The 57,671-nt window shown below is 39.0% G+C and carries 51 protein-coding genes and 1 tRNA gene (1 of these 52 only partly in view); 26 read left to right on the top strand and 26 right to left on the bottom strand.

The features are described from left to right. From ilvC to atpD, 8 genes are all read right to left on the bottom strand, one after another. A protein-coding gene (ilvC, locus tag ABDJ41_RS09625; RefSeq protein WP_349785758.1) for a ketol-acid reductoisomerase crosses the window boundary here: on the bottom strand, positions 1-1,026 show its 5' portion. Its footprint begins 456 nt before the window's first position; the window shows 1,026 of its 1,482 coding nt (coding positions 1-1,026); its start codon is at positions 1,024-1,026; the stop codon falls past the left edge of the window. A gap of 40 nt (positions 1,027-1,066) precedes the next feature. After that, on the bottom strand, positions 1,067-1,540 hold the full coding sequence (locus ABDJ41_RS09620) for a DinB family protein (RefSeq protein ID WP_349785757.1): 474 nt from the start codon (positions 1,538-1,540) through the stop codon (positions 1,067-1,069). Positions 1,541-1,548: 8 nt separating this feature from the next. After that, on the bottom strand, positions 1,549-2,166 hold the full coding sequence (gene ilvN, locus ABDJ41_RS09615) for an acetolactate synthase small subunit (RefSeq protein WP_349785756.1): 618 nt from the start codon (positions 2,164-2,166) through the stop codon (positions 1,549-1,551). A gap of 9 nt (positions 2,167-2,175) precedes the next feature. After that, a complete protein-coding gene (ilvB, locus tag ABDJ41_RS09610; protein WP_349785755.1) occupies positions 2,176-3,915 on the bottom strand; it encodes a biosynthetic-type acetolactate synthase large subunit in 1,740 nt (579 codons plus the stop codon). A gap of 36 nt (positions 3,916-3,951) precedes the next feature. After that, entirely contained in the window at positions 3,952-5,649 is a 1,698-nt protein-coding gene (gene ilvD / locus ABDJ41_RS09605) for a dihydroxy-acid dehydratase (protein WP_349785754.1), read from the bottom strand. Between the two features lie 67 nt (positions 5,650-5,716). Then, positions 5,717-6,607: a branched-chain amino acid transaminase gene (locus ABDJ41_RS09600; RefSeq protein ID WP_349785752.1), complete on the bottom strand. Its 891-nt coding sequence runs from the start codon at positions 6,605-6,607 to the stop codon at positions 5,717-5,719. Positions 6,608-7,222: 615 nt separating this feature from the next. Continuing rightward, positions 7,223-7,465 carry an ATP synthase F1 subunit epsilon gene (gene atpC, locus ABDJ41_RS09595; RefSeq protein WP_084289549.1) on the bottom strand — a complete coding sequence of 81 codons (243 nt, stop codon included), beginning with the start codon at positions 7,463-7,465 and terminating at the stop codon, positions 7,223-7,225. Positions 7,466-7,550: 85 nt separating this feature from the next. Beyond that, positions 7,551-9,053, bottom strand: a complete 1,503-nt coding sequence (atpD, locus tag ABDJ41_RS09590) for a F0F1 ATP synthase subunit beta (RefSeq protein WP_349785751.1) — start codon at positions 9,051-9,053, stop codon at positions 7,551-7,553. A 176-nt stretch (positions 9,054-9,229) separates the two neighbouring features. On the opposite strand from atpD, the gene ABDJ41_RS09585 reads away from it, so the two are divergent. From ABDJ41_RS09585 to ABDJ41_RS09575, 3 genes are all read left to right on the top strand, one after another. Next, positions 9,230-10,141: an SDR family oxidoreductase gene (locus tag ABDJ41_RS09585; protein ID WP_349785750.1), complete on the top strand. Its 912-nt coding sequence runs from the start codon at positions 9,230-9,232 to the stop codon at positions 10,139-10,141. A gap of 117 nt (positions 10,142-10,258) precedes the next feature. Further along, on the top strand, positions 10,259-10,723 hold the full coding sequence (locus ABDJ41_RS09580) for a redoxin domain-containing protein (RefSeq protein ID WP_349785749.1): 465 nt from the start codon (positions 10,259-10,261) through the stop codon (positions 10,721-10,723). A 111-nt stretch (positions 10,724-10,834) separates the two neighbouring features. Beyond that, positions 10,835-10,908: transfer RNA gene (locus ABDJ41_RS09575), tRNA-Arg, on the top strand. Here the strand turns inward: ABDJ41_RS09575 and ABDJ41_RS09570 are convergent. The 4 genes from ABDJ41_RS09570 to ABDJ41_RS09555 all read right to left on the bottom strand — a co-directional run bounded on the left by ABDJ41_RS09570 (position 10,898) and on the right by ABDJ41_RS09555 (position 13,798). Next, positions 10,898-12,439 carry a recombinase family protein gene (locus ABDJ41_RS09570; protein WP_349785748.1) on the bottom strand — a complete coding sequence of 514 codons (1,542 nt, stop codon included), beginning with the start codon at positions 12,437-12,439 and terminating at the stop codon, positions 10,898-10,900. The two genes, ABDJ41_RS09575 and ABDJ41_RS09570, sit on opposite strands and share 11 nt — an antisense overlap. Before the next feature lie 75 nt (positions 12,440-12,514). Then, positions 12,515-12,700: a hypothetical protein gene (locus tag ABDJ41_RS09565; protein WP_349785747.1), complete on the bottom strand. Its 186-nt coding sequence runs from the start codon at positions 12,698-12,700 to the stop codon at positions 12,515-12,517. 117 nt (positions 12,701-12,817) lie between these two features. Beyond that, positions 12,818-13,090 (bottom strand): hypothetical protein, encoded by a 273-nt coding sequence (locus ABDJ41_RS09560; RefSeq protein WP_349785745.1) that lies wholly within the window; start codon positions 13,088-13,090, stop codon positions 12,818-12,820. A 93-nt stretch (positions 13,091-13,183) separates the two neighbouring features. Next, positions 13,184-13,798 (bottom strand): MarR family winged helix-turn-helix transcriptional regulator, encoded by a 615-nt coding sequence (locus ABDJ41_RS09555; RefSeq protein WP_349785743.1) that lies wholly within the window; start codon positions 13,796-13,798, stop codon positions 13,184-13,186. Positions 13,799-13,950: 152 nt separating this feature from the next. Here ABDJ41_RS09555 and ABDJ41_RS09550 point away from each other — a divergent pair, with 152 nt between their 5' ends. After that, entirely contained in the window at positions 13,951-14,904 is a 954-nt protein-coding gene (locus ABDJ41_RS09550; RefSeq protein ID WP_349785742.1) for a fasciclin domain-containing protein, read from the top strand. 228 nt (positions 14,905-15,132) lie between these two features. Here the strand turns inward: ABDJ41_RS09550 and uraH are convergent, their stop codons facing one another. From uraH to ABDJ41_RS09535, 3 genes are all read right to left on the bottom strand, one after another. Then, positions 15,133-15,540 (bottom strand): hydroxyisourate hydrolase, encoded by a 408-nt coding sequence (gene uraH / locus ABDJ41_RS09545; RefSeq protein ID WP_349785741.1) that lies wholly within the window; start codon positions 15,538-15,540, stop codon positions 15,133-15,135. Positions 15,541-15,583: 43 nt separating this feature from the next. Continuing rightward, positions 15,584-16,123, bottom strand: coding sequence for a GlcG/HbpS family heme-binding protein (locus tag ABDJ41_RS09540; RefSeq protein ID WP_349785740.1), 540 nt, complete (start codon positions 16,121-16,123; stop codon positions 15,584-15,586). Positions 16,124-16,186: 63 nt separating this feature from the next. Then, the gene (locus ABDJ41_RS09535; RefSeq protein ID WP_349785739.1) at positions 16,187-16,756 is read right to left on the bottom strand and encodes a Crp/Fnr family transcriptional regulator; all 570 of its coding nucleotides are present in this window, start codon (positions 16,754-16,756) and stop codon (positions 16,187-16,189) included. 360 nt (positions 16,757-17,116) lie between these two features. On the opposite strand from ABDJ41_RS09535, the gene ABDJ41_RS09530 reads away from it, so the two are divergent. After that, positions 17,117-17,950: a universal stress protein gene (locus ABDJ41_RS09530; RefSeq protein ID WP_349785737.1), complete on the top strand. Its 834-nt coding sequence runs from the start codon at positions 17,117-17,119 to the stop codon at positions 17,948-17,950. A gap of 64 nt (positions 17,951-18,014) precedes the next feature. Here ABDJ41_RS09530 and ABDJ41_RS09525 read toward each other — a convergent pair whose 3' ends face one another. Both ABDJ41_RS09525 and ABDJ41_RS09520 read right to left on the bottom strand, forming a co-directional pair. Continuing rightward, positions 18,015-18,704, bottom strand: a complete 690-nt coding sequence (locus ABDJ41_RS09525; RefSeq protein WP_349785735.1) for a VIT1/CCC1 transporter family protein — start codon at positions 18,702-18,704, stop codon at positions 18,015-18,017. A 25-nt stretch (positions 18,705-18,729) separates the two neighbouring features. Further along, the gene (locus ABDJ41_RS09520; RefSeq protein WP_349785734.1) at positions 18,730-19,179 is read right to left on the bottom strand and encodes a heme-binding domain-containing protein; all 450 of its coding nucleotides are present in this window, start codon (positions 19,177-19,179) and stop codon (positions 18,730-18,732) included. Between the two features lie 299 nt (positions 19,180-19,478). Here ABDJ41_RS09520 and ABDJ41_RS09515 point away from each other — a divergent pair, with 299 nt between their 5' ends. Both ABDJ41_RS09515 and ABDJ41_RS09510 read left to right on the top strand, forming a co-directional pair. Next, the gene (locus ABDJ41_RS09515; RefSeq protein ID WP_349785733.1) at positions 19,479-19,919 is read left to right on the top strand and encodes an Hsp20/alpha crystallin family protein; all 441 of its coding nucleotides are present in this window, start codon (positions 19,479-19,481) and stop codon (positions 19,917-19,919) included. Between the two features lie 56 nt (positions 19,920-19,975). Next, positions 19,976-20,275, top strand: a complete 300-nt coding sequence (locus ABDJ41_RS09510) for a hypothetical protein (protein ID WP_349785732.1) — start codon at positions 19,976-19,978, stop codon at positions 20,273-20,275. 51 nt (positions 20,276-20,326) lie between these two features. On the opposite strand, the gene idi is transcribed toward ABDJ41_RS09510, so the two are convergent. The 7 genes from idi to ABDJ41_RS09475 form a co-directional block, all read right to left on the bottom strand. Continuing rightward, complete coding sequence (idi, locus tag ABDJ41_RS09505; RefSeq protein ID WP_349785731.1) at positions 20,327-20,860, bottom strand: isopentenyl-diphosphate Delta-isomerase; 534 nt, start codon at positions 20,858-20,860, stop codon at positions 20,327-20,329. 127 nt (positions 20,861-20,987) lie between these two features. Then, on the bottom strand, positions 20,988-21,731 hold the full coding sequence (locus tag ABDJ41_RS09500; protein WP_349785730.1) for a lycopene cyclase domain-containing protein: 744 nt from the start codon (positions 21,729-21,731) through the stop codon (positions 20,988-20,990). Next, positions 21,731-22,186: a sterol desaturase family protein gene (locus ABDJ41_RS09495; RefSeq protein WP_349785728.1), complete on the bottom strand. Its 456-nt coding sequence runs from the start codon at positions 22,184-22,186 to the stop codon at positions 21,731-21,733. The genes ABDJ41_RS09500 and ABDJ41_RS09495 overlap by 1 nt, the downstream gene beginning before the upstream one ends. Positions 22,187-22,188: 2 nt before the next feature. Beyond that, a complete protein-coding gene (locus ABDJ41_RS09490) occupies positions 22,189-22,656 on the bottom strand; it encodes an SRPBCC family protein (protein WP_349785727.1) in 468 nt (155 codons plus the stop codon). Between the two features lie 66 nt (positions 22,657-22,722). Then, on the bottom strand, positions 22,723-23,559 hold the full coding sequence (locus ABDJ41_RS09485; RefSeq protein ID WP_349785726.1) for a phytoene/squalene synthase family protein: 837 nt from the start codon (positions 23,557-23,559) through the stop codon (positions 22,723-22,725). After that, complete coding sequence (gene crtID, locus ABDJ41_RS09480) at positions 23,543-25,051, bottom strand: bifunctional phytoene desaturase/3,4-desaturase (protein WP_349785725.1); 1,509 nt, start codon at positions 25,049-25,051, stop codon at positions 23,543-23,545. The genes ABDJ41_RS09485 and crtID overlap by 17 nt, the downstream gene beginning before the upstream one ends. 26 nt (positions 25,052-25,077) lie before the next feature. Beyond that, positions 25,078-25,749 (bottom strand): MarR family winged helix-turn-helix transcriptional regulator, encoded by a 672-nt coding sequence (locus ABDJ41_RS09475; protein WP_349785724.1) that lies wholly within the window; start codon positions 25,747-25,749, stop codon positions 25,078-25,080. Positions 25,750-25,932: 183 nt separating this feature from the next. On the opposite strand from ABDJ41_RS09475, the gene folE reads away from it, so the two are divergent. The 6 genes from folE to ABDJ41_RS09445 are packed head-to-tail and all read left to right on the top strand — an operon-like array spanning position 25,933 to position 32,123. After that, entirely contained in the window at positions 25,933-26,595 is a 663-nt protein-coding gene (gene folE / locus ABDJ41_RS09470) for a GTP cyclohydrolase I FolE (protein WP_349785723.1), read from the top strand. Then, positions 26,592-27,311: an SDR family NAD(P)-dependent oxidoreductase gene (locus ABDJ41_RS09465; RefSeq protein ID WP_349785722.1), complete on the top strand. Its 720-nt coding sequence runs from the start codon at positions 26,592-26,594 to the stop codon at positions 27,309-27,311. The genes folE and ABDJ41_RS09465 overlap by 4 nt, the downstream gene beginning before the upstream one ends. Before the next feature lies 1 nt (position 27,312). Then, the gene (locus ABDJ41_RS09460; protein WP_349785721.1) at positions 27,313-27,951 is read left to right on the top strand and encodes a flavin reductase family protein; all 639 of its coding nucleotides are present in this window, start codon (positions 27,313-27,315) and stop codon (positions 27,949-27,951) included. Between the two features lie 4 nt (positions 27,952-27,955). Beyond that, positions 27,956-28,564 (top strand): FAD-dependent oxidoreductase, encoded by a 609-nt coding sequence (locus tag ABDJ41_RS09455; protein ID WP_349785720.1) that lies wholly within the window; start codon positions 27,956-27,958, stop codon positions 28,562-28,564. An 8-nt stretch (positions 28,565-28,572) separates the two neighbouring features. Beyond that, entirely contained in the window at positions 28,573-29,640 is a 1,068-nt protein-coding gene (locus ABDJ41_RS09450; RefSeq protein ID WP_349785719.1) for an oxygenase MpaB family protein, read from the top strand. Between the two features lie 47 nt (positions 29,641-29,687). Then, on the top strand, positions 29,688-32,123 hold the full coding sequence (locus ABDJ41_RS09445) for a TonB-dependent receptor (RefSeq protein WP_349785718.1): 2,436 nt from the start codon (positions 29,688-29,690) through the stop codon (positions 32,121-32,123). A 516-nt stretch (positions 32,124-32,639) separates the two neighbouring features. Here ABDJ41_RS09445 and ABDJ41_RS09440 read toward each other — a convergent pair. Together ABDJ41_RS09440 and ABDJ41_RS09435 are read right to left on the bottom strand one after the other, a co-directional pair. Then, positions 32,640-33,686, bottom strand: a complete 1,047-nt coding sequence (locus tag ABDJ41_RS09440) for an endonuclease/exonuclease/phosphatase family protein (protein ID WP_349785717.1) — start codon at positions 33,684-33,686, stop codon at positions 32,640-32,642. 101 nt (positions 33,687-33,787) lie between these two features. Next, on the bottom strand, positions 33,788-34,201 hold the full coding sequence (locus tag ABDJ41_RS09435; RefSeq protein ID WP_349785715.1) for a hypothetical protein: 414 nt from the start codon (positions 34,199-34,201) through the stop codon (positions 33,788-33,790). A 733-nt stretch (positions 34,202-34,934) separates the two neighbouring features. Between ABDJ41_RS09435 and ABDJ41_RS09430 the strand changes: the two genes are divergently transcribed. From ABDJ41_RS09430 to ABDJ41_RS09370, 13 genes are all read left to right on the top strand, one after another. Then, positions 34,935-35,489: an RNA polymerase sigma factor gene (locus tag ABDJ41_RS09430; RefSeq protein ID WP_349785714.1), complete on the top strand. Its 555-nt coding sequence runs from the start codon at positions 34,935-34,937 to the stop codon at positions 35,487-35,489. Positions 35,490-35,565: 76 nt separating this feature from the next. Beyond that, positions 35,566-36,765 (top strand): FecR family protein, encoded by a 1,200-nt coding sequence (locus tag ABDJ41_RS09425; RefSeq protein WP_349785713.1) that lies wholly within the window; start codon positions 35,566-35,568, stop codon positions 36,763-36,765. A 163-nt stretch (positions 36,766-36,928) separates the two neighbouring features. After that, positions 36,929-40,297: a SusC/RagA family TonB-linked outer membrane protein gene (locus tag ABDJ41_RS09420; RefSeq protein ID WP_349785712.1), complete on the top strand. Its 3,369-nt coding sequence runs from the start codon at positions 36,929-36,931 to the stop codon at positions 40,295-40,297. A 66-nt stretch (positions 40,298-40,363) separates the two neighbouring features. Further along, positions 40,364-42,232, top strand: a complete 1,869-nt coding sequence (locus ABDJ41_RS09415) for a RagB/SusD family nutrient uptake outer membrane protein (RefSeq protein ID WP_349785711.1) — start codon at positions 40,364-40,366, stop codon at positions 42,230-42,232. Positions 42,233-42,257: 25 nt separating this feature from the next. Continuing rightward, the gene (locus ABDJ41_RS09410; protein WP_349785710.1) at positions 42,258-43,481 is read left to right on the top strand and encodes a DUF4959 domain-containing protein; all 1,224 of its coding nucleotides are present in this window, start codon (positions 42,258-42,260) and stop codon (positions 43,479-43,481) included. A gap of 1 nt (position 43,482) precedes the next feature. After that, a complete protein-coding gene (locus tag ABDJ41_RS09405; RefSeq protein ID WP_349785709.1) occupies positions 43,483-44,613 on the top strand; it encodes a DUF4998 domain-containing protein in 1,131 nt (376 codons plus the stop codon). A gap of 11 nt (positions 44,614-44,624) precedes the next feature. Further along, positions 44,625-47,396: a family 78 glycoside hydrolase catalytic domain gene (locus ABDJ41_RS09400; protein ID WP_349785707.1), complete on the top strand. Its 2,772-nt coding sequence runs from the start codon at positions 44,625-44,627 to the stop codon at positions 47,394-47,396. A 143-nt stretch (positions 47,397-47,539) separates the two neighbouring features. Then, entirely contained in the window at positions 47,540-48,838 is a 1,299-nt protein-coding gene (locus tag ABDJ41_RS09395) for a phosphodiester glycosidase family protein (protein ID WP_349785706.1), read from the top strand. A 169-nt stretch (positions 48,839-49,007) separates the two neighbouring features. Then, positions 49,008-49,889, top strand: coding sequence for an alpha/beta hydrolase (locus ABDJ41_RS09390; RefSeq protein ID WP_349785705.1), 882 nt, complete (start codon positions 49,008-49,010; stop codon positions 49,887-49,889). A 772-nt stretch (positions 49,890-50,661) separates the two neighbouring features. Next, positions 50,662-51,255 (top strand): RNA polymerase sigma factor, encoded by a 594-nt coding sequence (locus tag ABDJ41_RS09385; protein ID WP_349785703.1) that lies wholly within the window; start codon positions 50,662-50,664, stop codon positions 51,253-51,255. A 152-nt stretch (positions 51,256-51,407) separates the two neighbouring features. Then, positions 51,408-52,637, top strand: a complete 1,230-nt coding sequence (locus ABDJ41_RS09380; protein ID WP_349785702.1) for a FecR family protein — start codon at positions 51,408-51,410, stop codon at positions 52,635-52,637. A 128-nt stretch (positions 52,638-52,765) separates the two neighbouring features. Continuing rightward, complete coding sequence (locus tag ABDJ41_RS09375; protein ID WP_349785701.1) at positions 52,766-56,002, top strand: TonB-dependent receptor domain-containing protein; 3,237 nt, start codon at positions 52,766-52,768, stop codon at positions 56,000-56,002. A gap of 20 nt (positions 56,003-56,022) precedes the next feature. Next, positions 56,023-57,159 carry a hypothetical protein gene (locus tag ABDJ41_RS09370; protein WP_349785700.1) on the top strand — a complete coding sequence of 379 codons (1,137 nt, stop codon included), beginning with the start codon at positions 56,023-56,025 and terminating at the stop codon, positions 57,157-57,159. Positions 57,160-57,671: the final 512 nt, after the last annotated feature.

Below are 57,671 nucleotides of genomic sequence, written 5' to 3'. Positions count from 1 at the left end.
AGTTTTTTCGAAAGCAGTTTCACCAGTTTCAGCTCTCCAGGCCAAAAGGTTTTTATCACCATTTGCCCAGTCAGCCATCATTGTGCTGCTAAACTCACCGCTCATGATATCATCCTGATGTTTCTGGAACAATGGACGCATAATGTTTTTCAATTCTTCTGAAATTTCAAATGCTTTGATTTTTGCAGGATTGCTCAATCTGTCCATCATGCCGCTAACACCACCATGCTTAAGGGCTTCAGTAATTACTTCCACACCATACTGAACTAATTTAGAAGCATAACCAGCATCAATACCTTTTTCAATCATTTTATCGAAAGATAGGATAGATCCTGTTTGCAATAAACCACATAAAATGGTTTGCTCGCCCATTAAATCAGATTTTACTTCAGCAACGAAAGAAGATCTTAAAACACCAGCTCTGTGGCCACCTGTTCCAACGCAGTAAGCTTTTGCCTGTGCTAAACCTTTTCCTTCCGGATCATTCTCAGGGTGAACAGCAATTAAGGTAGGTACACCAAAACCTCTTACATATTCAGCTCTTACTTCACTACCAGGGCATTTTGGAGCAACCATAATTACAGTAATGTCTTTACGAACCTGCATACCTTCTTCAACAATGTTGAAACCGTGTGAATACAATAATGTGGCACCTTTTTTCATTAAAGGCATTACAGCATTTACAACAGCGGTATGTTGTTTATCAGGAGTAAGGTTAATCACTACATCAGCACTAGGAATCAATTCTTCATAAGTACCAACAGTAAAGTTGTTGTCAGTAGCATTTTTCCATGAATCTCTTTTGCCTTCAATAGCTTCCTTACGTAAAGTATAAGAAACATCTAAACCACTATCTCTTAGGTTTAAACCCTGGTTTAAGCCCTGTGCACCACAGCCTACAATTACCAGTTTTTTTCCTTTTAATACATTTACGCCGTCCAGAAATTCTGCACTGTCCATAAAGTCGCAAACGCCCAATTGGTTTAGTTGTTCTCTAAGAGGTAATGTGTTAAAGTAATTTGACATCTTTTTTATTTTTTTTAGATTTTTAAGGTTCGTTTAATATTTATTTTTCGTTGTTGATGATTACTCGCTTCATAGCTGAGGCAATACCATAATGTAAAGCATCATGAACTACAAAGAACTGAGCAGCTTCATCTGCATTTTTTATCTCTACACCGTAGTGAGTCTTAAAAGGAGTGAAGTTTATAAACTTATCACTTTTCAGATCCTGTTCCAGTTGGTCGATAGTACTACGCATTAATTCTTTGATGGTATTTATTTCTTCAGCTTCTATAAACTTTTCAGGCTTGGTTCCCTTCCTGAAAGGTGCGATATACTGGCTTTCAATGACAGGCTCAGCATTTGCAAGCAAATAGCATAAACCTTGCTGACTAGCTACGATATGAGCAAAATTCCAGATGATATTATTGTTAAAACCTTGTGGAATTGCATTCAGTTCATCAACAGTTGATGATTCAATCAGCTTGATGAAGTTCTCGCGCGTTTGTCTTGTAACATTTAAAAGGTATTCCATCATAATCAGAATTACATGCTAAATACGTTCTTCTCTTTATCCAGGTATTCGTTTTCAATCACGTCTTGTCCTGGTTCTCTGCGCTCAAACTCTCTCAGTTTAGCATTAAAGCCTTCACTGTCTTTTATGATTGCTACCCTTGCACTTCTTACAAATTCAATCAACCCGTAAGGTTGCAGAACTTCAATCAGTTTATCCGTTTCTTCTCTATGTCCGGTGGTTTCAAAAACTGTATAATCTTTACGGATCACAACAGCACGGGCACCAAACTCACGAAGCAATCTTTCAACCGGAGCACGCTCTGCAATGGTATCAGTAGGTACTTTGTAAAGTGCCATTTCCTGCCAGATGATGTCTTCGTTCGTGTTATAATACACCTTTAAAACTTCAACCTGTTTTTCTATCTGGCGACAAAGTTTGCGTACTACTTCTTCTGTTTCGTTGATTACGATATTGAAACGGTGTATGTGTTCAATCTCAGAAGGAGAGGTATTTAAACTTTCAATATTTATTTTTCTTCTGGAAAATATGATGGCAATACGATTCAATATACCGATCTGATTTTCGGTATAAACAGTAATCGTAAATTCCTGTCTTCCATTTATTTCTGTATCCTGGGGCTTACTCATGATCTTTAATTATTTAAGTCTGATTTCACTAACACTACTACCTTGAGGAACCATCGGGAACACATTGTGCTCCTGTAGTACCATTACCTCTAAAAGATAAGAACCTTTATGGTTCAGCATGTCTGTTAAAGCACTTGTCAGATCTTCACGTTCAGAGATTTTTCTACCTGCAATAGAATAAGAATCAGCAAGTTTTACAAAGTCAGGACTTGTGATGTCAACAAAAGAGTAACGTTTCTCATGGAACAATTGCTGCCACTGGCGAACCATACCCAGGAACCTGTTGTTCAGGATCATTATTTTTACATCAATACCACTTTGCATAATGGTACCTAATTCCTGTAAAGTCATCTGGAAACCACCATCACCAATTACGGCAACAACAGTACGGTCAGGAGCGCCAAATTTAGCACCTATTGCAGCTGGTAAACCAAAACCCATAGTTCCTAAACCACCACTGGTGATGTTACTTCTGGTTTGATTAAACTTAGCGTAACGGCAAGCTACCATCTGATGCTGACCAACGTCAGTTACAATCACAGCCTCACCTTTAGTAAGTTCATTCAATTGGTTAATTACTTCACCCATGGTCATTTCGCCAGTCGCAGGATGTAATTCGTTTTGGATGACAACCTCTTGCTCAGTTTTATCAAATGCTCTGAATTCAGCTAACCAATCTGTATGTTTTTTTTCTTCAACCAATGCTGTTAACAAAGGCAAAGTTTCTTTACAATCTCCCCAAACAGGAACATCAGCTTTTACATTTTTATCGATCTCTGCGGGATCAATATCCAGGTGAATAACTTTAGCTTGTTTCGCATATTTATCCAAACGGCCAGTTACACGATCATCAAAACGCATACCTATGGCGATCATTACATCGCAGGCATTGGTTTGTACATTTGGACCATAGTTACCATGCATGCCCAACATCCCAACATTTAATGGGTGATCTGTAGGAATTGCACCAGCACCCATAATAGTCCATGCTGCAGGAATACCACTTTTCTCTACAAAAGTTTTAAACTCTTGTTCTGCATTTCCAAGTAATACACCTTGTCCGAATAGTATAAAAGGTTTTTTAGCTGAATTGATCAGCTCAGCAGCCTGCTGGATATATTCTTGTCTGATCAATGGTTTCGGACGGTAGCTACGTACATGATCACAAGGGGTATAACCTTCGTAATCGAACATTTGCAACTGTGCATTTTTCGTAATGTCAATCAATACAGGACCAGGTCTGCCACTACGAGCAATATAAAATGCCTTAGCCAATACGCTTGGTATCTCTGTAGCATCAGTAATCTGATAATTCCATTTAGTTACCGGTGTAGTGATGTTGATCACGTCAGTTTCTTGAAAAGCATCAGTTCCAAGCAAGTGTGCAAACACCTGTCCTGTAATACATACCATAGGAGTACTGTCAATCTGAGCATCAGCTAAGCCAGTAACCAGGTTGGTTGCACCCGGACCGCTTGTTCCGAATACCACACCTACTTTTCCTGAAGTACGTGCATAGCCCTGACCAGCATGTGTGCCGCCTTGCTCATGGCGTACCAGGATATGTTTTAATTTATCTTTATAATCGTACAGTGCATCATAAATCGGCATGATGGCACCACCAGGATAACCAAAAATGGTATCCGTACCTTCGGCAATTAATCCTTCCAATAAAGCTACCGAACCAGAAACACTCACTGTTTTCTTGGGTTCCGTTAATGTGGTTGCTTCCTCTTGTGCTGTATTCATTGTTTTATATTTAAGGTAATGAGGTTTTAAAATTGTTTAATCAGTATAAGCGTCTGTTACGCATCCTTCACTGGCGCTGCTTACTTGTCTAATGTATTTGTAAAGCACACCTTTGGTGACCGGTGGTGGTAGTTGTTTCCAGACCGCACGACGTGTAGCCAGTTGTTCATCTGTAAGGTGAACATCAATTGAATTGTTTACTGCATCAATCGTGATGATATCGTCATCATGAACTAGCGCAATGTTTCCGCCATCCCAACCTTCAGGAGTGATGTGGCCTACCACAAAACCATGTGTACCACCAGAGAAACGTCCATCTGTAATCAAGGCTACCGATTTTCCTAATCCCGCTCCAATAATTAGAGAAGTCGGTTTAAGCATTTCTGGCATACCAGGCGCACCTTTAGGTCCAACTTGTCTGATTACTACAACATCTCCGCTTTTTACCCTTCCACTTTGGATACCAGCCATAAGCGATTTTTCACCGTCAAATACACGTGCAGGACCAGTAAATTTCTCTCCTTCTTTACCACTGATTTTAGCTACTGAACCTTCCGTTGCAAGATTACCATATAGCATTTGCAAGTGACCAGTTTCTTTAATCGGATTTTCTATTGGGAAGATGATCTTTTGTGTCTCAAAGTCTAAATCTACTGCGTCAGCAACATTCTCTGCTAAAGTTTTACCAGTAACAGTAATACAGTCGCCATGGATCAATCCAACTTTCAATAGATATTTTAGTACAGCAGGTACACCACCTATGTTATGCAGATCTTCCATCATGTAAGTTCCACTAGGCTTTAAGTCGCCCAATACTGGTGTGCTGTCACTAATTTTTTGGAAATTTTCCAATTTTAAGTTCAGGCCAACAGATTTAGCCATTGCAATTAAGTGCAGAACAGCATTGGTAGAACCACCTAACACCATTACCGTTACAATAGCATTGTGGAATGCTTTGTCGGTCATAATATCAGAAGGAAGTATATTTCTTTCTAAAAGGATGCGGATGTATTTTCCTGCATCTGTACATTCTTGTTTTTTCTCATCGCTAGTGGCAGGATATGAAGAGCTGTAAGGCAAACTCATACCCAATGCTTCAATTGCTGAAGCCATCGTGTTTGCAGTATACATACCACCACATGCACCAGCACCTGGACAAGCATTTTTGATTACACCCTGGAAATCTTCTTCTTCTAAATTACCAGCTAACTTTTGTCCTAAAGCCTCAAAAGCTGATACAATATTTAAAGAAGCTCCTTTATACTTTCCAGAGTGGATACTCCCACCATATACCATAATAGATGGGCGGTTTAAACGACCCATTGCCATGATAGATCCAGGCATGTTTTTATCGCAACCAGGAACAGTAATCAAACCATCATAGTATTGTCCACCACAAATGGTTTCAATTGAATCCGCGATTACATCTCTTGATATTAAAGAGTAGCGCATACCATCAGTTCCGTTAGACATACCATCACTTACCCCAATGGTACCAAAGGTTAAACCAACCATATCATTTTTCCAGACACCGTCTTTTACAATTTTAGCCAAATCGTTCAAGTGCATGTTGCAGGTGTTACCATCGTAACCCATGCTGGCAATACCCACTTGAGCCTTGTCCATATCTTCTTTCGTCAAACCAATTCCGTATAGCATTGCCTGTGCAGCTGGTTGAGTAGGATCTTGTGTGAAGGTTTTGCTGTATCTGTTAATTTCTGGTGTTTGTGACATATTTTAGTTCGGTATATATATTAGGTATTATATGTTTTATTTAATATTTAGTTCTTTAATACTTGTTCTAGATAATCACTTCGTAATTTTGTTTTTCCAGAACGAGGCATTTATAGGTGCGTTGTAATGTAGAGCCTATACTATCTGTCCACTTGATTGGGAAATTATATTCGTCGATTGAAGCTATACCTGCAATTTCTGAAGCAGTACCACAGAAAAAAGCACTATCTGCATGTTTCAGATCAGTTACTGATAAGTGCTTTTCTATAACTTCGATTTCCAGAACGCGGCATAGTTCCATTACTGTAGCACGGGTTATTCCAGGTAAAATATTTCCTAAAGGGGGAGTATATAATTTTCCATTCTTTTCAATGAAAATGTTAGCTCCCGGTGCTTCAGCAATATTCTGGTTCATGTCAAGCAATAAAGCTTCATCAAAACCTTTATTTCTCGCTTCTGTTGTCGCTAAAATAGAGTTAACATAATTTCCACTTACTTTAGCTTCTATAGGGATTGATTTGGGATTTGGTCTTTCATAAGTTGATATGCAAACTTTCAATTGCTCATGCCCAAGGTAAGCACCCCATTCCCATGCGCAGATCATGATGGATGGTTTTGTCCCACCAATTAAAGACATATTCGGTGCACAGTAAATTAATGGGCGTATGTATGCATCTTTCAGGTTGTTGATTTCCAGTAATTTATAAGTATGCTTAATAAGGTCAGTAATTTTCCATGGAAAAGGGATATGTACCAGTTCAGCCGAACGCTTTAATCGTTCGAAATGTTCTCTGGCTTTAAAAACTCTAGTTCCATTGTGTGTGTTGTATGCCCTTATTCCTTCAAATACAGCATAGCCATAATGTAATGACTGACCGTAAATATCGGCTGTCGTATTAGATGCTTTTTGAAATTGTCCGTTCAAAAAAAGCACTGTATTTGAGTTGAAATATTGCATTTTCTATTGATCTGTATTTTATCTCGTTTTATTTCATTAAAAAAGCGCCACTTTAGGGGGCGCTTGCGTATATTTTTTTATTAAATATTCATTTACAGCGCCTTGTCCTTCTGAAGAATCAGAAGAATAATTAGGTTAATAATGACATTATATAATGCTGTAGTTGAAAGGTTCATTCTCTTGTTTATTTGTTATTGCTTTATAAATCCAATTTACTGGTTGCTTTCTAAACTATCAATAGCTGGGTGAAAATATTTAAAAAAAAATTTAATTCTTTGTTTTTTTATGTATTTGAAATTTAATTCCACAAACTGCTTGATTGTGGTATGTTAATTGGTGGTCGCTATACCAAATATGATTTCGGTATTCGGTATTGATGTTATGCGAGCATTGTAATTTTTGCGAATTTCTTCTTAAAATGGCTTTACTCATCAAAAAAGTTGATCAAAATCATGTTTTTAATCGGGTTCATATTTGGTTTATTTTAATCAATGAAAGTGTGGTTTAATTTTGCCGAATCTTCAAGATCGGCATAATGAAATGCAAAAAAAAGAAGGCTATAAAAAAAGCCCTTTGAAATTTTCAAAGGGCTTTCTAATATTATATGATAAAATATTAAGCAACCCCTTCGGCTAAAACAATAATTTTGTTTTTTAGGACCTCAACCACACCACCTTTAATAATAAAGGTATTATCGCCGGTTTTGCTTTTAATAATCACGGGGCCATCTTCCAAAGTAGAAATAATAGGAGCATGGTCATGTAAAATTTGAAATGAGCCCATTGTTCCCGGTACAGTAACTGCAGTTACTTCGCCTTCAAAAACTTTCTTATCTGGTGTTAATATTTCTAGTGTCATTCTTTTAGTAATTCTACTCAATAAATTAATGAGTTAGTACTTAGGTTATAGATATGATCAATATTCTAAGTACTAAAACTATATACTAGTTTGCTTCAGCTAACAATTTTTTACCTTTTTCAATAGCTTCTTCGATGCTACCTACAAGGTTAAATGCAGCTTCAGGATATTCATCAACTTCACCGTCCATGATCATGTTAAATCCTTTGATGGTGTCTTTAATGTCAACCAATACACCTTTTAATCCAGTGAACTGTTCCGCAACGTGGAACGGCTGAGATAAGAAACGTTGAACACGACGCGCGCGTGATACGACCAATTTATCTTCCTCAGATAACTCGTCCATACCTAAGATGGCGATGATATCTTGAAGTTCTTTATAGCGTTGTAAAGTTTCTTTTACACGTTGAGCGGTGTTGTAGTGCTCGTCACCTAAAACAGCAGGAGAAAGGATACGTGAAGTTGAATCCAACGGATCCACTGCAGGATATATACCTAACTCAGCGATTTTACGAGACAATACAGTAGTTGCATCTAAGTGGGCAAATGTTGTAGCCGGAGCAGGGTCAGTTAAATCATCCGCAGGTACATAAACCGCCTGTACAGATGTAATTGAACCACGTTTAGTTGAAGTAATACGCTCTTGCATCAAACCCATCTCAGTAGCTAACGTAGGTTGGTAACCTACAGCCGAAGGCATACGCCCTAATAGTGCTGATACCTCAGAACCTGCCTGAGTAAAACGGAAGATGTTATCAACGAAGAAAAGGATATCTTTTCCAGCGCCTTCGCCATCACCATCACGGAAGTATTCAGCAACAGTTAATCCTGATAATGCTACACGAGCACGTGCACCAGGAGGCTCGTTCATTTGACCGAATACCAATGTTGCTTTAGATTCTTTTAATTTTTCAGTGTCAACAGTTTTTAAATCCCATCCACCTTTTTCCATTGAATGAAGGAAGTCATCACCGTAGTTGATTACACCAGACTCGATGAACTCACGTAAAAGGTCATTACCTTCACGAGTACGCTCACCTACACCAGCGAATACTGATAAACCAGCATATGCTTTCGCAATGTTGTTTACCAATTCCATAATCAATACTGTTTTACCAACACCCGCACCACCAAACAATCCGATTTTACCACCTTTAGCATAAGGCTCTAACAAGTCAATAACTTTAATACCAGTGAAAAGTACTTCAGTTTCTGTTGACAAGTCTTCGAATTTAGGGGGCGCATTGTGGATCGGACGACCACCAGTTTTATCAACTGTGTTGATTCCATCAATAGCTTCACCAACAACATTGAATAAGCGACCTTTTATCTGATCACCAATCGGCATTTTGATAGGAGAACCTGTATCCAATGCTTTCATGCCACGAACCAAACCATCGGTCGAGTCCATTGCAATTGCACGTACGCGGTCTTCACCAAGATGTTGTTGAACTTCTAAAACGACTTTCTGTCCGTTTTCTTTTTCAATCTCTAATGCAGAGAAGATTTGAGGTAAATGAGCATCGTCAGCAAAACTCACGTCAACTACCGGTCCTATAATCTGCGCTATTTTTCCAATGTTAGGCATATATTGTTTTGGGTAAAATTATAAATATCAAATTGTTAAAGGGCCTTTTATAAGCTCGCAATTCGGTTTGCAAAGTTAAAATTTTTATACAAGAATTACACATATAAATAAAAAGTTTTTCAACAGTTTTTAAAATGGTATTTTAGCAGGCATAAAAGCAGTAGAAAAACACGCTAATGAAGTCTATACTTGTTACTGGTAGTAATGGTCTTTTGGGCCAGAAAATAACTGAACGTTTACTGAAAACTAACCAATTTAACTTAATTGCCACCTCAAAAGGGGCAAATCGGTTTCCTGTTAAGGAAGGCTATGCATATGCAGAAATGGATATTCTAGATCCAGAAAATGTGAAAAGCATTGTGGAAAAGTTTCAGCCGGATGCGATTATTCATACTGCAGCAATGACTAATGTGGATACTTGTGAGTCCGAAAAAGAATTGGCACATCAGCTAAATGTTGAATCTGTTAAGACATTGGTGTCACTTTGTGAACAGCATAATATTCAATTGATTCACCTATCTACAGATTTTATATTTGATGGCGCCAATGGTCCTTACGATGAAGTTGCTGCACCTAATCCCTTAAGTTATTATGGGGTTACTAAACTCGAAGCAGAAGATGTGATCAAAAGTTCAACTTGTCGCTGGGCAATTCTACGTACCATTATAGTTTATGGTATTGTTAGTGATATGAGCAGGTCTAATATTGTACTTTGGGCAAAAGGTGCGCTTGAAAAGGGAAGTCCTATTAATGTGGTAAATGACCAATGGAGGATGCCTACACTTGCAGAAGATCTGGCTGATTGCTGTTTGTTAGCGGTTGAAAAAGATGCAAGGGGTGTATTTAATGCTTCGGGAAAAGACATGATGAGTATATCGGAGTTAGTTGAACGGGTGGCTGACTTCTGGAATCTGGATAAATCGTTGATTAGTGAGATCAGTTCTGAGTTATTAAATCAAACAGCAAAGAGGCCGGTCAAAACAGGTTTTATTTTAGATAAGACTATTTCGGAACTTGGTTATAAGCCTCATAGTTTTGAAGAGGGACTTGCAGTTGTTGATCAGCAATTGAAACAGCGCGAACTTTAAGCCACATTACTCTTCGACATGCTGAGCAGTGCAAAACTGAAAATTGTGCAAACAAACTGTCAATAATTCTTTAAGTTTGGGAATACAATTAAATAGTATACTAAAAAATATATTGATATGGCATTACAAGTAGGCGATAAAGCACCGGATTTTAAATTATTCAATTCTGATTTGAAAGAAGTATCTCTTTCTGACTATAAAGGAAAGAAATTGGTTGTACACTTTTTTCCTATGGCATTTACAGGAGTATGTACTACACAACTATGTACCATGAGAGATAGCTTTGGCTATTACCAGGGAATGAATGCTGATGTAGTTGGTATTTCTGTTGACTCTCCTTTTACATTAGCTAAGTTTAAAGAAGAGAATGCTTATCAGTTCCCATTATTGTCTGATTTTAATAAAGAAGTATCTCAGGCTTATGGCGCATTTTATGATGAATTTGTCTTTAATTTAAAAGGCGTATCGAAAAGATCGGCTTTTGTAATTGACGAAGAAGGAAAAATTATTCATGCTGAAGTTTTAGAAGATGCTGGTAATATGCCTGATTTTGATGTGATTAGAAAAGTGGTAGAAGCATAGTTTTGAATTTACGAAGAAATGCTTGAGATTATTTTACAAAAAAGTTGGTAAAATCAATTTCAAGCATTACTTTTGCAGTCCGTTAACGAAACGGAAGTGCTTTAAAAAAATGCATTTGTAGCTCAATTGGATAGAGCATCTCACTACGGATGAGAAGGTTTGGGGTTCGAATCCCTACAAGTGCACTTCACCGGAGTGAAATTTTTCAAGAAATTTTACTCCGGTTTTTTTATGCCTTAACTTGTTGTTTATCTGGTAGATAAGCTCGGCAGCTTGATTGATTTTTGTGGTTCGATGAGACTCTCCGTCAAATACCCATTTTTCAGGGTAAACGGAACCTATAATTAACCTTTTGATGTCAGAATCGGCATCTGAATAAAATTGAGATAGTTTTTGCAGGTTTTTAGTGGCCAAATCTGCCAGGCCTTCAATATCCAGATCTTCGGTGTCCCGGTTATTTAATTGTTTTAATTCCGCTTCAGCCCTTACGATCTTATCATCGCATTCTTTTTTAATTTCCTGGTATTCTTTACCACTGATGATATCGGTAAGTAATAATTCTCTGGCTTTAGTAATTCTGTTGTTCTGTAGGGTGATGAGTTCGACGGTTCGAATATAGTCCGGTCTCCTTGTTTTGGAATCGTAAAATGCGTCGCAAACTACAGCTTTAAACAATTCAGCCATTCCGCGCTTAGGAACGAATTGTTTTAACATACGCTCAAACAATATATTGGTTGGCTCTGCCTTAAACCTGGTACCGCAACTACAGTGATAATAATGATAATAATGTTTACGACCTCTTGAAGCACTTCCGCTTAACAGGTTGTCGCATTTAGGACAGATTAAAAAGCCTCTTAAAGCAAGGGAACGTGGGGAAACGGCTTTTGTTCCTTTCTTGTTTTTAAACTGGCGTTTCCGGTCTTCCAGCATATCTTGTACCTGATAAAACAGCCTTTCGGAAATCAATGGCTCATGTTGTCCTTCAACTAGTTGTTCTTCTTCATCTTTAAATTGTGGAACCCTTATTTTACCACAATACCCTGGGTTACGGATATAATCCCAAAAACTACTCCGACTACATTTAAGACCCATTTCTCTGGCTTTCATCCAAACGTGTTCGGTTGCCAGTGTTCCTTCAGCAAGTTGTTCAAATGCCCATTTCATATAACTGGCTTCAGGTTCATGGATGGCAATATACTTTCTCCCGTCTTGTGTAATCCGGTTTTTGTAACCTATGGGTGCCAGCCCCATCCAGCGGCCTTCCTTTTTTGCCCTTCTCATTCCGTATGTTACATTCAAAGCCCTTCTGTCATTTTCTACTTCTGGCATGGATAAGTAAACAGCCAATATGGTTTTACTTTCTGGTACAGTAAAGTCCAAAGGTTGTTCAATGGCAATTGGTTGGGTCTGATAATCAACAGTGAGGATGCGGATCATCTGGTAGGCATCTGCGGTATTTCTGCTGAAGCGATCCCATTTGGTGAACATGACGTAATCTAAATCTTCCCCCATTGATTTCTTCATGTCGGCCAATAATTTCGTCCATTCCGGGCGATTGAAGGTCTTTGCTGAATAATCTTCAAATATAATCCTGGTGACCAGGATGTCATTCTTTAGACAGTGGTTTTGTAAGCGTTCGGCCTGATCCCTTTGGGAAAAGCCTTTGTCGGCCTGTTCATCGGTGCTTACCCTGATGTATAAACATGCTCTTTTCATTAAATTTCTCCTTTCATTTCATGTAATTGGTAAATAAATAGTTCGGTTATTTAAACAGTTTTCTTGGTGTTTTTACTACTGGCGATTTTTGCCGGAAGCCTTGTTAATCACCTGTTTGACCGATAAATTAGCGAATTTATACATGAAATCCAAAATAAGTTCTGCTTCGGTTTGGCTGATAGTTGTGCCGTTTTGCTCTAGGATTTTGATGGCTTTTTGAGGGGTGACGGTACGCTTACCGGTAGGTCTGAAATTCTTCATATTACATAGTTAAAACGCAAACATGGAAGAGATTGAATTGGTATTGTCTCTAGTAGTGATGAAAAAAATAAGTCTTATTTAAGAAAAAATTAGTTGATCACTATTAGAGATAAAAAATTAAAGCTGAATTTTCTTGATATACTTCGAAGGTCTTATGGCTACAGCACGCTCTGGCTCATGAGTCAATTCACCTTGTACTTCGTCTTTTTCCTTTTTTAGGTTTTCCATTAGATCGACTTTTCGCTTGAATACTTCTTTTTCGGTAATGTCTTTGTTGCTAATAGCATCTAGTATTTTAAGTTTTTCATCTATTATTTCCAAATTGATATATCTTTCAAAAGCAAGCACTTCTTTCTCTGAATTATCAATTGCAGGGAACTTAGTGAACACTTTTAAAATTAATAGGTTTACACCAAAATTTGTGATGATTTTTGCTTTTTAGCGATCGATGCACAGGATGGAATTAATTTAGTCACCATTGGCTTATATTTCTTGCTTGGTTTTTGATTTATGAAAGTTTTCGAGCTTGGTGAGTAATTTAATCAAATCCATTTTTTCATGATAGAGCAGTGGCGCTGTAACATTAATGGAGGCTTGTCTTATATTTTGCATACTTTCATTTAAAAGCTGGGTACCTTTAGGAGTAATTTGTATTATTCTATTCCTTTTATCAGTGTCAATCAGCGTTTGCTCAACTAATCCATTGTTAATTAATCTATTCACTATCTGTATTCCTGCAGATTTTTCGTGAACATTTAACTTTATCAAAGCAGCTTTACTCATACTTCCAAATGAAGTTAGACTGATCAAATAGATAAAATCATCAGGGGTCGAAAATTCTGTGCCTGCAATTGCAGCCTTTGCATGTAATTTTGCGTATCTGTACAGATGTACTAATGAGGTGTTAATTATACTATCAGCTGATCGACCTTTTGATTTACCTTCCCATTCAGGTTCTATTTCTCCATGTTGTCCCTGGCTTTTCAAGTATTCAATTAACCACTGTCCAAAAGAATATACATCCTCATTCGCGTCTTTTACCTCGTTTTCGTAAATCTTTACTAAGCTTACTATTTCTGTTATCAAATTGTAATACATTTTCTTTTTTTATTGAATACAAAATTAGAATGAATTGGTGTATTTTTGCACCTTTTTTTAATTATATATTTTTATTTTGCGATATAAAGGTGTTAAAATATACTTTTGGTATGTTTTTTGGATGTAATTTTGTATAAAAAAATACTAAAATTATGACAAACCTAAACTTTAATCTTTTTAGAAAATCTGCTTTAATTGTAGCTATAGCAGTTTCTACATTATCTAGTTCCTGTAAAAAGGATAAGACAAATCCTACCCAAGAGAAGACTATTGCAGGTATCGTTATGAGCAGTAACAATTTTTCCCTGCTTAAAGCAGCGCTTGCACAAGCAGGATTGACTGATGTTTTGGCTGGAAAGGGACCATTTACTGTTTTTGCACCTAATAATGACGCTTTTGTCGCAGCAGGATTGGATACCGAAGCTAAAATTAAGGCTGTGCCGGTAGAAACCTTAAAAAAGATCTTACTGTATCACGTTTTGGGTCAGCAAGTACCTTCTGCTGGAATTGCAATGGCAAGTAATACTGCAGTTAAAACAGCTGCTGATCTCAATGTTTATGTTACCAAAAATGCTTCAGGTGTTTTTATAAATGGGGCGACGGTAATTCAAGCGGATGTAGCTGCTAGTAACGGTGTTGTTCATGTAATCAATGCTGTATTGATGCCTCCTGGTGGAAATATTGTTGAAGTAGCCCAGGCAAATTCTAATTTTAGCTTTTTAGTAGCTGCGGTGTTAAGAGCGAGTCAAGGTAGTACTAACGTAGCACAAGTGTTATCTGGAGCTGGTCCTTTGACTGTTTTTGCTCCAACTAATCAGGCCTTTATTAACGCAGGATTTGCAAATATAGCTGCAGTTCAAGCTGCCGATCCCGCAGTGCTTACCAGCATACTTACTTATCATGTAATAGCAGGCCGTATTTTTTCAAGCGATTTAATTGAAGGGGCAAAACCTGCAACCGTTAATGGAGGAACAGTTAGCATTACACTCACTGGCGGAGCTAAAGTAAAAGGTAATAAAAATACAACTTCATCGATGATTTCGCCTGCAAACATCATTACAACAAATGGAGTGATTCATGTTGTTGATCAGGTATTATTACCTTAAGTAATCATCAATTTGGGATAATCTTTTTAACCAATATAACTGTTTACTCGAGTAAACAGTTATATTGGTTAAAGGTGGTTATTATAATTGACAAACTTTTGGTTAGTGCTATATATTCATTTTATTTTAATTTCATAAAAAAAACGAAATTGTGCCAGGTTAAACCTATAAGGTTCTGCCAGTCTTGCAGGTAACGACGCTCAGCTTAAATACAATATAAGTTTATAGTTAATTACCTCTGTATGTACTATAACCATATGGAGACAGCGTTATTGGAACATGGTAATGTTTGTCGTCTTTGATTTGGAATACAACTTCAATGAAAGGATAAAAGCTTTCTGTTTTTTTACTTTTAAAGTAGTCTGCAATCAAAAATGTTAATCTGTATACACCTTTTTCAGTTTTTTTTTCTTCCAAAAAGTTGCTAATCCTACCATTTTCGTCTGTCGTCTTTTGGTCTATAGATGTCCATACTTTAGTACCTTCGTTTAATTTTTCCAGTTTAACTGTTACCTGTGCTGCGGGAAGTCCGGTAGAAACATCAAGTATATGACTTGATAGGCGGTAAACAGGTGCTTGTGCGTAAGTTAAGTTTATGGCTAAGCTAAGTATGAAACCTAAGATTAATTTTTTCATATGGCTATATTTTAATAGGTGAATTTATACAAATTGGATTTATTTATCTGGCTATAATATCAGCCTCTGGAATACTGGCTGATCTGCCTATAAGATCGTCATTTTCCGGGCTTCCTCCACCTGCTATACCAATTGCGCCAATTACTTTGCCATCATGATAAAGTGGGATTCCCCCTCCGATCAATAGGAGTTCTGGTAGATGAGCCAGGTTTTCTGTATCTGGATTAGATCTTGCATTTCTGGCTAGAATTAGCGTAGCAGTTTTTGTTGATGCTGCTGTAAACGCTTTGCGTCTTGCGGCTTCGGTATTGTGTATACCTACTCTCTCACCTCGGCTGAGAACAATGGTTTGTCCGCCTGCATCCAATACTGCGACTGAAACATCCTTACCTAATGCGGAAGCTTTTTTTCTCGCCAGGGTAGTAAGATGAATAGCTGTCTGCAATGTAATTTGCTCGGTTTTTATTAGAAATGGCTCTGATGATATACCTTCATCTGTTTTACTTTTCTCGGCCTGATTAGTCTGGCAGTAGGAGTTAAATGTTATAAAAGAGAATAAGACTATATATATGATTGATTTCATGATTATCTTTTCTACAAATTTAGCTTGATGTTACTTTAAAAATGTTGATCTAAGTCAACGTTTTTAAAGTTTAGCCTTGATTCTGCTCAAAGTAGAGGGGGATATACCAAGATAAGAGGCCGCCATTTTATTCGAAATTCTCGATAGAAATTTAGGCTGATGTGTTTTTATCCAAATTACTTTTTCCATTGCATTAAAACCTTGAAAGCCATATATTCTTTTCTGCGCCATTATAAATCCTTTTTCCAGTATTTTTCGGTATACAAGGGCGAATTGAGGAATCTGATCGACCAAAAAATAGAAATCTGTCCTGCTGATTGTCAGTAATTCTGATTTTTCAATGGTCTGTAAATATTCAAATGCAGGTTCTTGGTCAATTAAGCTAGGTAAGGCGGTGCCAAATTCGCCCTGAAAAGCAAAATAGCGGGTGGTTTCTGCTCCCTCACTATTTATGGTGTAAACTCTGATACAGCCTTTGTTTACAAAGTAATGGTTTTTGCAAATTTCATTGTAGTCTACCAGTATCTGGTTGCGAGTGGTTTTAACCAAGCTGAACTTACTAAAGATCATAGTCAGGCTTGGTTCATCAATCTCGGTTACGTTTTTAATGTAGTGTTCTAAAAGTTTAAACATACCATTATCACTATTTTATTTTCTCTTTCGTCCTTTTCTAGTACCTGTTTGATCCAATTTGGGCCCAGGCATCCGAACTGGACTTTTTTGGTTTGCTCTGGATAAATAGCTTTATACCTTCTGCTCATTTTTAAATTTCCGTTTGACATTATTGGACTGTGTAAGGGACTTCTTTAGAAAGATAAAGTACTAATCTGTCGAATTTTATCAATGTAAAAATTTGCGGCTTTATAACCTAATTAATTGGTCATACTTCTGAAATTAAGCTAACATAATTATACAATATGAAAAGTATTTATGTTGTATATTAATTGTTAGCTTTAGGGTTTTCATTACCAGTTTGTTGTAAATAAATCAAGCATGGAAACTATAATTGTCACCACTGATCAGTCAGCTAACTCAAAGTCTGCTATACGTTTTGCGATTAATATGGCAAGAACAAGAAAAGCTAAATTAGTTGTCTTAAATGTTTATCATGTCTTGCGACCTTCCATATGGTCTGAAAATGCTTATCAGGTTTACCAGTATTCTTTTGTAAATCAAATCCAGAAAGAAATAACTGTGTTCATAAAAAAGATCTTCAGATCTTTGAATTTGTCGGACATAAGTTTCGAATTGATTACGATTAATCATACTGATGTGACAGAGGGGATTTTAAAATTTACAGCGCAGCATCCTTGTGATTATATCTGTATTAGTACAAGGGGGGCTGGGACTGTTAAGAAAATATTGGGTACACACAGCTCCAAACTGATTACTCATTCAACTGTACCTGTAATTTGTATCCCTTCTGGGTACCGGAACCGGCCATGCAAGCGTGTGCTTTACTTGACAGATATGAACGACTATGAAGCTGAACTCTCCAAATTAATCGATTTTGTGAGACCACTCCATGCAAAACTAAGGATGGTTCACCTGCCCTCAAGCAATGAATTTATTGCCGATAGCGTACTGGTTGAGGAAAGAATTCAGGAGAAGTTAAATTATAAAGTTGAATTGATTAATCGTGAATGGAATATATCACATCCTATTTTAAAAGATATGGATGCGGAAGTGAAACGTTATAAGCCATCATTAATTGCTTTTTTCACGCATCAAAAGCGTTCATTTTTAGCGCAGTTGGTACTTCCTTCAAATGCTGCTGAATATAGTTTTTATGGTCGGATACCTATGATTTCTTTTAAAAAAGAATGATTCATCTTGTGTTATTTGAGCATAGTAATTGCTCTTTTTGGGTATTAAGGAGTCGCTAAACAAATTATGTAGTTTTAACGCCAAAAAGATAGCCTACAGCAGCAGTCATTAACATAGCCGCTGTTCCCCAGAAACAAATCCGGATAACAGCCTTGACAATATTTGAACCACCTGCTTTTGCAGCAATAATTGCCGAAAGTGCTAGAAAAATGATGGAGAAGCCATACTGGTAAACAACCATTAGTTTTATAGGTGCAAATATGGAAACCAGTAAGGGGAGTAGGCCACCGATAATGAAAGAAGCTGCGGAGGCTAAAGCAGCTTGCATTGGTTTTGCCTGGGTGATTTCATTAATACCTAGTTCATCTTTCGCGTGGGCTCCTAAAGCATCGTGAGCAGTGAGCTGTATGGCAACTTGCATAGCTAAATTTTCATCCAGGCCTCTGTGCTGATAAATATTGGCCAGTTCTTTTAGCTCCAGATCTGGCGTATTTTCCGCTTCCATTTTTTCTCTGGTCAAATCAGAGATTTCTATATCTGATTGCGAACTCACAGAAACATATTCTCCGGCTGCCATTGATAGTGCTCCGGCTACCAGTCCAGCAACTGCGGCAAGTACAATTGGTTCGCGTGTGGTGCTTGCTGCTGCAATACCAATGGCTAAACTGGTTGTTGAAAGAATACCATCATTTGCGCCTAAAACTGCTGCTCTCAACCAGCCGCTTCTATTGGTATAGTGTTCTTCTGATTCCATATCATAATTTGTTTTATAAATGATATTAATTAATATTTTTTTTAAGTTCTTTTGCCCAGGTGATGAGTTTATCTTTATCCTGAGGTGAAAGTACTGCTCCTCTATGTATCAATGTATAGGAAGTCAGCGGCATTTCATCTTTTTCAATCGTTTCAATTACTTCATCCAGCTTGTGTTTTTTCTTTTTAACATCATAGTTGTTGAATTCATCAAAGTTTAGTTCATGTTTACCTTCGTTTACATGGCTTTGCAGCCACCAGGTAAAGGGTTGGATATTGCTGTACCAGGGATAAACCGTGTTATTGGAATGGCAATCGTAACAACTCCTTCGTAAAATCACTCCAATCTCATTTGAAACTGGATAGTGGGCTTCAATTGCGTTAGCTGAAATTGAAGCAGAGCTATTTTTAGCTGGCCTGAAGAGCTGTATCACGAGTATCAATATAGCTATAATTAGTAGTGCCTTTTTGATCATGATTTTATAGGTTTATGTTAAAAGCAAATTAAGATAGTGAAAATTATTTGCTGTGGTTAAATTTTGGTGTCGTTTTAATTTATTTCTCCATTGCATTCGTAGAAAAGAAATCACATCTATTTCTGAATTTTTGACAGCTTAAAACTGAAGATTTTTCAGCAATCTTGTAATTTTTTCAGCTTCTTTAACTAAGAATCCATTTGGCATTTATCTTGTAATATTGCTCCCGAACGCGAGTTCAAAAGAGTTTAATTAATTATAAGTTTTAATCATTAAATCAAATTAAGGAGGAAAAACCCATGACGTTGGTTAAATTTAATCCAGAAAACAAGAGAAATTCATTAATGCCAGGCTTTAATGATGTTATTGATTCCATTTTCAATGATACTTTTTTTGCAGACCGTATGGTAACCCGTGTGCCTGCTGCTAACATTAGTGAAAGTGCGGATCACTATCATGTTGAATTAGCTGTGCCCGGACTTAAAAAAGAAGATTTTAAACTGAATCTGGAAAGAAATGTATTAAGTGTTTCTGTAGAGCAACGCGCGGAAGAAGGGCAAGAGGACAGAAATTATGCAAAACGTGAATACAGTTATAGTTCTTTTGTTCGCTCGTTTACTTTACCGGAAAGTGCAGACGAAAATGGCATTCAGGCTAATTATAAGGACGGTGTTTTAGCGATTGACATCCCAAAAAGAGAAGAAGCGAAAGCTGTAAGCCGTCAAATAGAGATTAAATAATTAAAAAGACACATCTCTGAGAGCTACCATCAGGTAGCTCTTTTTAATTTGTTATTATGGAAACTACTTTTGAAATTTCGCTCAATATGAAAACCCTTAAAGGTTTGGAAACCTATGCAAGTTTTTATTTAGGTTCTGATCAGAAATTCGCTAAAACCATCTTCGATATGATGCAGGGCGAGCGGGAAATAAAGGAAAATTCAGTGATTAGTATGGATTTAACCAAAAGGCAGCATGGTATTCCTTATCCACTGTCTATTTTGCATTGTAATTGGGCGCATCTGGCTTACAATACACAGATCATTACCAAAGAGATTTTTAAAGAACTTAATCTGGAACAAAAGGGATTACTATGAAATATGGTGTAAAACCTAGCTTAATTTCAGTAAAATTAAAGAATAGCAAACCTAAAGTTTTACATGGGGATTTAGATAATCTAAAATATTTGAAAAGACCATCTTAAACCAATAGGTGTACTGATCGGGATGCTCTTTTATATCTTTAGACAAAATTGTTGTGTCAATCCATTTAAAACTTTGTACTTCTTGGGCGTTTGGTCTTGGGGCGGCATCGGTATACCCTATAAATACATGGTCAAATTCGTGCTCTATCAGGTTATTTTCGACAGAAGTATTATAGATGAATGAAAAGACTTTTTCGATATTACATTGAATTCCCATTTCAAATTGCAGCCTTTCCATAGCACTTAGTTTAATGTCTTCGCCCAATTGCGGATGAGAGCAGCAGGCATTTGTCCATAAACCAGCCCCATGATATTTATGTTTTGCACGCTGATGAATCAACATTTCACCTTTGTTATTGAATAGAAAAATTGAAAATGCTCTGTGCAAGAAGCCTTTTTGATGAGCTTCTATTTTGTCCATCTCACCAATTGCCTTGTCATGCTGATCAACCAAAACTACTTTGTTTCTGTTCTTCATTCTTTATTTTTATAATTTCAATACTTTACCATAAATTTCTAAAGCTCTTTCACGGACCGTTTTGTGTTCAATAATGGGTTTCGGGTAAGATCAGTATATAATTTGTTTTTTATCAGTGATGAAGCTATCATGAGTTTTTATTCATTGCGTTTTGCGAGCGTAAACTCATGATGGTTTCATGATCATTTACGGGTTTTTGAAACATTTTAAATAAATAGACATTGAGTAAAAATTGTGTATAACCATACACAGCATCTTCTATTGGTATAGTAAGGATCCGAATATTTAAGAAACTCTTCGGATTGTAATTCACAATTGGAGACTCCAAACCAGTACCTGTCAAAACTCCATTAACAGGGAAAAATCCAAGCATGAGAACAGCAAATACAAAAGATGCCTGACCGATCCAGGCCGCTCTTACTACAAAATGTAGGTAAACTAGCGTTACCGAGGTTACTATAGCCGTTACAAAAGTGTAGGTTCTGTCGTAATGCAACAATGCGATAACGGTGCATATGATCACGCTCACAAAAACAATGATGTTGTTAAAGCCACTTAGCCAGCTAAGATTGAAGAGTTTGTCCAGGCAGAAATAGGTAAACACGCAGGAAAAAGGAATACAGATAAAAAAAAGCCACTCTTCAATAGGTAATCCCAAAAGTATTAAACCTGTGGTATAGGCAGTATTGAACCACCATACCTGATGAGCAGTAAACCATACATCCCAGGCAATAAAAGGAATGGCGACCAAAATACTCGCTTTTAGAAAGGCCGGAAAATGCTTGTTGAACTGAATTCTCTTGTCAAAAGAAAAAATAAAGCAAATAATGATGGTCAACAGATTAATTAACAAGTAAGTGTAGGGTTTCATTACTTATTTTTTTTATAATACATTTTGAAATATTTCATTGGGACATACAAGAAACCAAAGCATTCGCCTTCTTCTTTGCCCAGGTGTTTATGATGTTGTTTGTGCGCCCTGCGAATCGCCAGTAAGTAAGGGTTTTGTGTATTTGCCAGATATTTAATGCGTTGATGAATAAAAATGTCATGAACAAAGAAATAGGCCATCCCATAAAGCGTAATGGCCAGTCCAATATAAAACAAGTAATTGAAATGATTTAAGGAACCGAAATAGATCAAAGCAATAGCTGGTAAAGCAAAAATTACAAAGAAGTAGTCATTTTTCTCAAAGGGTCCCTCAGTACTGTGGTCGTGATGGTCACGATGCAATACCCATAAAAGACCATGCATGATATACTTATGGATAAACCAGGTGGCTCCTTCCATCAATATAAATGTGATCCTTAGGATAAGGAAGTTCATGTTTAATGTTTTAACGGTTTAAATAACGCTTCCAAAACCTGATTGCGGTAGTCGAAAATATGCTCCAATTTTTTCTTTACCATCAAACTGTGCGCCATCTTGCCAATGATACCAAATGGTAATTCATAATCCACAGTATCTACCATCAAAACCCCATTTTGGTTTGGGATAAATTCATGATGATGTCTCCAAAGCTTGTAAGGGCCTTTTTTCTGAAAATCGGTAAAGCTTTTTTGGTAGTTAACCTCCGTAATTTCAGTCTGCCATTTCAGTGGAATACCCAGCACAGGCGAAACGGTATAATCGATAATCATTCCTTTATATATATCCCCCTTAGATAGATCGCTTAAAACAACAAAGCCCATTTCTTTAGGCGTGATGCGCGAAAGATTGTGTGGGGAAGAAAAGAAATCCCAGGCAGTTTGTATATCACAATACAGTTGTTGCGATCTTTTAAGTTGATAAATCATTTTTTTTGTTTTTAGATGAGGTCTTCCAGCATATTTCTCAAATGCATAGAAGTAATATTTTTAAAATCATATGATGGCCATCTTATATTGTACATAGCTACTCATTGCCAGAGAGAACTTTTGACTGTTTGGAATACGTATCCTTTGATTCATAATTTTATCTGCAGGGGTACTCTTTATTTTTTTAAACAATGATAGGTAATATTTGTAGGCCAGGTAGACGCCAAATTTGGAAGAAACCGGCAATTTCTTTATCCCAGTTAATGCCTCTTTAAATTCAGCTTCAATCTCGTTTTCAATTTCCAATTTGATTTTGTTGTTGAAGGTTTTCATATCAATATTAGGGAAGTAACTGCGCCCTAAAACATAGTAATCGTCTTTCAAATCGCGTAAAAAGTTTATTTTTTGAAAGGCTGACCCCAATTTCATAGCATAGGGTTTTAGGTTATCAAATGCTTCTTTATTACCTTCCACAAATACTTGAAGACACATTAAACCTACGACTTCAGCCGAACCCAATATGTACTGGTTATACAAATCAGAATTGTAATCTATTTGCTGTAAATCCATTTGCATGCTATGCAGAAACTGTTCAATTAAGGTTTTGTCAATGGCAAAATGATTAACGGTGTCCTGAAAAGATTGTAAAATAGGATTGAGGGAGATACCCTCCTCCAGGGCAGTCCAGGTTTCTAATTTAAAACGTTCCAGCAAGCATGCCTTATCATACTCGTGAAAGCTGTCTACAATTTCGTCGGCCAGACGCACATAACCATAGATCGCGTAAATCGCATGACGAATGGATGGTTTTAGCGCGAGAATTCCCAATGAAAAACTGGTGCTATATTTTTCCGTAACCGCTTTGCTTACCTTGTAAGCCAAATCATCATACAATTTTTTCACGCCTTTTTAGTTTTAGGTTATTCACTTCTTTTGCTACTATTTTACCGGAGATAATGGATGGAGGTACACCTGGGCCAGGGACGGTCAGCTGGCCGGTATAAAACAAATTTGACAAATGCTTGTTTTTGATGTTAGGTTTCAATACTGCGGTTTGCGATAATGTATTTGCCAGGCCATAAGCATTGCCTCCGTAAGCGTTGTAATCGCTGATAAAATCACCCACACAATAGCTTCGTTTGTAATCTAATTTTGATAACAAATCTTTTGCGCCGGTGTGTTTTTCCAAACGTTTAATCATATTCTGAAAGTAATGCTCACGGGTATTTTCCTCATCTTTAAGTTCTGTTGCCAGCGGCATAAGTAGGAAAACATTTTCGTGTCCTTCGGGTGCTACCTCAGGATCTGTTTGAGATGGGCAGCAAGCGTAGAACAATGGGTTTTCCGGCCATTTTTTTTCTTCGTAAATGCTCTTAATATGTTCATCGAGATCATTTTCAAAAAATAAGGTGTGATGTTTAAGATTAGGAAGCCTTTCTTTAAATCCTAAATAGTAAATCAGGCAGGAGGGAGCAAATGTTCGGGTTTTCCAATATTTTTGATCATAGTTACGCAATTCGTTGTCGAGCAGTGTTTCGGTATGGTGATAATCCGAAGAAGCAATAATGGCATCAAACGCCTTAAATTCTCCATTTACGAGGATTCCCCTGGCAGTTCCTTCTTCAGTAACGATTTTTTCTACGTTTTGACTAAAATGGAAAACGGCACCTTGTTTTTCTGCTACTTTTTTCATTCCCAATACCAGCTGGTAAAATCCCCCCATGGGATACCAGGTACCTAAAGCATAACCGCCATAGTTCATCAGGCTATAAAGTGCCGGGATATTTTTAGGGGAAGCCCCCAGAAAAATAACCGGAAACTCCATTAAGGTTTTAAGTTTTGGGTGTGAAAAATACTTGCTAACGTAGCTTCTGAAGTTTGATAATAGATTCATTTTTAAAGCGCTACCGGCAATTTTAGTTGAGGCAAACTCCAGCCAGCTATAGCATGGTTTGTTCACAAAATCCTGCATTCCAACCTCGTACTTATATTTTGCAGCGTTCATGAAGCCGTCCAGTTTTTTACCCGCTCCGGTTTCTAGCCGCTCAAACAATTTTTTTAAATCCTGGTAAGATTCCGGAACCGTAAGCAGCCCATCCTCAAAAACCATCTCAAACTGAGGACTAAGGGAAACAAGATCATAAAAGTCAGTCGCTTTATGACCAAAATCGACGAAGAAGTTATCAATTATATCGGGCATCCAATACCAACTTGGGCCCATATCAAATACATAACCATTTTCTGTGCTGAACTGTCTGGCTCTTCCTCCAGGTTGCGGATGCTTTTCGAAAACATGCACTTCATTACCAGCCTGAGCGGCATATGCTGCAGCCGAAAGACCGGAAATTCCGGCACCAATGATAGCTATCTTCTTTTTTGAATCTGGCGTTTGCATAGAGGAGTTTTATTTATGGACTAGCTTTAATTGTTTTTTATTAAAAAATTATTGTAAGCGATAGAGATCAGCTGATTGGGCTCTATATTTTCAGCATAGATAGTTTGATGAAAGCGATCCAATTTCTGAAGTATTTTAATCAATTTTATTTTTTCAGTATCGCTGAGGTTTCCGGTAACAATTTGACTGGCTTGCTTTATTTTTCCCATAATCTCTTCCAGTGCTTCAGTTCCTTTAGCTGTAATCGAAATGATTTTACTTCTTTTATCTGCTATAGAATCACTTTGTTGTATCCAGCCTTGCCCAATCAGTCGGTTGATAATCTGCATACCTACAGGTTTGTCCTGGATGTTCTTTTTAATCAACTCTGTTTTTGTCATCGACCCAAAGGCTTTTAGGTTAATTAAATATATAAAATCTTCTTGAGTGCTGAATGCCGAATCATATATGGCGGATTTGGAGTAGGTTTTTGCGTATCTGTTAAGGTGAACAATTAAGGTATTGATCTCGCTTTCCAGACTTCGGCCATTTTCCTTTCCATCCCAATCCAGCTCATTGTACAAATGCGCTGTTTCTCTTTCATCATCATGAATCCAACGTTTAAATCCAGTCAGGTTTTTTGTATAAGATTTGGAATCTACCGTTGTGTCAAATTTTTCAATAAGGTCAATAACCTGTTTAATTAGTTGATAGTTCATGATGAAATGATTTGATTTTAGTTTACAAATATACTATAATATCAAATATTAGTATTATTAAAAACTAAATAATACTTTTGTATACTAGTTTTAGTATATAATTGTACTAATGTTTATTGCATTAAAATTTTCAATATCGAGTTGCAACAGATTTCAATATCACATATTAAACTATGATTTTCAATGAATAATAATCACAATATCCAAATAACAGCTGACCTTGAAGCGGTTGTAAATGCGTCTTTCTACGATACCCCAATGCGGGTTGATGCATTTGAATTAGATGACGATGCTAAAATCGAGTTGATTCAAAAGCACTTTGCAGCTATTATGCACGCACTCGGTCTTGATCTGTGCGATGATAGCCTAAAGGATACGCCCAGAAGAGTCGCAAAAATGTATGTCAAAGAAATATTCAGGGGGCTTAATCCGGAAAACAAGCCGGTTGCCACATTGTTTAGCAATCCGTTTAGCTACAACCAAATGCTGGTTGAGAGAAATATCAGTGTTTATAGCAATTGTGAACATCATTTTGTTCCCATAGTTGGTAAAGCCCATGTTGCTTATTTTAGTAATGGGCAAGTGATTGGCTTGTCTAAATTGAACCGGATTGTACAGTATTGTTCACAACGTCCACAAATACAAGAAAGACTCACCAAGCAGATCGCCAACATGATAAAAGAATCGCTCGGAACAGAAGATGTGGCAGTGATTGTTGATGCCCATCACCATTGTGTTTCCAGTCGTGGGATAAGAGATACCGGTAGCAGTACATTAACAGCTGAGTACTGTGGCCGTTTTTTGGATCCTGATGTAAAAAATGATTTTTTAAAACATATAGGATGATGAATTTTGAGGGAAAAAATATATTAGTTGTCGGTGGGAGTTCTGGTATAGGGCTTTCGTTGGTCAGGTTACTGGTTATGAATGGCGCAACTGTGTATAACATATCCAGAACTAAGAATGCCAATTGGCCTGAAGGTATTATGCACCTTTCGCTGGATGTTCTTGGAGATGTTAGGGCTATTGCAGACTTTCTTCCTGAGCATTTACATGGTTTGGTGTATTCGGTGGGTAGCATTAACCTGAAGCCATTTGCCAGGTTAACTGATGAAGATTTTCTAAATGATTACAGGATCAATGTATTGGGCGCGGCTAAGGTAATTCAGCAAGCTATGAAAGCACTTAAAGCAGCAAAAACGGCCTCGATTGTGCTCATCAGTTCGGTTGCAGCACGCTCGGGCATGAGTTTTCATGGCAGTATAGCCGCGGCAAAGGGGGCAGTTGAAAGTATGGCGCTTTCACTTGCTGCCGAACTTGCAACCAGCCACATCCGCGTCAATGTGGTGGCACCTTCACTCACCGACACACCACTTTCACAAAATCTTTTGAATACCACTGAGCGAAGGGAAGCTGCAAATAAACGCCATCCTCTGGGTAGGCATGGTTTACCGGAAGATATTAGTTCTGCGATTGCTTTCCTGCTAGCTGATGAATCCAGCTGGATGACAGCCCAGATTATAGGTATTGACGGAGGTTTGGGAAAATTAAAGACAAATTAAGATGATAGGAATCAAAAGTAGTCACATTTCTGAAATGGAAAAACACTACAGGATCAGTCTGATCAATAGCTTGATTGGTTATAAATCGCTCAATCTATTGGGGACCATTAGTAATGATGGCGTTACCAATTTGAGTTTAATTAGTTCCGCTTTTCATCTCGGGGCGAATCCTCCACTTTTAGGGATGGTGATCAGACCTGAACGTGAACATAACGATACACTTAGCAACATTAAGTCAATTGGGCAATATACTTTAAACAATGTATTGCCCCAATGGTATAAGCAGGCGCATCAAACCAGTGCAAGCTATCCTTCCGGTGTGTCGGAATTTGATTGCCGTGGGTTTAAAAAACATTACGTAGCTGGTTTTAAGGCGCCATTTGTCTTTGAATCTACAGTCCGGATTGGCCTGGAACTCGTTGAGATGATCGACATTGAAATCAATGGTACAACGATCGTTATCGGCGAAATTGTTCAAATATTAACTGATAATTTCCTTATTGAAGAAGATGGCAATCTGGATCATGTCAAGGCCGAAACAATGACCGTTTGTGGTTTGGATAGCTACTTTCTTCCCGAGATTGTCGGCCGGTTAGCTTATGCGAAACCAGGAAAGGAACCTCAAGAATTAATAAGGTAAATGCATGAAGAATGAGGATGCGGATGTGATTATCATTGGCGCGGGATTAGCCGGCCTTACCGCTGCCAAAGTTTTAAAGGCAGCAGGTAAATCGATTAAGCTATTGGAAGCCTCCGATAAAGTAGGTGGGCGTATTAAAACAGACGAAGTGAATGGGTTTTTGCTTGACAGGGGATTCCAGGTTTTGCTTGGGCTAAAAAGGCCATATGAGCAACCACTTATTGCTTTAAATGCGTTACCTGGAAGACTGGTTAACAATGTGGCTGTTATGGATCGAATTTCTCCAGACTACGCAAAAAATACTGATGCGTTAATTTCGCTATCGCTTATAGGTGATCATTCAAAAGACAGTCAAGCAGAATTGCAGTGCAAGGTGATTAATGAAATGAAATTTTGGTATCCTGAGGCGATTAGCTGGAAGCATCTTAGGACTTATCACATACCTTACGCCTTACCTAATGATGATACAGTAGACAATGATATAGATCAAACGTCCATGCGGTTGACGGAGAATTGTTTCATTTGTGGTGATCATTTGCTGAATGGTTCCATTAATGCGGCTATGAAAAGTGGCAGACTGGCAGCCGAAGCTATTATAAATCACATGAGTTAAAGATGAGTATGCAAAGGATATATGACAATGAGCTATTAGCTTCTAAAAGGCTAGTGGGTGACCCGCCGGCAGATCAATTTGTCCGGCAGGTTTTTTCTGATCCTCAAAAAAAACTGCAATTGCAACAATGGATGACTGTAAAGTCAGAAAATGGTCAATTAAGATTACTGCAGGAGATGTTCCCAGATATTGAATTTATCAATAATGCAGGAGACTTGCCAGCCTGGGCGGAGTTAAAGTTAATGAAGGCAGGGGCAGCTTTTTTTGCGAGGCATTCAGAAATCATTATGAGTCTGTTGGGATTGCTTTCCTTGCCCTATTGTTATACAGCTGCAAATGGGGCTATGGTTCTGTATCAGTCAGAACTGATACGTAAGCAAACCACAAAGCGTCTTTATGATACGGCGATTTTTGTATGGGAAGTGATGGGACCCGATGCTTTTGGCAAGGAGGGACGTGCCTATGAAGAGATTTTAAAAGTACGCATCATGCATGCTGCTGTTCGTTATTATACGCTTCAACGCGGCAACTGGGACGATGCATGGGGGATACCCATTAATCAGGAAGATATGGCAGGTACTAATCTTTCTTTTTCACTGATCGTGATCAGAGGTTTGCGGATGCTGGGGTTCAGTGTTAGCCAAACGGATCAACATGCTTTTATGCATACCTGGGCTGTTGTTGGTTATCTCACGGGATTAAACCAAGATATGATTCCCCAAAACATAAAGTTTGCCCAGCAACTTGATCATATGATTAAAAAACGACAATTCCGAATGTCAACGCATGGGCAAGAGCTCACGCGTTCACTTATTGATCATATTTTGAAAGTGAACAAGAGCAAAGCTTCCGCCGATGATATCCTGGGTTTAATGCGCTATTTGCTTGGGAAAGAAATTGCAGATATGCTGGACATTAAGGTAAGCGAACTGCCAGCTTATAAGTTGCTATTGATAAGGGTGATCAGTTTTTTGAAAAGCATTAAGCCAAACGTCGATAATAATGGGAAATACTATAAAGCGTATGCAGCTTTCAAAATCCAACAACCAGAATTAATAAAAGAAGCCAAGGCTTAAACTTATATATTTGAAAACTATTTTAATAACGCTTAAAAACTTTGAAATTGACACTTAGATATCTCTTAATCATAGCAGCTTTGTTTGCTTTTAATCCTGTGTTTTCCCAGCAAAAGGGTTTAATAACAGGTACTGTACAGGATTTAAATACGGGGAAAGTACTTTCTGGGGCTACAATTAGCGTTGATGGTTTTTCCATAAGTTCCTTGAGCGACTCTACGGGGCAGTTCCGCATGAGTGTTCCAGTGGGGACTTATAAAGTTTCTGCCAGTAATATTGGGTATATAACCCAGTTGAAATATAATATTGTGGTGGGTAGCGGTAGTCCGCAATTGGTTAATTTTGATCTTCAGCCACAATTGACTAGTTTAAAAGAAGTTAATATCAGTTTTAGTAAAGGGAAGTCTGCTGTGGCCACTGACATGGTGACGCCTTTATCTGTGCAGCAATTGACAACAGAGGAAATAAAAAGTAGCCCGGGTGGCAACTTTGATGTGTCTAAAGTTGTGCAGACGCTTCCGGGAGTGGGCATCAGTAATGGTGTGGGTGAGCGGAACGATATCATTATCAGGGGTGGCGCTCCAAATGAAAATGTGTATTACCTTGATGGGATAGAGATACCGGTACTCAACCATTTTCAAACCCAAGGTAGTTCCGGAGGTGCTCAGGGTATCCTGAATGTTTCTTTTATTGAGAGCTTAAAACTGAGTTCCTCGGCTTTTGATTCCAGATATGACAATCCGCTGGCCTCGACTTTTGTGATTAAGCAGAGGGAGGGGAATTCAGAAAGACTGTCTGGTAATGCAAGGGTTAGTTTTACGGAAACTGCGCTTACTTTAGAAGGCCCTTTGTCAAAAAATACGACCTTTCTGGCTTCTGCAAGAAAATCTTATCTCAGCTTTTTATTTAAATTGATTGATTTACCTATCCGTCCTGATTTTGATGATTTTCAATATAAGGTAACGCATAAATTTAATGCTAGAACCAAAATTACGGCTATAGGTCTCGGTGCTATTGACCGTTTTAGTTTTGCCCCAACAAAAAAGTCAACCTTGGAAAATACCTATGTGCTACGTTCTACACCCTATATCAATCAGTGGAACTATACAGCCGGTTTTAACTTAAACCATCAGATTGAAAATGGTTATTTGAACTTTACGCTCAGTCGAAATGTTTTTGACAATAGTCTGGATAAATTCGAGGACGAACTTCAGGAGGAAAGTAAAAGGAGTCTGAAGGTTCAATCTCAGGAAAGCGAAAATAAGTTCCGTTTTGATATCAATAAATTTGTGAATGGCTGGAAGTTGTCTGCCGGATTGATGGCTCAATTGGTTGCCTACAAAACAGCGTTGTTTAATAAGGTTTCCAATGAAATCATCAATGCTCAGGGCGATGTGGTAGTGCCGGAAAAGGTAATAAGATTCAATAATGATATAGACTTTTGGAAATATGGTTTGTTTTTTCAGTCTTCAAAGAACCTGTTCAATGAAAAGTTACTATTTTCTGCTGGTATCCGCTCTGACCTGAATAGCTTCACAAAGGAAGGGAGTAATCCGTTAAAAACTCTTTCTCCACGGTTGTCTTTAGCCTATCACCTGAGCTCGAAATGGGACATTAGCGCGTCGGTGGGCACGTATTTTAAGATGCCGACCTATACCATGCTGGGGTATCTGGACAATAGTGGGGCAGCGGTGAATAAAAATATGGACTACATCCAGTCTACGCACTATGTGCTTGGAACCCAGTTTTTGCCTCGAAATGATCTGAGGTTTACTTTAGAGACTTTTTATAAGCGGTACAGCAATTATCCGGTTTCGGTAGCCAATGGTACCTCCCTGGCTAATCAGGGCGCAGAATATGCTTCTGTGGGCAGTGAGGAGGTCCTGAGTGTGGGGGATGGGGAAACTTATGGTGTAGAACTTTTTGTGCAGCAAAAGCTGGTTCGTAACTTTTTTTATGTGGCCAGTTATTCTTATGTAGTCAGCAAATTTTCCGGTTTGAATGAGCAACTGATCTCCTCCTCATGGGATAACCGACATTTATTGTCACTTACTTTAGGCTATAAGTTAAAACGTAACTGGGATTTAGGCTTGAAGTACCGCTATACGGGAGGATCGCCATATACGCCATTTGATTTACAGGCTTCCCAGCAAAACTATTTAACGCTGGGAACCGGAATAACAGATTACAGCCGGTTAAATAGTGAAAGGTTATCTCCGTTCAGTCAGTTAGATTTTCGCGTGGATAAACGGATAAATTTCAGAAAAACTGCATTGAATTTATATGTTGATATCCAGAATATCCTGAAAAATCAAAATGATAGTTTTCCAAAATATACTTTTAAAAGAACAGAAGACAATAGCAGTTTCTTAACGACAGATGGGCAGTCTTTACAAACTAATGGTTCAAATGCGATTCCCTTTATCTTAAATACTAAATCGGGAAACCTGATCCCTTCTTTTGGTGTGATACTTGAGTTCTAGTGTGGATAGGGGATATGTTGCAGAAATTAGATAAACAAATGACAAGCTATAGCAGGACGAGACAAGAATCTCCATTATAATACCAGAAAGAGTCTAAACTAGTATGTTGCTAAGTGGAAGATAAAGCATTAGCATTTAAAGTATAGAATGGGTTGCCCTGTTCCAGCATAATTTACATAAATATAGACAACCCACTTTATATTATTTAAAGGTTTTTAACCAGCTCAACAAATTCTCATTGTCAACCCAGACAGGTATCTCTTTGTCTACTAGATCTACGTAGGCATTTTCTATTGCTTCGCGTTTTTGTTTAGAATCTGCTCTAGCATAGATTTCTGTAGTTGTTACTGACGTGTGTCCAAGAATTGGAGATTCTGTTGAAGTTCTCGGAATATACACCCTAGGAGACTGGATGTTTATATTGGTGTTTTTGTGCCGGAGTTTATGTGTTGTATATTCCAGGTGACTAGTTAAGAGTTAACATTGGTTGTGTAGATATCTTTTGATACTGTGATTTTAAGTGTCTGCCTGCTTTTTTTCGAGAGCTATTTCCTTGTCTTCAGCTGTGACTTCCATGCTTTCCTGCTGATGTTTTGCTGTGGGCTCGTATTGTAAGGCGATGTAGATGGGGAAATGGTCTGAATCAAAATTATTTAATCGTTTCATGCTGTTGAGTTTAAAGTCTGTGGAAATAAATGCGTGGTCTAAGGGGAAACGCATAATTGGGTAATGGGCATGAAATGAGTTGTAGAATCCCCGCCCTCTTCTTGGATCGAGCAATCCGCTCATTTTTAAAAATAATTCGGTGGTATAGCTCCAGGCTACGTCATTCATGTCTCCGATCACGATGACCGGATCTTTTGATGCTTTGGCTAGGTCGGCAACAAGCAGGAGTTCCTTGTCGCGCTCAGTTGATCTGGGGTTTTCATTGGGTACCGGTGGCGTGGGATGCAGGGCGTATAATTGTAGGAGCTGTCCACTGGGGAGTTTGATTTTTGTATGAATAGAAGGGATGTCTTTTTCTACCAGGAATTTTATTTCGGTGTCAATTAATTCATATCGGGAGTAAAGCAGCATTCCATAGGTGTTTTCTAGAGGCAGACGTTTATGGAAGGGATGTGTTTTTTCCAGGCTGAGGGTTTGCTGTTCCCACATTTTATTGGTCTCCAGCAGCAGTATTATATCTGCCTGGTTTTTACTGAGCTCGTCAATACAGCTTTTATAGTTGGTGTTTTCCTGGTATACATTGGCGATGATAATGCTGATGCTTTGATCAGGGATTTGTTTTGTTATTTGTAGGATATGTTTTTTGCTTAATGGGGTGAAAGGAATAATCTGGTAGGCCAGGAAAATCAGATTTATGGACAGTAAAGCCATCAAAATATACTGTATGGTTGCTCCGTTGTAAAATACTGTGACCAGGATCAGGGTCAGGATGGTGGCTACGAATTTCTGTAGTCTGGGATAATCGAATACTCTGAATGTCCAATAATCGTGTCTGATGACTGAGAGCAGGGAGAATGTCAGTAAAAGGGAGCTAAGTACGATTAAAAAAATGTTCATCTATGAATTGGTTTAGGACAAATCGATCTTGCTGATGAACAATCATTATGCCTAGTTTATTTAAAGGGTGAATTTGAGATTTCACGGTTTGTATTGATCAATTATATTTCCGCTTGTTCAGGAATGTCCTTTACAAAGGCTTGGTGTTCACCCATAGTAAAACAGCGTTCAAATACGCAGTACCAGATCCAGCCATTTTTATCCGTATGTACGCTGGTAAAGAACTTTGGGTTGATGCCAGACTGAATGATGTCTTCCCGACCATTAAATTTTATCATGTCATTTTCCACCAGTTGATTACGATATGATTTTTTTAGGATTTCATAGTTTTTCCAGATGATGTTTATGATCTCAGTTGCATTTTTATGGGGTACCATCTTTTCCGCTTTTCGCTTTTTTCTGTTGAAGTTGTTCCTGCAGGTGTCATTGCAAAACCTTTGGTCACTGCGGCTGTGTAGGGTTTTACCGCAGTCTTCACAGCATTTCGATGGGTTTTCTATTTCGTTGTTGATCATTGTGTTACGATTTAGTCATTACAAATAACTGATTTTATCCCGTAAATTCTAATCGAAAATAGTCCGGTAAAGGGTACACGAAACCGTCTTTAATTAAGTTTAAAGACGGTTTTTGATTTTAGGATACGGAATAGTTACGGTTATTGCTGTTTCTGGCTCAAAATTCTAATATCCTGTTAATTCTTTTTTACTCTTGCGGATAATATCTCTATTTCAGCTCGCAATTCCCTGGTGTCAGTTATTAAAGTCTTATCTTCTTTTCTATATTCCATCTTTTCGTCTCCTCCAGCAACTATATAGGTTGGAGATATATTAAATTTTAAGAATAGATATTTTAAGAAGTATGTAGCTCCCTGGTTTCGAAAGATATCTATCAATTTGCAGCTGATCAAACTGGAACCTCGACGAAGTTCGACGTACTAGATAAGGCTGTTATTGCCTACAGCAAAGTTGGGAATATTTATGATGCTATATACAGACAGAAAAAAGTAGTTGTGCGAATTGCAATAACTTTCAATGAGCCATGCTTAACATTTCCTTAATAAGATTTCCATCCCGGTTTAAATTTCTGTCTCTATCTTTGCCGCATTGTATCTTATAGGTTAAGTTCTAATGTTGGAAATGGTAATATTATAAGATAAAAATTATTATAATTGTTTTTACGTGCGGACTGAGCTTGCTTGCTTGCCAGCGACAAAAACATTAAAAAGGTACAGTTAGATATTTGTTTGTTATGGGAGAAATTTCTGAAAAGGATTTTATCGGTTTTCAAAATGGAAATGAACAGGTGTTTAAACAAATATTTGAGCAATATTGGCGAACAGTTTTTAATTATGCCAATGGTTTTTGTAAAAATAGAGACGATGCTGAAGAAGTAACACAAGAAACTTTCACTAAATTGTTTTTATATCGTAAGCGTATCGCTGATGAGCAAAGTCTGCTTCCTTTTCTTTTTGCGGTATCCAAAAGGATAGCTATATCATTTTTTAGAAAAAAAATAATTCGGGAAAACAGTGTCGCTGACATTCAGTTATCCATCGAAACTGTTTCCTATAATACCAAAGAGACAATCCTCAACAATGAGTTGAATAATGCCCTGGAAAAGATAATCGCCGAATTGCCAATTCAGCAACAAAAGGTGTTTGTACTCAATAAAATGGAAGATCTCTCTTACCAGGAAATAGCTGACGAACTTGGAATTTCTAAAAATACGGTAAAGAACCATCTCATCGTAGCTTCTAAGACTGTCCGAATCAAGCTTCAGAAACTACTCTATATCTTTTTCTAGTTTTTTTCAATTATTTGAATTCTCACTAGTCCATTTTCCGGGATGAAACGATTAGCTAGAAAGAACATCAAGCAAATTGAATAAGGAAAGACTATTATATCTGATAAGACAGTACCGTGAAAATCGTTGTACTCCGATTGAGCAGAAGGAACTGTATGAACTTATCTCAGAATCCGGTGTAGAAGAAAGTATACTGCAAGTATGGGACCAATTGCATGGACCAACTGTTACATCGCTATCTGAAGGGGATGGTAAACGGCTATATCAAAAAATTATTGGTAGCCCTTCAGTGCAAAAAGATCTTAGATACCCAATCAAGTTTAAAACCAGGTTTAAATATTTAACGGCTGCTGCAGCAGTGCTAGCTGTCTTATGTGGAGCTTATGCTCTTCTCTTCTTTAAATCGCCAAAGACAACAGCTGAATATGCGGTGCAACAGGTGGATACCACTATCGTACCAGGGAGCAAAAAAGCACAAATTATATTTGAAGACGGACGCGCTGTCAACTTAGCCGAACTCTCCCCTGTGGATACCATACATACGGGTAATTATTTCGTATTGAAACAGGGGGGAGGTGAGGTTTCTTACCATAACAATGAAAGTATCGCAGACAGAAGCATTGAGACTTACAATATTCTGGTGACTCCTCTGGGTGGGGAGTATGCTGTAATACTAGCTGATGGTACCAAAGTGTGGTTAAATGCGAATTCAAAACTAAAGTACCCAACTCGATTTACTACAACACAACGTACCGTGGAGCTTGAGGGAGAAGCTTATTTCGAAGTAGCTCGTATGAAGAAGGAAGGAAAGAGAATCCCATTTTATGTCAAATCAAGATCTCAAACTGTAGCGGTACTTGGGACTGAATTCAACATAAACAGTTTTGGTGACCAAATAACTACAACTTTGGTGGAGGGAAAGGTGGCTTTGACTCATCATTCACAATCGGCGAAGCATTTACTCGCACCTAATGATCAGATTATTTATAAAGAAAACACACATACCTACGAGAAAAAGAAAGTAGATCCTTACTATTTTACCGCCTGGAAGGATGGGGCCTTTGCATTTGACAATACTCCATTGACATTGGTCATGGAAGATATTGCTCGATGGTACAATGTACAGATTGACTATGAGAGTGATGTTTCAGACGTTTATTTCTCTGGAAAAATTTCTAAGATGGAAAATATCAAAACTTTATTACAGACTATTCAGTGGACTGGTTCTGTCAAATTCAAAATCAACGGAAGGAGGATCGCTGTTAGAGAGTATTAAAAAATAACAGGGATGTTACCAGCATCCCTGTAGGGTCTTACATAGACCTCCGATTGAGAACTAACATGTTAAATTATTAATCAACCGAATACAAATGTATAAAAAAAAGCGGTTAGGTTTGCTATTATGCGCAGCTGACCGGACCAGTATCAAATCCGTATTAATGAAGTTATCATTAGCTGCACCCTTATTGCTCATGGCAACATTGCAAGCCCATGCATTTGCCTTTGGTCAAAAAATAACGCTTCAAAAGAAGAATGTCAAAGTTGACTTTGTTCTGAAGGAATTGCAAAAGCAGAGTGGACATAACATTCTCTTCGAACAGAAAATTATTCCTTTAGTCAGGATTAGCCCATCTTATCAGGATGCTCCACTTGAAGTGGTATTAAAAGATATATTGGAACCCCTGAATATTCAGTTTAGGATAAGCAATAAGAATATTGTGTTAAGCCAATCTCTTTTAGAAGAACAGACCAGAGTTGATAGAAATTCGACAAAGACACAGCGAATGATAAAAGGAAAAGTCCATGACAAAGAGGGCAAACCAATCTCAGGGGCATCTGTACAACTCAACAGTGGTACTTCTGGAGGGGTACTAACAGCAAAAGATGGTTCATTTTCAATCTTAGCAAAAGTTGGTGACAAGTTGACGCTAAGTTATATTGGAATGGAATCACTTACATTAACCATTGAGACAACAGAAGATCTGTCTATTACTATGCGTGACAAGGCCTATGAAATGGACGATGTGGTAGTTGTGGCTTTTGGGAAACAGAAAAAGGGGAATGTTGTTGGTTCTATAACTTCAGTAAAACCTGAAAACCTCAAAATTCCATCCAGCAATCTCACAACGGCCCTCGCTGGAAACGTGGCTGGTGTTATTGCTTATCAACGTAGTGGTGAACCAGGTCAGGATAATGCTGATTTCTTTGTACGTGGTATTACCACATTTGGCAACAATAATAAACCTTTAATCCTTATTGATGGTGTAGAGCTAACAACCACAGATTTAGCTAGACTACAACCGGATGATATCGCCAGCTTTTCAGTGATGAAGGATGCAACTGCTACGGCACTTTACGGTGCTAGAGGAGCCAATGGCGTTATACTGGTAAATACCAAAGAGGGAAAAGAAGGGGTAGCGAAGGTATCTTTAAGACTTGAACATTCTTCTTCGGCTCCTACACAAACGACAGAGATTGCGGATCCAATAACCTTTATGAAACTGAACAATGAGGCTGTTTTGACAAGAAACCCACTGGGTGAATTGCCGTATTCTCAGACAAAAATTGAAAATACCATATTGAGGAAATCTCCTGTTGCCTTCCCTACTAATGATTGGTCAGAATTATTACTTAAGGATCGAACGACTACATCCAGAGGAAATCTCAGTGTAAGTGGCGGTGGACCGATAGCTCGTTATTATGTTGCAACTTCATTTGCAAAGGATAACGGGATTTTGAAAGTCGACAAACGAAATAATTTCAATAGCAATATTGACAATACATACTATACGCTACGTTCAAATGTCAATGTGAACCTTACCAAAACAACAGAACTAATTGTGCGGTTGAGCGGTACATTTGATGATTATCAAGGCCCTTTACAAGGGGGGGCTGCAACATACAATATGATTATGCACTCCAATCCTGTAATGTTTCCAGCATTTTTTCCTGTGGATGAGAAAAATGCACATCTGCAACACATTATGTTTGGTAACTATGATAATCTTTACACTAATCCCTATGCTGAGACTGTGCGTGGATATAAAGAGAGATCTCGCTCACAGATTCTTGCCCAGATCGAAGTAGCACAGGACCTTTCTGCAATCACCAGAGGACTATCTATGCGAGGGATGTTTAATGTCTCTCGTTTGTCCCAATTTGCGGTTGCAAGATCATATAATCCTTATTATTATCAACTTTCTACCTATGATAACGCTACTAATCAATACAGTATAATCATGAATAGAGAAGGAACTGAATACCTGGGTTATTCAGAACCTAATAATGAGAAAGTAACTAATTCGAGTCTTTATTTTCAGAGTACCTTAAATTATAGTCGGCTATTCGCAGAAAAACACCAGGTGAATGGACTATTAGTAGGCATATTGCGAGAAGAACTGAATGCTAATACAGGTAGTTTGCAACTTTCACTTCCATCACGTAACCTTGGGGTTTCGGGAAGAGCAACCTATGCCTATGATAACCGTTATTTTGCAGAGTTTAACTTTGGATATAACGGATCTGAAAGGTTTGCTAAAAATAAGAGATATGGTTTTTTCCCTTCAATAGGGGGAGCCTGGTATGTCTCAAACGAGAAATTCTGGGAAGAGCTCCGCCCTATATTTTCAAAGGTTAAGTTTCGTGGATCCTACGGTTTAGTTGGTAATGATAATATTGGTAGCGCAGCAGATAGGTTCTTTTATCTCTCGGAAGTGAATATGAACAATGCCGGTAGAGCTGCCTATTTTGGTCAAAACATGAACAGTAGCTTAAATGGTATTTCAATATCTAGGTATGCTAACCCTGAGATTAGCTGGGAAATATCACGCAAGAGAGATTTAGCCTTAGAAATAGGGTTATTTGATAAAGTAAACCTAGTAACCGAATACTTCACTGAAAAGCGTGAAAAAATACTTATGAGTAGGTCATCTATACCTAGTACTATGGGATTGCAGGCGGTACAACGTGCGAATGTAGGCGAAGCGAAAGGAAAAGGCATAGATGTAAGTCTGGATTACACACAGAACTGGAATTCAGGATTCTGGACATCCGCCCGCGCTAATTTCACCTATGCACGAGGTACCTATAATGTATATGAAGAGCCTGCATATGAGAATGAACCATGGCGCTCGCGAGTGGGGCACTCTATCAACCAACAATGGGGGTATGTCGCTGAGCGACTGTTTGTGGATGATAATGAAGCTTTTAATTCACCGATTCAGCAAATAGGTAATTCTAAATATGGTGGGGGGGATGTCAAATATACGGATATCAATAAAGATGGAAAAATAAATGATTTAGATCGCGTTGCGATAGGTAATCCTACCGTACCTGAAATTGTTTATGGTTTTGGTCTATCAATGGGATATAAGCAGTTTGATATCTCTGCATTCTTTCAGGGAGTCGCAAACCAATCCTTTTGGATCGATGCAGGTAATACAAGCCCTTTTCAAAATGAGACCCAGTTGCTGAAGGCTTATGCAGACAATTACTGGAGTGAGGAGACGCAAAATATCTACGCACTTTGGCCACGATTAAGTACTGAAATAAATAGCAATAACGTGCCCCGTAATACTTGGTTTATGAGAGACGGAACATTTCTCCGATTAAAACAAGTAGAAATAGGGTACACCCTTTCGGATAAGATGAAACAAAGGTTAAAGGCTAAGAATCTTCGTATTTACTTAAGTGGAACTAATCTTCTACTGTTTAGTAAATTCAAACTATGGGATATTGAAATGGCTGGGAATGGACTTGGATATCCTTTACAGCGCGTGTTCAATGCTGGCATCAATGTTCAATTTTAAATCACCACTAGCACCGTTATGAACAAAAAATCAATACGAAACATTATATTTTTTATACTGTTTATTATGGGGTCTTTTAACTCCTGTACCTATCTGGATGTCGTACCTGATGGGGTAAGTAAATTGGAAAATGCCTTTACAATGCGAAACCAGGCTCAAAAATTCTTGTATACCTGTTATTCGTATATGCCCAAAGAGGGCCAACTTTCTTCAGACCCGGGATTATTGGGAGGTGATGAACTATGGAATTTAGAAAATGCAAATCTTCCAGCTTTCGGCTTTGCAGCTTTCAATATTGCTCGTGGTTTACAAAACTCTTCGAGTCCTTTGATAGATCATTGGGGAGGGCTCTATATTGCTTTGCGAGACTGTAATATCTTTTTGGATAACATTAACAATGTAGCAGATTTGCAAGCTTGGGAGAGAGATCAATGGATTGCTGAAGTCAAATTCCTAAAAGCATATTATCATTTTTATCTTGTTAAGATGTACGGTCCTGTACCTATTATACGTAAAAATTTACCTATAGATGCAGGCATAGAAGAGGTTAAGGTACAACGTAACACCGTTGATGAATGCTTTAGCTACATTGTTGAATTACTAGATGAAGCCATACCAGTTCTGCCTTCTTCTGTAAGAAATCCTAATGAAGAATTAGGACGTATCACTAAAGCAATAGCTGTATCTTTTAAAGCCAAGGTTTTGGTTACAGCTGCCAGTCCGGTTTTTAATGGCAATACCGATCAAGCTTCTTTGATGAATAAAGATGGTCGCCAATTGTTCAATCAAACCAAGGAGGTTAGCAAGTGGGAGAAAGCTTTAGTAGCTTGCGAACAGGCTATTCAATTGTGTGAAAACGAATTGGGAATGAAATTATATACCTATCCCGGAAATCCTCAATTTAACCTTTCAGCAGTTACCTTGCAAGAGCTTACTTTACGCAATGCATTCGCGGAAAAATGGAATGATGATATCATTTGGGCGAATACGCAAAGCGTTCACAACTTTACGCAGCAAGTCTCGGTTCCTCGTTTCGATCCGCGTTATCCTGATATTCCGATTCTTAAAAATTTGATCGGTGCTCCTATTAAAGTTGCTGAGCAATTTTATACTAAAAATGGGATACCTCTTGCTGATGATAAAACACTGATTTATAATAACCGATATGACATACAAAATGTAGGAGCTGCTTACCGACGCTATATGAGAGAGGGAGCCCAAACTATAAATATGCATTTTGATAGAGAACCTAGGTTTTATGCCTATTTAGGTTTTGATACAGGTATTTGGTATGGCGAGGGAATTTTTAATGATGCTAACCCTACAACTTTGTATGCGGTAGCTGCAAGAAGAGGGCAGAGTAATCAAAAAAGAGGTTCGGATGATGGACCAATTACAGGATATTATATCAAGAAATATGTTCATTTCCAAAACACCACACTTAGTGCAACATCTTATTCGATGGTATCCTACCCCTGGCCCTTGATACGATTGAGTGATTTATTCTTGCTCTATGCAGAAGCAGCAAATGAGGCTGGCGATAATGAACTTAACCGAAGTAAAGCAATTGTATATTTAAATAAAGTGAGGAATCGTGCAGGCATACCAAACGTAGAAGATGCGTGGACTAACTATTCGCTCAATCCTAATAAATTCAGATCACAGAATGGCCTACGACAGATTATTCACCAGGAAAGGCTCAACGAATTGGCTTTCGAAGGCCATCGGTATTGGGATATAAGGAGATGGAAGACAGCCCCAGAATACTATAATTTACCAATCCAAGCCTGGGATTTGACACAATCAGCCCCTCAAGACTTTTATAGAAAGGTGTTAATTGCAAAACAGACATTTACTACTAAGGACTATTTCTGGCCAATAAGGCTTTCGAACTTAACTGTTAACAACAATCTGGTACAGAATGTTGGATGGTAATAATCTTGAATTATAAAAAAAACTCATGATGAAAAATTTATTTTGGATTAAAATATTCGCTCTTATGCTGTTGTTTTCCTGCAAAGAGGAGGAGCTATCGATCCCCATCGATAGCTCCTTACCTGCTCCAAAGATGGTGACTAATGTAACAATTAAAAATCTACCGGGGAGAGCCGTGTTATATTATCAGGTACCAGATGATAAAAACTTTCTTTATGTTAAAGCTGAGTATGAAATAAGGACTGGTATAAAAAGAGAGACAAAAGCATCCCTCTATACAGACTCTTTATTGTTGGATGGTTTTGCAAAAGGAGGAGAATATACTGTTAAACTATATAGTATTGGACGAAATGAAAAGCCTTCTGAGCCACTGGTTGTGCGGGTGAATCCTGAAGAGGCTCCGGTAAATGAAGCATTCAAAAGCCTTGTACTAACTGAGGGTTTCGGTGGTGTCCGCATCCATTTTGAAAATCCCAATCAAAGAGACTTTGCATATTGTTTGCTTGTTGATAGTCTAAATAATGGCGACTGGGCTGCTTTGCAAACATTTTACAGCAAAAATAGTAAAGGTATATTTTCCCATACAGGATTGAAACCAGCACCTGTAAAAGTAGGCGCCTATATTAGAGACCGTTGGGGCAATACTTCAGATACAGTAGTTAACACATTGACGCCATTATTTGAATACATGATTCCTAAGCCATACGGGGTGTTCAATCTTGCTTCAGATAGTTATTTACCTGCAGAAAATGATGCCAATAGGTATGCAATAACAGGGTTGTGGGATGGAATAACTAGCGCTGAAAATACCAATATCTTTGCGAATACTCATACTTCTCCTATGCCCCAAACATTTACGGTTAACATAAAGCAAAGTGTAACATTAAGCCGTATTAATGTACATCAAAGGATACGTAATGAGTATACAGGAAGCATGGTCAAAAAATTCGAGATATATGGATCTAATAGCTTAAATCCAAAAGATGAGCTTACAAGTGATGATTGGACTCTATTAGGCAGATTCGAATCTGTAAAGCCTTCTGGAACTGGACCAATCACTGCCGAAGATCGCGCCTATGCCAATGTAAAAGGAGAATCCTTCGAGTTTATACCTACAAATGAGATTCCCAATCCATGGATTCCTGTCCGTTTCATACGCTTTAGAACCCTGGAGACCTATAATGGCCCCTCTCCACTAGGTCAAATCATCATTGCTGAAATATCATTGTTTGGACAATCAAAAAAATAAGATGAAAAAGAGACAAAAACTATTTGGATATCTACTCTTGTTTATATCGATCTGTATATTGGGCTGTAAGGACATGCATGATATCTATGCAGAGCATGTAGTTCCAAACGGATCTAAATATCCTGGAAAAATACAATCAATTACTGCCCACTCGGGACATAATCGTGTAGTTTTAGGTTGGCGAAATACCAAAGATCCTTCTGTAAACAAGATTCGTGTATTTTGGAATAATTACAAGGATTCTATCGAGGTGGATATTACAGAGCGAAAAGATTCATTATCCTTAAACATACAACCTTTAAGTGAAGGGAATTACAGTTTTATCATCCATACTTATGATAGAGAGATGCGCCGTTCTGTTCCTTTGGAAGTACAAGGGATTGTCTTTGGAGATACTTACAGTTCATATCTGTCTAACAGTATAATTACAAATGACAAAATTATAGAAAACAAAGGATTGTCTATAAATTGGGGCATAGCAGACTACCAAAATGGAATGATAGGTACCCGTGTAATCTATAAAGATCTCCAAGGTAAGGAAAAATCTATTGTAGTTCCGGCCACAGAAACCAGTTCATTAATTAGCAACTTTGATACCTCCTCTTCAGGATATAAATATCAAGCTTTGTTCTTACCTAATAAGCTCAGTATAGATACTTTTAGTGTTGATTTAGATACACGAGATCCATCCATAATGCTAGATCCTAGTTTATGGACCGTTACGGCAAGTAGTTCGGAGAGTGTAGCTCAGGTAACTCCTCCAGAGAAAACAATTGATGGAGATGTCAATACTTTCTGGCACAGTAAACATAGCGGCACTATGGTTCCCTTTCCCCATTGGTTAGCCTATGACATGAAGAAAGGTGTTGCCATCGAAAAAATAGAACTTACTGCTCGTACTGGACGATTTAACCTAGAGGATTTCAGCACATTTACCATCCAAAGTAGTAACAATGGCATAGACTGGTCTGACCACGGAAGTTTCACTTTTGCAAATGTAGATGCGCCTCAGGTTTTTGTGCCAAAGACAGCAATTTCAGCTAGATATCTTAGAATATTTATGACCGCTGGTCCCCAGAAATATAGTCATTTAGCCGAAATTGCAGTCTACGGGAAAGCGAACGGCCAGTAAAGGAAATTATAATGTTCAAATTTAGTTTTATTCTTTTTATAAAGATTTGTTGCTACCAGATTAGTCTGTTGGCAGCAAGTCCTTTGGCATCGATATCCCCAAGTCAGTTGACATGCGAATATTTGGTAGATCCCCTTGGAATTGATCGTGCGCAACCTAGATTGGGTTGGCTGCTTGATGCAACAAACAGAAAACATTACGGACAGCGACAAACTGCCTATAGAATTTTAGTTCATCAGGACTCTTTAGCACTTAGCAGGCATCAAGGTGAAACCTGGGATAGCGGCTGGGTGGAGTCAAATTTAACACAACATATTGTATATGCTGGAAAAAAATTACACCCTGATAGAAGATATTATTGGTGCGTTGCAGTAAAAGATGAGAAAGGGAGAATATCCCAATATAGCAATATAAAAAAGTGGGTTACAGGACTGTTTTCTAATGCTGACTGGAAGGCCAATTGGATAGGGACATCTGAAATATTTGATGCAAATCAGTCTGATTGTAATTTATATGATCCTTGGTTTAGAAAGGATATTCATCTCAATGAACGACCATCTCAGGCACATATTTTTGTCGCATCGATTGGTTTTCATGAATTGTATGTCAATGGCCGGAAAATAGGTAATCCGATACTTGCTCCTGTGGCAACCGACCACAGTAAAAGAGCCAGATATATAACTTATGACATTAGTGAATCCTTGCACGAAGGAAATAATACGATAGCTTTTTGGTTGGGAACAGGTTGGTCGATATATGCGCCTTACGCAACAAATGACAGACCAAGAGCTGCAATTGTTTGTGCACAGGCAACACTTTACAACACCTCAAAGGAAATCATTGCAATTATTAAAACTGATGAAAGTTGGAAGACCCATCCAAGTCCTAATAAACTATTGGGCAATTGGACTCCTCGTAACTTTGGTGGAGAAATATATGATGCTAATCTAGAAATTCCAGATTGGAATCAGTTAGGTTATGACCAGCAGTCCTGGAAAAATGCAAGCGTTTATTACCCTAAACTTCAACTGTCATCTCAACAAGTAGAAGGGAATATATTGTTTCAGGAAATAAAACCTGTTTCGATTGAGAGATTGTCCAATGGTGATTATCGTGTAGACATGGGGGTGAATTTTGCAGGTTGGACTCAGCTTGATGTTAAGGGAACTCCAGGTAAAAGAATTGACTTTTTGTTTTCTGAGCGTAGTCAAGAGGAGATGACCTTTAGGAATAGAAGTGCATATATCTTAGGGCCATCTGGGAGAGGAACATTTAAAAACAGATTTAATTATAGTTCTGGGCGTTGGATTACAATAAAGGGAGCTGAGACAAAACCATTCCTTCAGAATATCAAAGGCTGGGCTATTCGAACAGGATACACCCCAGCCAGTAGTTTTGTCTGTTCAGATAGTCTGCAAAATTGGATATATGAGCGTACACTGTGGACTTTTAACAACTTGTCTTTAGGAGGAATGATTGTAGACTGTCCGCAACGCGAACGTATGGGCTATGGGGGGGACGCACATGCTACCAGTGAAACGGGACTGCTTAATTACCAGATGGCACCTTTTTATGCTAAATGGATGGAAGACTGGCAGGATGTACAGGGGAGCGAATCTATGGTGGGGAATATGAATAATCCTGACTGGGTAAGAAAAAAGCCGGGAAGTGGCCGTAAATTCAATACAGGTATACTTCCACATACTGCTCCTACTTATTGGGGAGGAGGCGGCCCTGCCTGGGGTGGCATTGTCGTCACTCTCCCCTGGACTTATTATCAGCACTACGGAGACAAGGAAATCTTAGAAAAAAACTTTAACCTAATAAAAGGATGGTTAAATTTTCTGGATGCTCATGTGCAAGACAATTTGTTGATGCCCTATGGCGGAGATTGGGATTTCTTGGGAGATTGGTTATGGCCCAACGCGACAGCTGAAGGCATGAACAACAAGAAGCCGGAAAATATCTGCTTTAATAATCTTTATCGTGTATATAATCTCCGTACAGCAGCCTTGATCGCTGATGAAATCGGGTACGAAGAGCAGAGAAAAATATGGGAAGATCAGGCAGACAGGGCTTCTGAAGCAATTAACCTCAAGTTTTTTAATAACCATACTTATACCTATGCAGATGGTTCCATGGCCAATCAATCGTTGGCATTGCTGGCTCAGGTAGTGAAAGAAGAGCACAGAAAAAGTGTACTTCAACAAATCGAGCAGGAAATCTTAATCAAGCGTAGAGGTCATATTCATGCCGGTATCACAGGAGGTGCCATCTTATTTAAATACTTGCGCTCTATAAATCGAAACGATTTACTATATAGCATGTTGAGACAAACAAGTTATCCAGGTTGGGGATATATGCGAGCAAATGATGCTACTACTATCTGGGAAATGTGGGAAAAAGATCTCAAGGGTCACTCTTTGTTGCATAGTTCTTTTCTTTATCCAGGAGCTTGGTATATCGATGGTCTATCTGGAATAAAGCCCTTGTCTCCGGGATATAAAACATTTGCCATCCACGTACCAAAAGCAACAGATACAGATATAAAATGGGCGAAGGCAGAATTTATATCACCTTCAGGAGTGATTAAGAGCCATTGGCAAAGGGAAGGTAGTAAACTAAAACTTGAAATCACTGTCCCAGCCAATACGACAGCATTATTGAGGATACCCAAAGCGGATGGTTTAGCTATGTCTCAGAAAAAGATAAAAGTACGCTATCTTCCGGATGATAAAGATTATACCTTAATCGAATTGTCGCCTGGGGAATATACTTTTTAAATAAAGTTATCCGGAGTTCTCTTGAATATGTGTTGATCGCTGATTTAAAATAAATAGCGATGAATCAGTAATGGAGATATAATTTGAAAAACAGCAATAAACATATTTGTGATAGCTTCATAACCGATAAAAAATATATACTTATGAAAAATAATATTGTAATTAAAATGCTTTTATTGTTCGCTGTTTTATTTGTTGCTTCGTGTAGCAAGACCAAAACCGCAGAAGAAATGCCCCAATCTGCACAGATAAATACCAAGAAGCCTGTGGAAAAGCCAATAAACAATATAAGAGTTAAAAACTATCCAAATGCGGCTATAAAAATAGATGATCTGAATAAAAAAATATTTATAAATGTTGATCGCCCAATAGAAATTAAAAAGTTACACTTAGATTTTGACTTCGCTAGCAAAGTCGGTATCACAAGTATATTCCCTAGTGATGAACCGGGTACATATTATTCACTAAAAATAAATAATAATACACATCAACAGGTATATACGATTACTGTAGAATCAAAACCCAGAGATCTTAATGGTTGGTCTGAAGAAAAGTCATTTGGAGATTTGCCCAGTCATATAAAGCTATATAAAAGTACCTTTATACAAGGAAAGAAAGGAATTGCCTATATGGCTATCGTAGATCTCTCAAAGAATTATAAATTCAAGATTATTGGGGAAGCTACAGGTGTTAAAACCCCCTCGTCCTTTTATGAACAGTTACCTGCCGATCAAAAGCCTGCTTTACTTATTAATTCCGGGTATTTTACTTATTCTACAACACAAGGAGCTTACGGGGTAAGTCTTTTGATAAAAGAAGGTGTAACTGTAAGGCATAATACGAGTTCGACAGATCGATCAGGGAAAACTTATTATATGACAAGATCTGCTATAGGTATGGAGAGAAATGGCCCATTGGAAATCAACTGGGTTTATACAGATGGTGTTCAGGCTCCAACATATGCATATCCAGAGCCTGCAGCAAATATTGAGGGGGAAGCTCCTTTACCAAAACCATCATTGTTTTTTCCTGTAGAGGGACGCAATTGGAAAGCATTTATGGCATGTGGTGCAGGTCCGATAGCAGCAAAAGATGGTAGGGTAGTGTCTTTTGAAGATATGAAAAAAGAGCTAATAACTGGAGATGGATCAGTTTCCAGGCCCAGAAGTGCAGTGGGGTTAACTAGTGATAATAAAATGATTATATACGTAAATCAAGGCAATGGATTTGATGGGTTGGCAGGTTATACTTGGGAGGAAGTTGGAAAGGAATTGGTGAAACTTGGTTGCTATGATGTCATCCATTTTGACGGAGGTGGTTCGAGCTGCATGCTCATAAATGGACAACCACTGATTAAAGGTGGGGAAGTTGATTCACAAAGTAATAATAACCCTGATGGGGCAAAACAACGAGCTGTCGCAACTGTTGTAACGGTCAATTGATTTGGCTGTTTCAATACTTTGATATATAAAATTATAGTAAAGGAAACTACCGATGGGCTGGACTTATGTGATCCTAGCTGGTATTGCCTGTGTTTTAAAAAAGAAACTGAAATGATTTCCATGGAATTGCAGAGACAAATGAAAACAGGAGTACATTTTAATAAATTTAATGATGATCAGAATTCAATATCTATTAGCCGGACTATTATGTATTTTTTCTTTTACGGCGAATGCCCAACAGGTGATAAGTTTGTACCCAGATGGACAGATCCCTTTTTCCAAAAATGGTGGCGAAGTGCCCAGACTGACGGTATTTAAACCTGAAAAAGATTTAGCTAAAGGTACGGCTGTGATTGTATGTTCGGGCGGTTCCTATGGAGGCCGTGCCAATAGAACGGAAGGCGGGCCGGCCTGTAAGAAATTGCAGGCAGCTGGTATCACGGCTTTTTTGCTGGATTACAGGGTGCCCGTTTCAGCCTATATGGAGCATAAAGATATCGTTCCTTTAACTGACGCGCAGCGGGCTGTCCAGTATGTCAGAGAAAATGCCGAAATCTATCAGATTGATCCGGCTAAACTGGGTATTATGGGTTTTTCCGCCGGAGGGCACCTAGTGTCAACGGTAGGGACTCGTTTTAATAAAACTGACCTGAAAAACTCCAAGGGAACTTCATTACGGCCGGATTTTATGGTGCTGGTTTATCCTGTGATCAGTTTCGCGGATTCGCTGACACATGAGGGCTCCAGAATGAGGCTGATAGGACCTGATTTTACCGTGGAACAAATCAAGGAGTATTCCAATGAGCTACAAGTTACTGATCAAACGCCAGGGACATTCCTGACTTCAGGAATGGATGACAGAATTGTTGACGTGAAAAACAGTCTGTATTTCGCTGCGGCGCTTAAGCAGCATCATGTGCCTGTGGAATTGTTTCTGTACGAAAAGGGCTATCATGGTTACGGCGTGAACAACAAGCAGGCACGGGTGCAATGGATCGACGATTGCATCACCTGGATTAAAGCAGAGCGGTATGTTAATTCATTTCGCTAGGTATACATTTCGGTGAACTTTTGGCGAAATACCCACTGAAGCGTAAGTAAACTGAATATGATGAATATATGGACCATCAGCTGGAACACTATCTGGAAGACATAATCAGAGACTATGAATAGCCAGATACCCTTACCCAGGAACGCCAAATTGAGGAAATTTTAATAGTTCGGTTAGTCGGTAATCTTCGATTAGTTTTATCCTTTTTAGCGCTCGAATTACCCTACTAGAGAAAATCACAACTTTTCGCATTGTTTTACATTATCCCTAGTAGGGAAAAGATGTTTTTGATACTCAAAATCCATTACAAGATTTCTATCGAAAAAAACCTTTCTAATAAACTATTTCCTGCCATATTTATTAACTGATATGTTTCTAGATGTTTTTCTTTTTCCATCAGCGTTTATACTTCAGCTTGAAATTCAGATCTTCTATGAAATTTTTTGATTTTAGTCCGTCGAGGAGCACTTCACCGGAGTGAAATTTTTCAAGAAATTTTACTACGGTTTTTTTATGTCTTAACTTATTGTTTATAGGATCAATCCAAACTTGTTCCAACATAGAATCACAACGCAACAACAGACAAATGTTCAAATTTATGCTCGAAAAAATGAGCACTTCCTTTTTTCGAGCATCGAGAATTAGCTAAGCCCGACAGCCTTCTAGGTAAGGTTCATGTAAGTGCCTCATGATTAACAATTTATTAACAAAAACATAATCTATAACCAAAGGCTCCATTAGCTAATTTTGTGACGGAATTCCACCCTCCGATATGGCAAAACAGGGAATAGACAGATACATGGAGCAATGGTTGAAAGGCGATGAATCGGCTTTCAGAAGTGTTGTGGATCACTATTTCTATCAAATGAATGCCTTTGCGTTGCAAATGGTACGAGAGCGGGAAGATGCCGAAGAACTGGTCATGAACGCTTTCCTAAAGTTGTGGCAGCATAAATATCGGGTTATCTATATAGCTAGGCCGGACGAATACCTCTTCGGTATTCTGCGCCGTGAAATTGTGGCGCATGCCAGAAAACGGGTCATGGTAACAGAGTCCATAGAAATCATCGATACGGTGGAACTGGGTATGGTAGCCCATCCCGAGTTTACCTTACAGGAACTTCGCAGTAAATACCAATCGGCTTTGGACAAACTAACCCCAAGACAGCGAACCGTATTTCAGCTGAGCCGGGAACAGGACATGGCCCAAAAGGAAATTGCCGATGCTACCGGCTTGTCCATCAATACTGTAGGCAACCACATGAACGCAGCACTCAAGATTTTTCGTGAAGAATTGAAAGAGTGGCCCAATCTGCTGCTCGTTTTCGCCCTCACTGGCCCGCTTTCTTCTCTTTTTTTTGTTTGATTACCTGCTTATCTGCCTCTTTTTAGGTTAATTAAATGTTAACCGAACACCTCTGTGTATTAACAAATCATGAAATCGTACTTTTTATCTAGTGGCTAAGGCCAACTTTTTCATTGTTTATGATGAGGGTATATTACAACGCCCGTAAAACGATGGATAAAATGAACCGGCCGGCAATAGAAACACTCATCCGCTATTTCAGGGGAGAGAGCCTTCCGTATGAAAACGACCTCGTGGAACTGTACCTTTCCATGGGTGTTGATAAGGAATATGTGGAACACTGCATCGCGGAAGTATGGGATCAACTGGGGCCTGGTGTAAGGTCAGATACAGCAGATAGTAACCTAGAAAAATTTAAACGGGAGCTCGACCAAAAGAAAGCGGCTGTTTTACAGCTTCCTCCGGCAGAATACCCGAAAGGGAAAATCAGGTTTTTAAATCAGGTGCCATCCTGGATAAAAATCGCTGCGGCCATTCTGTTGTTGGTTGGGGGTACTGTACTGCTCCGCTATAACAGCCAGTTAAAGATGCCTGAGGCAACTCTTGCCCGGCAGCAAAACGATATACTTCCCGGTAGTGATAAAGCCCTGCTGACTCTTTCAGACGGTTCTACAGTCGCCCTCTCGGCAGTCGAGAAAGGGCCGATTGCGGTGCAGGAAGGTCTGGAGATAGAAAAAACACAGGAAGGCGAAATTGTTTACCGGGTTAAGGAAAATGCATCCACGAACACTGGTGCTTACAACAGCGTGGTAACGCCCAATGGAGGCCAGTACCGTGTTACGCTGCCCGATGGCTCCAGGGCTTTATTGAATGCGGCCTCTTCGCTAACCTATCCAGTACGTTTTTCCGGCACCGAACGCATGGTGAAGATGACTGGTGAAGTGTATTTCGAAATAGCCAAAGTAACCGACGGTAAAAACAACCGCATTCCGTTTTTTGTAGAGACCGACAGGCAGGAAATACAGGTATTGGGCACTACCTTCAACGTGAATGCTTATGCCGATGAGGCCGAGCAGCGCACCACACTGGTAGAAGGAAGCGTAAGCCTGAAATCTGTAATACAGGAGGCTTACACCATGCTGAAGCCCGGCCAGCAGGCAAGCATAGGAAAGACGGTAAAAGTATATGAAGCGGATATGAAGCAGGACCTTGCCTGGGTAAACGGCAACTTTGTGTTCCAAAGGGAAGAGTTGCAGAGCATCCTGCGCAAAATATCGAGGTGGTACGATATTGACATAGAATGCCGGCCAGAACTGGGAGAAATGAAGTTTACGGGAAAGGTTTCCAGAAGCCAGCCCCTGTCAGCGGTAATAGCGATGATTTCCGCCACCGATAAAATACATGTACAGCTTAAGGAAAGGAGGCTCATTGTGAAAAAGTAATTACCCTACACGGCGGCCTAGATAAAAAAAGAGGCGGAGATGCTCGAACATCTTCCGCCCGATAATCAACGTCATTCAAAAAAATGCTTGCACAATTTTAAAAACAACAAAGATTATTCAACAAAAATATGAATTTTTATCAACTCATGCGTGTTATGAAAATCACCATGGTACTTATGACCTGCCTGCTGGTACAGTTAAGCGCAGCGACCTACGGACAGCGACTCAGCATAAATAAGCAAAGCGTGTCCCTGGCAGATTTGCTGGAAGAAATAAGTGAAAAAACGGGATACGACTTTTTTTATGATGCCGAAATATTTGATGGCGTATCGAAAGTATCGGTAAATGTCAAAAATGCGGATATCGAAAAAGTATTGTCTACCTGTTTTGCCAATCTTCCTTTTGATTATATGGTCAAAAATAAAATAGTTACTATCCGGAAGATTTCCCGTAGTACAACGGGCAGTCCTAATGCTGCTCCGGTTCGCCAACAACCCGGCCACATCTCCGGTAAGGTAGTAGACGACCGTGGCGAACCGCTCCCCGGCGCAACTGTTAAAATTGTGCAGAACAACCAGTCGGTACAGAGCAGTGTAGACGGTAAGTACAATTTCTCCCTTCCGCCCGGTAGTTATACCATAGAGGTTAGCTACATCTCTTTCCAGACCAAGCGCATCACGGGGGTAGAAGTTAAGCCCGGTGAATTGACGAGCCTTAACATTGTACTGAATACTGCTACCAACCAGCTAAGCCAGGTTGTTGTTACCGGAAGCTACAAAAAAGAGAGCATTGCCGGGCTGTATGCCGAACAAAAAAATAGGGCTTCGGTAAGTAACGGTATATCTGCTGAACAGATTTCCGCTACCCCCGATAAGAACATCGGAGAAAGTCTAAAGCGTATCAGCGGCGTAAGTTCTATGGACAATAAGTTTGTACTGGTACGTGGTATTGGCGAACGCTACAATTCGGCCATGCTAGACGGTACGGTACTGCCTAGCACCGAAGCACAGAACCGTACTTTTTCTTTCGACCTCATCCCCTCCAACATGGTAGAAAACGTCGTGGTAAACAAAACCGTAACGCCCGATATGAACGCTAGCTTTGGAGGCGGTCTGATACAGATCAACACCAAAGACATCCCCAATGAAAACTTTATGAGCTTTTCGGCAGGTGTGTCTTATAATGACCAAAGTGCGGGCGAGGACTTTTTGAGTCACAAGAGGGGCAAATATGATTACCTTGCTTTTGATGACGGCAGGCGTGATTTTCCAAAGGATCTGTTTCCTGTTTTGGGACTTGATTTCAGCCAGGAAAAAGCCAGGATTACCGAGCAGAGCAAGCGTTTCGTCAACGATAACTTTAGCGTCTATAATTATACTGCCGCACCATCACAGAACTACCAGTTTACCATTGGCAGACTTTTCACGCTGGATACGGCAAACAGTGCCACCAAATTCGGTTTTACCGGTTCGGTAAGCTACCGTAACCATCAGCAGATTAACCATATTGAAGAAACGAGGCGAGGAAATTGGCACGATGACGGAAATAACACAGGCAACTCGTTCGGTTTCAACACCACCTGGGGCGGTCTGCTGAACATGGGACTGCAAGTGCGCAGGCATAAATTCAGTCTTCGCAACACTTATACCCGCATATTCGATAATACGTTGGTTCGCACTTTGGGCTATAATGACAATATGCCTTTATGGCCAGAGGCTACGAGCATGCAGAAGCCCAATCTCATCGAGGAAGTGGACGATCCAACCTATACCACCCTGTTGCAGAACAAACTGGCGGGACAACACCAACTGAACAAGGTAAAGCTGGAATGGGAATTTGCCCGTACCGCAGTGGATCGGAAGGAAAAAGATCTCGGCATTGCCGAACAGATATTACGGCAGGTTAGTGCGGAGTATGATTACTTTTACACTTACTCCAGTTTAGCAGAACCCCGTATTAAACCGATTTCCCGACAGAACTATCACAACAGCGAACAAAACTATTCGTGGAACGTTGCGGCAACCTTGCCATTTAAGCTGGGCACGCTGAGCAACACGGTAAAGGCAGGCTATTTCGGTTTACAAAAGAAAGCCAAGTTCGAGTGGCAGTCCGTATCGATGGCGATGCAGCCTTTGGGGACCATTAAGGACAGTCTATTGTACTTGCCTATTGGCGAGGCGATCAAGCCGGAAAATATGGGTGCACAGGGTTTTCTATTTATGCCCTGGTACACAGATTACTACGAGGGAAAGAGCAAGAACCACGCTGGTTATCTGATGCTGGACAACCGCTTTACCGACCAGTTGCGCCTGGTTTGGGGCATTAGGGCAGAGTATTACGATTATAAGGAGCTTAATAACGCTTTAAATGGTAAAACGGGACAATTTGGAAGCCTTTTTACCCTCAAACCGGAAAAAAGATGGCAATTGATGCCCTCTGCAAACCTGACCTACAGCCCCCTTTCCGCGCTCAACCTGCGGGCTGCCTATTCCAGCAGCATGGTGCGCCCCGAAATGATGGACAACAGCCAATTCTTCAGGTACAGTCCTTATCTCGGCGGTATGTACGGGAGCGATGGCCTGTACAGTACCCGTATTGATAGTTGGGATTTCAAGACTGAATGGTTTCCGGAGCTAGGCGAAATTCTGTCGGTCGGGGTTTTCTATAAAAAGTTTGATAAACCTGCCGAACTTACCTACCAAGTTTCCGAGATGTCGGGTGCCTATAATTTTATCTTAAAAAGTTCAGATTGGGCGAAAGTGTATGGCTTGGAATTTGAGTTACGGAAGAGCCTCGGGTTTATTTACGACAACAAAATGTTGAACAACCTTACGGCATATAGTAACCTTACCCTGCAAAAATCCGAATTGAAATCCACTTATCTCATTCAGGATCCGAATGACCCAGCTGGCGGGCAGGTACAGGTTACAATGAAGCAGAACCGTTCTATGTATGGGCAAAGCCCTTATCTGCTTAACGCAGGTTTGCAATATGCTGCCGATCGTCTGGGACTGAATATCGCCTATAATAAATCGGGACTGAAAACTGTTATGGTCAGCGACGTGCCCAATGAGATACAATACGAACAGCCACGTGAGCAATTGGACGCTCAAATCAGCTACCGTTTCCTGCAAAAACGACTGGAAGTAAAGCTGAATGCAGGGAATATTCTCAATACGGCATCTACTATTTACCGAAATTTCGGAAGCTACGAAAGAAACCCAGATTTTGAATTTAATGGTGATAATAGCAATGCAATGCGCTTAAAAGAAGGCTTCACGGATAAATACGAAGAGGGAGACCTGATTATGTTCAAGCAACGTTTCGGGCGCACGTTCAGCACCTCACTTACCTATAATTTTTAATCCACAAAATGAACAATACAATGAAACGAGCATATAATAATATTACGGGCAAAAGCCTTGTGCTATTGCTTTTGGGCATCTTTTTTTTTACGGCATGCCAGAAACATGAACTGTTTAATACCGAAACACCGCAGGTAATAAAACTTACAATTAATGGGGCTACCACAAGCGATCTGGAATTTGTGTACAAAGACAGTGTGGTTGTAAGCGTTGCAGGAAATTCTGCGGGTAGTTTTGCAAGAACAGTATTGCTTAATACAGCAGACACAGAAAACCCAGAGCTTTTTATCCGTGAAGCAGGCTCTTCGGGAAATATTACATCTAAGAAGTTAACATCTGCCTCGTTCAATCAATCTTTGTCTATTTATTACGAAAACGGAAAGATATATAGCAAACAGGTACAGTACACCGTAAAAGGGTATGCCATGTCGGGCGAACTGGAATTTCTGCTCGATGGCAATCCGGTTTTTACAGGCTCTTCGAAAATCAATAGGAACCTATCTGTTTTGCTGAATGAAAATGAAACACGCCAACTAGAAGTGAGAAAATCTGGAGAAACATTCGTATTGATTACCGATGAAATAGAACCAGATGTGGCCGAACAATCGTTGACTTTCTTTTTTGACGGGACGGAAATTGCGGACGGTTTAGAAGTTGCTCCACCTAAAAATCCCAAAAACATGGCGGTTATAGCACAATTTAAGACACAGTATACGGACCCAAACTCTAATACTCTTTACTTCACTGGTGGGAATGAAATAGATATAGTATTCTACACAAGGAAGAAAGGTACGGAAAACACGAATCGAGCGACACCGGAAGATAAGGTTGATCCTGAAATACGGATCCCTATACCTACAGATGGTAGATTTGTCAGCTTCGAATTGCCTGTCTTGACCGATGAAACCATGGAGTATTCCTTTGATTTTGTTGAAAAAGGAACAGACAACGTGCCTTATGTTAGAGGTACAACCTCTTCTAATACCTATCCGGAACTTCGAGCTAACCAAGGGAGATATGGAAAAGGTATTATACCGGAAGCAGGCAAATCTAGGTTACTATTGATTTCTGATGCTTTTAAGAGTGTGACATCTCCTACACCTCGACATCGTATCCCTATAGCAACCATTACCGATCTGTCTGAATACTTCCAATAAATAAAGAGTAGCCGGGTATAAGCCTACGTGTGAATACGACAAGGAGCAAAAGTAGGCTTATACCTTATTTAATATAATTTATCATCAACAATACATGAAAGCCATCAGCAAGCGACACCCCATTAAACGCTAAAAGAACAAAATAGATGAAAGCCTTAAACAATCAGCAGCATCAGTGTCTCCTTACTGCTCTACAGCAGCTGGAGGAGCTGTTGTCTGATGCGGAGCTACCGGATGGTCTTGTCGGAGCTTTACGAGCGGTATGAAGCCTTACTTACGGCAGTGGCAGACTGCATTGGCGAGTACGATGGCTGCAGCACCAGCTGAAAGTAAATGTACTGGCTCATGCATTGCGACTGATATTAACCATTGTTGATATGACCATCATTCTGCTGATGCCCTGGGTGGACAGGCAGCTTTACCGGATGGGGGCTAGATTGGCATCGTTCCGTCCTGGTTGACCTTGTACCTCCGCAGGTAGAAAGTAACCCCAAATGTGTTTTTCATTGCTT

The sequence above is a fragment of the Pedobacter sp. ASV1-7 genome, assembly GCF_040203335.1.
Classification (GTDB): domain Bacteria; phylum Bacteroidota; class Bacteroidia; order Sphingobacteriales; family Sphingobacteriaceae; genus Pedobacter.
Note: the sequence above shows the minus strand (reverse complement) of the source record. Positions and strands in the feature narration are given on the sequence as shown.

Bases quoted from the DNA above. Each gene is read 5' to 3' on its own strand.
- ABDJ41_RS09620 (WP_349785757.1), bottom strand. From the start codon at position 1,540: ATGATGGAATACCTTTTAAATGTTACAAGACAAACGCGCGAGAACTTC.
- ilvN (WP_349785756.1), bottom strand. From the start codon at position 2,166: ATGAGTAAGCCCCAGGATACAGAAATAAATGGAAGACAGGAATTTACG.
- ilvB (WP_349785755.1), bottom strand. From the start codon at position 3,915: ATGAATACAGCACAAGAGGAAGCAACCACATTAACGGAACCCAAGAAA.
- ilvD (WP_349785754.1), bottom strand. From the start codon at position 5,649: ATGTCACAAACACCAGAAATTAACAGATACAGCAAAACCTTCACACAA.
- ABDJ41_RS09600 (WP_349785752.1), bottom strand. From the start codon at position 6,607: ATGCAATATTTCAACTCAAATACAGTGCTTTTTTTGAACGGACAATTT.
- atpC (WP_084289549.1), bottom strand. From the start codon at position 7,465: ATGACACTAGAAATATTAACACCAGATAAGAAAGTTTTTGAAGGCGAA.
- atpD (WP_349785751.1), bottom strand. From the start codon at position 9,053: ATGCCTAACATTGGAAAAATAGCGCAGATTATAGGACCGGTAGTTGAC.
- ABDJ41_RS09585 (WP_349785750.1), top strand. From the start codon at position 9,230: ATGAAGTCTATACTTGTTACTGGTAGTAATGGTCTTTTGGGCCAGAAA.
- ABDJ41_RS09580 (WP_349785749.1), top strand. From the start codon at position 10,259: ATGGCATTACAAGTAGGCGATAAAGCACCGGATTTTAAATTATTCAAT.
- ABDJ41_RS09570 (WP_349785748.1), bottom strand. From the start codon at position 12,439: ATGAAAAGAGCATGTTTATACATCAGGGTAAGCACCGATGAACAGGCC.
- ABDJ41_RS09565 (WP_349785747.1), bottom strand. From the start codon at position 12,700: ATGAAGAATTTCAGACCTACCGGTAAGCGTACCGTCACCCCTCAAAAA.
- ABDJ41_RS09555 (WP_349785743.1), bottom strand. From the start codon at position 13,798: ATGTATTACAATTTGATAACAGAAATAGTAAGCTTAGTAAAGATTTAC.
- ABDJ41_RS09550 (WP_349785742.1), top strand. From the start codon at position 13,951: ATGACAAACCTAAACTTTAATCTTTTTAGAAAATCTGCTTTAATTGTA.
- uraH (WP_349785741.1), bottom strand. From the start codon at position 15,540: ATGAAAAAATTAATCTTAGGTTTCATACTTAGCTTAGCCATAAACTTA.
- ABDJ41_RS09540 (WP_349785740.1), bottom strand. From the start codon at position 16,123: ATGAAATCAATCATATATATAGTCTTATTCTCTTTTATAACATTTAAC.
- ABDJ41_RS09535 (WP_349785739.1), bottom strand. From the start codon at position 16,756: ATGTTTAAACTTTTAGAACACTACATTAAAAACGTAACCGAGATTGAT.
- ABDJ41_RS09530 (WP_349785737.1), top strand. From the start codon at position 17,117: ATGGAAACTATAATTGTCACCACTGATCAGTCAGCTAACTCAAAGTCT.
- ABDJ41_RS09525 (WP_349785735.1), bottom strand. From the start codon at position 18,704: ATGGAATCAGAAGAACACTATACCAATAGAAGCGGCTGGTTGAGAGCA.
- ABDJ41_RS09520 (WP_349785734.1), bottom strand. From the start codon at position 19,179: ATGATCAAAAAGGCACTACTAATTATAGCTATATTGATACTCGTGATA.
- ABDJ41_RS09515 (WP_349785733.1), top strand. From the start codon at position 19,479: ATGACGTTGGTTAAATTTAATCCAGAAAACAAGAGAAATTCATTAATG.
- ABDJ41_RS09510 (WP_349785732.1), top strand. From the start codon at position 19,976: ATGGAAACTACTTTTGAAATTTCGCTCAATATGAAAACCCTTAAAGGT.
- idi (WP_349785731.1), bottom strand. From the start codon at position 20,860: ATGAAGAACAGAAACAAAGTAGTTTTGGTTGATCAGCATGACAAGGCA.
- ABDJ41_RS09500 (WP_349785730.1), bottom strand. From the start codon at position 21,731: ATGAAACCCTACACTTACTTGTTAATTAATCTGTTGACCATCATTATT.
- ABDJ41_RS09495 (WP_349785728.1), bottom strand. From the start codon at position 22,186: ATGAACTTCCTTATCCTAAGGATCACATTTATATTGATGGAAGGAGCC.
- ABDJ41_RS09490 (WP_349785727.1), bottom strand. From the start codon at position 22,656: ATGATTTATCAACTTAAAAGATCGCAACAACTGTATTGTGATATACAA.
- crtID (WP_349785725.1), bottom strand. From the start codon at position 25,051: ATGCAAACGCCAGATTCAAAAAAGAAGATAGCTATCATTGGTGCCGGA.
- ABDJ41_RS09475 (WP_349785724.1), bottom strand. From the start codon at position 25,749: ATGAACTATCAACTAATTAAACAGGTTATTGACCTTATTGAAAAATTT.
- folE (WP_349785723.1), top strand. From the start codon at position 25,933: ATGAATAATAATCACAATATCCAAATAACAGCTGACCTTGAAGCGGTT.
- ABDJ41_RS09465 (WP_349785722.1), top strand. From the start codon at position 26,592: ATGATGAATTTTGAGGGAAAAAATATATTAGTTGTCGGTGGGAGTTCT.
- ABDJ41_RS09460 (WP_349785721.1), top strand. From the start codon at position 27,313: ATGATAGGAATCAAAAGTAGTCACATTTCTGAAATGGAAAAACACTAC.
- ABDJ41_RS09455 (WP_349785720.1), top strand. From the start codon at position 27,956: ATGAAGAATGAGGATGCGGATGTGATTATCATTGGCGCGGGATTAGCC.
- ABDJ41_RS09450 (WP_349785719.1), top strand. From the start codon at position 28,573: ATGCAAAGGATATATGACAATGAGCTATTAGCTTCTAAAAGGCTAGTG.
- ABDJ41_RS09440 (WP_349785717.1), bottom strand. From the start codon at position 33,686: ATGAACATTTTTTTAATCGTACTTAGCTCCCTTTTACTGACATTCTCC.
- ABDJ41_RS09435 (WP_349785715.1), bottom strand. From the start codon at position 34,201: ATGATCAACAACGAAATAGAAAACCCATCGAAATGCTGTGAAGACTGC.
- ABDJ41_RS09430 (WP_349785714.1), top strand. From the start codon at position 34,935: ATGGGAGAAATTTCTGAAAAGGATTTTATCGGTTTTCAAAATGGAAAT.
- ABDJ41_RS09420 (WP_349785712.1), top strand. From the start codon at position 36,929: ATGAAGTTATCATTAGCTGCACCCTTATTGCTCATGGCAACATTGCAA.
- ABDJ41_RS09415 (WP_349785711.1), top strand. From the start codon at position 40,364: ATGGGGTCTTTTAACTCCTGTACCTATCTGGATGTCGTACCTGATGGG.
- ABDJ41_RS09410 (WP_349785710.1), top strand. From the start codon at position 42,258: ATGATGAAAAATTTATTTTGGATTAAAATATTCGCTCTTATGCTGTTG.
- ABDJ41_RS09405 (WP_349785709.1), top strand. From the start codon at position 43,483: ATGAAAAAGAGACAAAAACTATTTGGATATCTACTCTTGTTTATATCG.
- ABDJ41_RS09400 (WP_349785707.1), top strand. From the start codon at position 44,625: ATGTTCAAATTTAGTTTTATTCTTTTTATAAAGATTTGTTGCTACCAG.
- ABDJ41_RS09395 (WP_349785706.1), top strand. From the start codon at position 47,540: ATGAAAAATAATATTGTAATTAAAATGCTTTTATTGTTCGCTGTTTTA.
- ABDJ41_RS09390 (WP_349785705.1), top strand. From the start codon at position 49,008: ATGATGATCAGAATTCAATATCTATTAGCCGGACTATTATGTATTTTT.
- ABDJ41_RS09385 (WP_349785703.1), top strand. From the start codon at position 50,662: ATGGCAAAACAGGGAATAGACAGATACATGGAGCAATGGTTGAAAGGC.
- ABDJ41_RS09380 (WP_349785702.1), top strand. From the start codon at position 51,408: ATGGATAAAATGAACCGGCCGGCAATAGAAACACTCATCCGCTATTTC.
- ABDJ41_RS09375 (WP_349785701.1), top strand. From the start codon at position 52,766: ATGAATTTTTATCAACTCATGCGTGTTATGAAAATCACCATGGTACTT.
- ABDJ41_RS09370 (WP_349785700.1), top strand. From the start codon at position 56,023: ATGAAACGAGCATATAATAATATTACGGGCAAAAGCCTTGTGCTATTG.